The organism is Chryseobacterium rhizoplanae (genome assembly GCF_900182655.1).
GTDB classification, from domain to species: Bacteria; Bacteroidota; Bacteroidia; order Flavobacteriales; family Weeksellaceae; genus Chryseobacterium; species Chryseobacterium rhizoplanae.
Window position 1 is genome coordinate 1 of the sequence record NZ_FXTC01000013.1, and the last position, 57,671, is coordinate 57,671.

At 35.1% G+C, this 57,671-nt stretch carries 55 protein-coding genes and 1 riboswitch (1 of these 56 running past the window's edge); of the genes, 40 read left to right on the top strand and 15 right to left on the bottom strand.

The annotated features are described in order from the left end of the window. Window positions 1–115 precede the first annotated feature (115 nt). The 6 genes from argS to FN817_RS20640 all read right to left on the bottom strand — a co-directional run bounded on the left by argS (window position 116) and on the right by FN817_RS20640 (window position 11,931). Entirely contained in the window at window positions 116–1,876 is a 1,761-nt protein-coding gene (gene argS, locus FN817_RS20615) for an arginine--tRNA ligase (protein ID WP_142719575.1), read from the bottom strand. 74 nt (window positions 1,877–1,950) lie between these two features. After that, complete coding sequence (locus tag FN817_RS20620; RefSeq protein WP_142719576.1) at window positions 1,951–2,400, bottom strand: lipocalin-like domain-containing protein; 450 nt, start codon at window positions 2,398–2,400, stop codon at window positions 1,951–1,953. 56 nt (window positions 2,401–2,456) lie between these two features. Next, window positions 2,457–3,917: a SusD/RagB family nutrient-binding outer membrane lipoprotein gene (locus FN817_RS20625; RefSeq protein ID WP_142719577.1), complete on the bottom strand. Its 1,461-nt coding sequence runs from the start codon at window positions 3,915–3,917 to the stop codon at window positions 2,457–2,459. 3 nt (window positions 3,918–3,920) lie between these two features. Continuing rightward, window positions 3,921–6,878, bottom strand: coding sequence for a SusC/RagA family TonB-linked outer membrane protein (locus FN817_RS20630; RefSeq protein WP_142719578.1), 2,958 nt, complete (start codon window positions 6,876–6,878; stop codon window positions 3,921–3,923). A 408-nt stretch (window positions 6,879–7,286) separates the two neighbouring features. Further along, entirely contained in the window at window positions 7,287–8,900 is a 1,614-nt protein-coding gene (locus FN817_RS20635; RefSeq protein ID WP_142719579.1) for a SusD/RagB family nutrient-binding outer membrane lipoprotein, read from the bottom strand. Window positions 8,901–8,925: 25 nt separating this feature from the next. Then, window positions 8,926–11,931 (bottom strand): SusC/RagA family TonB-linked outer membrane protein, encoded by a 3,006-nt coding sequence (locus FN817_RS20640; RefSeq protein ID WP_142719580.1) that lies wholly within the window; start codon window positions 11,929–11,931, stop codon window positions 8,926–8,928. A 549-nt stretch (window positions 11,932–12,480) separates the two neighbouring features. On the opposite strand from FN817_RS20640, the gene FN817_RS20645 reads away from it, so the two are divergent. Further along, window positions 12,481–13,065 (top strand): ribonuclease HII, encoded by a 585-nt coding sequence (locus tag FN817_RS20645; protein ID WP_142719581.1) that lies wholly within the window; start codon window positions 12,481–12,483, stop codon window positions 13,063–13,065. A 129-nt stretch (window positions 13,066–13,194) separates the two neighbouring features. On the opposite strand, the gene yidC is transcribed toward FN817_RS20645, so the two are convergent. From yidC to FN817_RS20660, 3 genes are all read right to left on the bottom strand, one after another. Beyond that, window positions 13,195–14,994 (bottom strand): membrane protein insertase YidC, encoded by a 1,800-nt coding sequence (gene yidC / locus FN817_RS20650; RefSeq protein WP_142719582.1) that lies wholly within the window; start codon window positions 14,992–14,994, stop codon window positions 13,195–13,197. Between the two features lie 204 nt (window positions 14,995–15,198). Beyond that, window positions 15,199–16,806 (bottom strand): CTP synthase, encoded by a 1,608-nt coding sequence (locus FN817_RS20655; RefSeq protein ID WP_142719583.1) that lies wholly within the window; start codon window positions 16,804–16,806, stop codon window positions 15,199–15,201. Between the two features lie 225 nt (window positions 16,807–17,031). Next, window positions 17,032–17,601: a YceI family protein gene (locus tag FN817_RS20660; RefSeq protein WP_142719584.1), complete on the bottom strand. Its 570-nt coding sequence runs from the start codon at window positions 17,599–17,601 to the stop codon at window positions 17,032–17,034. 138 nt (window positions 17,602–17,739) lie between these two features. On the opposite strand from FN817_RS20660, the gene radA reads away from it, so the two are divergent. Both radA and FN817_RS20670 read left to right on the top strand, forming a co-directional pair. Then, window positions 17,740–19,089 carry a DNA repair protein RadA gene (radA, locus tag FN817_RS20665; RefSeq protein WP_142719585.1) on the top strand — a complete coding sequence of 450 codons (1,350 nt, stop codon included), beginning with the start codon at window positions 17,740–17,742 and terminating at the stop codon, window positions 19,087–19,089. A gap of 127 nt (window positions 19,090–19,216) precedes the next feature. Next, window positions 19,217–19,810 carry an acyl carrier protein phosphodiesterase gene (locus tag FN817_RS20670; protein WP_142719586.1) on the top strand — a complete coding sequence of 198 codons (594 nt, stop codon included), beginning with the start codon at window positions 19,217–19,219 and terminating at the stop codon, window positions 19,808–19,810. 5 nt (window positions 19,811–19,815) lie between these two features. Here FN817_RS20670 and FN817_RS20675 read toward each other — a convergent pair whose 3' ends face one another. Continuing rightward, window positions 19,816–20,331, bottom strand: coding sequence for a DUF6702 family protein (locus FN817_RS20675; protein WP_142719587.1), 516 nt, complete (start codon window positions 20,329–20,331; stop codon window positions 19,816–19,818). Between the two features lie 152 nt (window positions 20,332–20,483). Here FN817_RS20675 and FN817_RS20680 point away from each other — a divergent pair, with 152 nt between their 5' ends. The 5 genes from FN817_RS20680 (at window position 20,484) to FN817_RS23495 (ending at window position 24,962) form a co-directional block, all read left to right on the top strand. Then, complete coding sequence (locus tag FN817_RS20680; protein WP_142719588.1) at window positions 20,484–21,062, top strand: HupE/UreJ family protein; 579 nt, start codon at window positions 20,484–20,486, stop codon at window positions 21,060–21,062. Window positions 21,063–21,129: 67 nt separating this feature from the next. Next, entirely contained in the window at window positions 21,130–23,517 is a 2,388-nt protein-coding gene (locus tag FN817_RS20685; protein ID WP_142719589.1) for a M1 family metallopeptidase, read from the top strand. 56 nt (window positions 23,518–23,573) lie between these two features. After that, window positions 23,574–24,296: a DUF3108 domain-containing protein gene (locus FN817_RS20690; protein ID WP_142719590.1), complete on the top strand. Its 723-nt coding sequence runs from the start codon at window positions 23,574–23,576 to the stop codon at window positions 24,294–24,296. Between the two features lie 157 nt (window positions 24,297–24,453). Next, window positions 24,454–24,591 (top strand): hypothetical protein, encoded by a 138-nt coding sequence (locus FN817_RS23275; protein WP_167498910.1) that lies wholly within the window; start codon window positions 24,454–24,456, stop codon window positions 24,589–24,591. A gap of 236 nt (window positions 24,592–24,827) precedes the next feature. After that, window positions 24,828–24,962, top strand: a complete 135-nt coding sequence (locus tag FN817_RS23495) for a hypothetical protein (protein ID WP_262484587.1) — start codon at window positions 24,828–24,830, stop codon at window positions 24,960–24,962. 54 nt (window positions 24,963–25,016) lie between these two features. Here FN817_RS23495 and FN817_RS20695 read toward each other — a convergent pair whose 3' ends face one another. Together FN817_RS20695 and FN817_RS20700 are read right to left on the bottom strand one after the other, a co-directional pair. Beyond that, entirely contained in the window at window positions 25,017–25,715 is a 699-nt protein-coding gene (locus tag FN817_RS20695) for a LytR/AlgR family response regulator transcription factor (RefSeq protein ID WP_142719591.1), read from the bottom strand. After that, window positions 25,708–26,616, bottom strand: coding sequence for a sensor histidine kinase (locus FN817_RS20700; RefSeq protein ID WP_228451621.1), 909 nt, complete (start codon window positions 26,614–26,616; stop codon window positions 25,708–25,710). The genes FN817_RS20695 and FN817_RS20700 overlap by 8 nt, the downstream gene beginning before the upstream one ends. Window positions 26,617–27,058: 442 nt before the next feature. Between FN817_RS20700 and FN817_RS20705 the strand changes: the two genes are divergently transcribed. The 10 genes from FN817_RS20705 (at window position 27,059) to FN817_RS20750 (ending at window position 36,811) form a co-directional block, all read left to right on the top strand. Next, complete coding sequence (locus FN817_RS20705) at window positions 27,059–27,667, top strand: DUF2490 domain-containing protein (protein WP_228451622.1); 609 nt, start codon at window positions 27,059–27,061, stop codon at window positions 27,665–27,667. Between the two features lie 24 nt (window positions 27,668–27,691). Then, complete coding sequence (locus FN817_RS20710; RefSeq protein WP_142719593.1) at window positions 27,692–28,978, top strand: CitMHS family transporter; 1,287 nt, start codon at window positions 27,692–27,694, stop codon at window positions 28,976–28,978. A gap of 43 nt (window positions 28,979–29,021) precedes the next feature. After that, window positions 29,022–30,233, top strand: a complete 1,212-nt coding sequence (locus tag FN817_RS20715) for a cation:dicarboxylate symporter family transporter (RefSeq protein WP_228451623.1) — start codon at window positions 29,022–29,024, stop codon at window positions 30,231–30,233. After that, complete coding sequence (locus FN817_RS20720) at window positions 30,220–31,011, top strand: TerC family protein (RefSeq protein ID WP_142719594.1); 792 nt, start codon at window positions 30,220–30,222, stop codon at window positions 31,009–31,011. Before FN817_RS20715 ends, FN817_RS20720 begins: the two co-directional genes overlap by 14 nt. Before the next feature lie 116 nt (window positions 31,012–31,127). Next, a complete protein-coding gene (locus tag FN817_RS20725; protein WP_034696138.1) occupies window positions 31,128–31,406 on the top strand; it encodes a co-chaperone GroES in 279 nt (92 codons plus the stop codon). A gap of 53 nt (window positions 31,407–31,459) precedes the next feature. Further along, on the top strand, window positions 31,460–31,816 hold the full coding sequence (locus FN817_RS20730; protein WP_142719595.1) for a four helix bundle protein: 357 nt from the start codon (window positions 31,460–31,462) through the stop codon (window positions 31,814–31,816). A 69-nt stretch (window positions 31,817–31,885) separates the two neighbouring features. Next, complete coding sequence (groL, locus tag FN817_RS20735) at window positions 31,886–33,511, top strand: chaperonin GroEL (RefSeq protein ID WP_142719596.1); 1,626 nt, start codon at window positions 31,886–31,888, stop codon at window positions 33,509–33,511. 377 nt (window positions 33,512–33,888) lie between these two features. Further along, window positions 33,889–34,203, top strand: coding sequence for a hypothetical protein (locus tag FN817_RS20740; protein WP_142719597.1), 315 nt, complete (start codon window positions 33,889–33,891; stop codon window positions 34,201–34,203). A 630-nt stretch (window positions 34,204–34,833) separates the two neighbouring features. After that, the gene (locus FN817_RS20745; RefSeq protein ID WP_142719598.1) at window positions 34,834–35,253 is read left to right on the top strand and encodes a hypothetical protein; all 420 of its coding nucleotides are present in this window, start codon (window positions 34,834–34,836) and stop codon (window positions 35,251–35,253) included. 301 nt (window positions 35,254–35,554) lie between these two features. Continuing rightward, the gene (locus FN817_RS20750; RefSeq protein WP_142719599.1) at window positions 35,555–36,811 is read left to right on the top strand and encodes a hypothetical protein; all 1,257 of its coding nucleotides are present in this window, start codon (window positions 35,555–35,557) and stop codon (window positions 36,809–36,811) included. Between the two features lie 130 nt (window positions 36,812–36,941). Here FN817_RS20750 and FN817_RS23440 read toward each other — a convergent pair whose 3' ends face one another. Beyond that, complete coding sequence (locus FN817_RS23440) at window positions 36,942–37,067, bottom strand: helix-turn-helix domain-containing protein (RefSeq protein WP_228451627.1); 126 nt, start codon at window positions 37,065–37,067, stop codon at window positions 36,942–36,944. A gap of 286 nt (window positions 37,068–37,353) precedes the next feature. Between FN817_RS23440 and FN817_RS20760 the strand changes: the two genes are divergently transcribed. The 19 genes from FN817_RS20760 (at window position 37,354) to FN817_RS20850 (ending at window position 52,634) form a co-directional block, all read left to right on the top strand. Continuing rightward, window positions 37,354–38,526 (top strand): T9SS C-terminal target domain-containing protein, encoded by a 1,173-nt coding sequence (locus FN817_RS20760; protein WP_142719600.1) that lies wholly within the window; start codon window positions 37,354–37,356, stop codon window positions 38,524–38,526. A 62-nt stretch (window positions 38,527–38,588) separates the two neighbouring features. Next, window positions 38,589–38,981 carry a DUF5071 domain-containing protein gene (locus FN817_RS20765; protein WP_142719601.1) on the top strand — a complete coding sequence of 131 codons (393 nt, stop codon included), beginning with the start codon at window positions 38,589–38,591 and terminating at the stop codon, window positions 38,979–38,981. Window positions 38,982–39,101: 120 nt separating this feature from the next. Then, a complete protein-coding gene (locus tag FN817_RS20770) occupies window positions 39,102–39,668 on the top strand; it encodes a hypothetical protein (RefSeq protein WP_142719602.1) in 567 nt (188 codons plus the stop codon). 17 nt (window positions 39,669–39,685) lie between these two features. Further along, entirely contained in the window at window positions 39,686–40,345 is a 660-nt protein-coding gene (locus FN817_RS20775; RefSeq protein ID WP_142719603.1) for a DUF2461 domain-containing protein, read from the top strand. Window positions 40,346–40,384: 39 nt separating this feature from the next. Next, complete coding sequence (locus FN817_RS20780; protein ID WP_142719604.1) at window positions 40,385–40,960, top strand: hypothetical protein; 576 nt, start codon at window positions 40,385–40,387, stop codon at window positions 40,958–40,960. 139 nt (window positions 40,961–41,099) lie between these two features. Continuing rightward, window positions 41,100–42,068: a hypothetical protein gene (locus FN817_RS20785; protein WP_142719605.1), complete on the top strand. Its 969-nt coding sequence runs from the start codon at window positions 41,100–41,102 to the stop codon at window positions 42,066–42,068. Window positions 42,069–42,115: 47 nt separating this feature from the next. Continuing rightward, window positions 42,116–42,757, top strand: a complete 642-nt coding sequence (locus FN817_RS20790) for a hypothetical protein (RefSeq protein ID WP_142719606.1) — start codon at window positions 42,116–42,118, stop codon at window positions 42,755–42,757. A gap of 82 nt (window positions 42,758–42,839) precedes the next feature. Continuing rightward, window positions 42,840–43,382: a hypothetical protein gene (locus FN817_RS20795; protein ID WP_142719607.1), complete on the top strand. Its 543-nt coding sequence runs from the start codon at window positions 42,840–42,842 to the stop codon at window positions 43,380–43,382. A 266-nt stretch (window positions 43,383–43,648) separates the two neighbouring features. Further along, complete coding sequence (locus FN817_RS20800; protein WP_142719608.1) at window positions 43,649–44,188, top strand: dihydrofolate reductase family protein; 540 nt, start codon at window positions 43,649–43,651, stop codon at window positions 44,186–44,188. 18 nt (window positions 44,189–44,206) lie between these two features. Beyond that, on the top strand, window positions 44,207–44,581 hold the full coding sequence (locus FN817_RS20805) for a VOC family protein (RefSeq protein ID WP_142719609.1): 375 nt from the start codon (window positions 44,207–44,209) through the stop codon (window positions 44,579–44,581). Window positions 44,582–44,602: 21 nt separating this feature from the next. Beyond that, window positions 44,603–45,124 carry a hypothetical protein gene (locus FN817_RS20810; protein WP_142719610.1) on the top strand — a complete coding sequence of 174 codons (522 nt, stop codon included), beginning with the start codon at window positions 44,603–44,605 and terminating at the stop codon, window positions 45,122–45,124. Window positions 45,125–45,361: 237 nt separating this feature from the next. Continuing rightward, on the top strand, window positions 45,362–45,634 hold the full coding sequence (locus tag FN817_RS20815; RefSeq protein ID WP_142719611.1) for a hypothetical protein: 273 nt from the start codon (window positions 45,362–45,364) through the stop codon (window positions 45,632–45,634). Window positions 45,635–45,710: 76 nt separating this feature from the next. Continuing rightward, complete coding sequence (locus FN817_RS20820; RefSeq protein ID WP_142719612.1) at window positions 45,711–47,321, top strand: serine hydrolase; 1,611 nt, start codon at window positions 45,711–45,713, stop codon at window positions 47,319–47,321. A 132-nt stretch (window positions 47,322–47,453) separates the two neighbouring features. After that, complete coding sequence (locus FN817_RS20825) at window positions 47,454–47,837, top strand: 5-carboxymethyl-2-hydroxymuconate Delta-isomerase (protein WP_142719613.1); 384 nt, start codon at window positions 47,454–47,456, stop codon at window positions 47,835–47,837. Between the two features lie 32 nt (window positions 47,838–47,869). Beyond that, window positions 47,870–48,373 carry a DinB family protein gene (locus FN817_RS20830; protein ID WP_142719614.1) on the top strand — a complete coding sequence of 168 codons (504 nt, stop codon included), beginning with the start codon at window positions 47,870–47,872 and terminating at the stop codon, window positions 48,371–48,373. A 480-nt stretch (window positions 48,374–48,853) separates the two neighbouring features. Beyond that, window positions 48,854–50,098 carry a hypothetical protein gene (locus FN817_RS20835; protein WP_142719615.1) on the top strand — a complete coding sequence of 415 codons (1,245 nt, stop codon included), beginning with the start codon at window positions 48,854–48,856 and terminating at the stop codon, window positions 50,096–50,098. A gap of 34 nt (window positions 50,099–50,132) precedes the next feature. Continuing rightward, window positions 50,133–50,486 (top strand): DUF2200 domain-containing protein, encoded by a 354-nt coding sequence (locus FN817_RS20840; RefSeq protein ID WP_142719616.1) that lies wholly within the window; start codon window positions 50,133–50,135, stop codon window positions 50,484–50,486. 145 nt (window positions 50,487–50,631) lie between these two features. Beyond that, window positions 50,632–50,757, top strand: a riboswitch (FMN riboswitch). A gap of 92 nt (window positions 50,758–50,849) precedes the next feature. Next, window positions 50,850–51,497 (top strand): 3,4-dihydroxy-2-butanone-4-phosphate synthase, encoded by a 648-nt coding sequence (ribB, locus tag FN817_RS20845; protein WP_047425599.1) that lies wholly within the window; start codon window positions 50,850–50,852, stop codon window positions 51,495–51,497. A 138-nt stretch (window positions 51,498–51,635) separates the two neighbouring features. Beyond that, window positions 51,636–52,634 carry a T9SS type A sorting domain-containing protein gene (locus FN817_RS20850; protein WP_142719617.1) on the top strand — a complete coding sequence of 333 codons (999 nt, stop codon included), beginning with the start codon at window positions 51,636–51,638 and terminating at the stop codon, window positions 52,632–52,634. A gap of 63 nt (window positions 52,635–52,697) precedes the next feature. Here the strand turns inward: FN817_RS20850 and FN817_RS20855 are convergent, their stop codons facing one another. Next, window positions 52,698–54,782, bottom strand: a complete 2,085-nt coding sequence (locus FN817_RS20855) for a TonB-dependent receptor domain-containing protein (RefSeq protein ID WP_142719618.1) — start codon at window positions 54,780–54,782, stop codon at window positions 52,698–52,700. A 165-nt stretch (window positions 54,783–54,947) separates the two neighbouring features. Here FN817_RS20855 and FN817_RS20860 point away from each other — a divergent pair, with 165 nt between their 5' ends. Further along, window positions 54,948–55,700, top strand: a complete 753-nt coding sequence (locus tag FN817_RS20860) for a DUF3575 domain-containing protein (protein ID WP_228451624.1) — start codon at window positions 54,948–54,950, stop codon at window positions 55,698–55,700. 103 nt (window positions 55,701–55,803) lie between these two features. Beyond that, window positions 55,804–57,096 carry an MFS transporter gene (locus FN817_RS20865; RefSeq protein WP_142719620.1) on the top strand — a complete coding sequence of 431 codons (1,293 nt, stop codon included), beginning with the start codon at window positions 55,804–55,806 and terminating at the stop codon, window positions 57,094–57,096. Between the two features lie 60 nt (window positions 57,097–57,156). Here FN817_RS20865 and FN817_RS20870 read toward each other — a convergent pair whose 3' ends face one another. Next, window positions 57,157–57,372: a hypothetical protein gene (locus FN817_RS20870; RefSeq protein WP_034696179.1), complete on the bottom strand. Its 216-nt coding sequence runs from the start codon at window positions 57,370–57,372 to the stop codon at window positions 57,157–57,159. Window positions 57,373–57,591: 219 nt separating this feature from the next. Between FN817_RS20870 and FN817_RS20875 the strand changes: the two genes are divergently transcribed. Then, window positions 57,592–57,671 carry the start of a DUF4919 domain-containing protein gene (locus FN817_RS20875; RefSeq protein WP_142719621.1) on the top strand. It continues 595 nt past the right edge of the window, so the window shows 80 of its 675 coding nt (coding positions 1–80); it begins with the start codon at window positions 57,592–57,594; the stop codon falls past the right edge of the window.

Genomic DNA, 57,671 nt, shown 5'->3' on the forward strand with positions numbered 1-57,671 from the left:
AAGACTTAATCTAAAAGGAAAGAGTCCGGTACAGTACCGAACTCTTTCATATAATAATATTGTTTAATTTTGTCTAAACTTTTGGGTGCAGTCTAAATTCAGGAGGATTTTATTTTTACATTCTGTTTACTGTTCCTATTCCCAATAGTTCCAACGATTTTTTAATCGTTTTCGCTGTGATATCTGAAATATTCAAACGGAATTGTTTTACATTTTCATCTTCCTGATTCAGAATTGGGTTATTCTGATAGAAAGAGTTATAAGCTTTAACCAGATCATAAACATAGTTTGCCACTAAAGCCGGACTCAAAGTTTCCGCTGATTTGGCTACTACAGTTTTAAAGTTTGTCAGCTGCATAATCAATTCTTTTTCAGATTGATTTAATTCAATATCAGCTGTTTCTGTTTGTAAACTACCAGCTTTAGACAACAATGACTGAATACGTGCATAAGTATATTGAATAAATGGCCCTGTATTCCCATTAAAATCAATACTTTCTGCCGGATTGAAAAGCATTTTTTTCTTAGGATCTACTTTAAGCATAAAGTATTTCAATGCTCCCAGCCCCACTGTTTCATATGATGCTTCTTTCTCTTCTTCAGAAAGGCTCTCCAGTTTTCCTAATTCCTGAGCTTTAGATTTCGCTGTTTCATACATTTCCTGCATTAAATCATCTGCATCTACTACCGTACCTTCACGGGATTTCATTTTACCTTCCGGAAGTTCAACCATACCATAAGAAAGGTGGAATAACTGATCTGCCCACTCATACCCCAGTCTTTTAAGAATCTTAAATAAAACCTGGAAATGATAATCCTGCTCGTTTCCTACGGTATAAATCAGCTTTTGAATATTATTTTGCTTGAAACGTTCAACTGCTGTTCCAAGATCCTGTGTCATATATACTGATGTACCGTCTGAACGCAGCAATAATTTCTGATCAAGTCCCTCATCGGTAAGGTCACACCAAACAGAACCGTCTTCTTTCCGATACAGCACACCTTTATCCAGTCCTTCCTGAATAAGATCTTTTCCTAAAATATAGGTATTACTTTCGTATTGAACCTGATCAAAGTCAACACCCAGTCTTTTATATGTTTCATTAAATCCTTTGTAAACCCATGAATTCATTTCTTCCCAAAGCGCTCTTACCGTTGCATCTCCATTCTCCCAATCCAGAAGCATTTTCTGTGCTTCTTTCATCACCGGAGCATCCTTTTTAGCCTGCTCTTCTCCTACTCCCTGCTCTACAAGCTCTGCAATTTCTTTTTTATAATTTTTGTCAAATTCTACGTAATAGTTTCCAACAAACTTATCTCCTTTGGTATTCGTTGTTTCAGGAGTTTCTCCCTTCCCGAATTTTTCCCAAGCCAGCATTGATTTGCAGATATGAATTCCTCTGTCATTAATGATCTGAGTTTTAATTACATCATATCCGGCTTCTTTTAAAATCTGAGCTACTGAAAATCCTAATAAATTATTTCTGATGTGCCCTAAGTGAAGTGGTTTATTCGTATTCGGTGAAGAATATTCTACCATTACCGTAGCATTTTTCTTTTCTATAGTAGAGAAATTCTTGCTTACAGATCTGAAGTTATCTACAAACAATTGATTTTTAATCTTAACATTAAGGAAACCCTTTACGACATTAAAGCTTTCAAAAATTTCCGTCTGCTCTGTCAAAGCCTCCCCTAATTCAACCCCGATACTTTCAGGATTTTTTTTCAACTGTTTCACCAACGGAAAAGTAACAATGGTAAAATCACCCTCAAATTCCGTTTTATTTTCCTGAACTTCCAGCTTGATGTCTTTTAACTGGTATACATTTAAAATGACTTCTGAAAGTTTTTGCTCTATGATATCTTTAATATTCATTTCAAAATTTTGAAGTACAAATATACGGAAATAAAAAAACCGCCCGAAGGCGGTTTTATAAGTAAATGAGATATTTATTCTTTTCTGAAAACTAAGACTGCCTCATCATTGCCGGGCGTAGTGTCCAAGTTTTTGCTGTTGTCATTAATTCTGAGTTCAGTAGTAGAATAGGAATCTATTTCCTTTTTCAATGTTTTGGAAACTCCAGCTTCTGTATAGGTAAGAGTTAATGTCTGATACATTTTATCAAAGGTCCATTTTCCTCCAAAGGAATCAAACAAATTACAATTTCCGGAAGAAGAAGAAACATCATATCTTTCATAAGATCCTGAAAAATCTGGATTGATAAATATAACTCCTTTCTTTTCACAATCTGTCAGGACGATATCTTTACCTTTGAACTCATATTTATATGGCTTCCAGGTTCCGTTAATACTTACATCTTCATTTACAACTACGCGGTCGTCATCACTAGAACATGATGTAATGCTCATAAAAAGAACAATTCCTATAAAAAATCTCATATAAAAGTTTTTGTATTCTTCAAGCCATAAACTGGCCTGAAGAATTATTATTTAAATTAAAATTTATCCCAAAACAGTTTTGTTGATACTTTATCACCTCCAATTTTTGAAGCTGCAGCATTTACATTTTTAGCATTAAGAAGGTATTCCTGGTCAGAATATTTCATTCTTACCGGTACTGATTCTACTACAGAACCTCCTGGATTTTGAAATACAGGGAAATCTAATCTTCTTGCAAAGTTCCATGCCTGGAATCCTTTATTAAACATTGCTACCCAAGCCTGCTCTCCTACAGATTTTTTCCAATTAGCTGCATTATAAGGATTAGCTGCAATAAATGCAGTGGCAGTAGCATCGTTAATATTATATTCAGTCATTGAAGCCTTAATTGCTGCGGAATATAAGTTAGCTGCCGTATCTCCAACACTAAAACCTCTTGCAGCAGCTTCAGTTCTAAGGAATTGGATTTCAGAAAAATCTAGCAAAAAGCCTTGTGCATTCTCCCCTGAGATAACATTTGTAAAGTGAGAATAGCTACTGAAAACATTCTGATCACCATATACACCTCCAACATAAGCACCAGCAACCTTTGTAAACCATGTTGCTCTTCTTGGATCAGATGTAGTATTCATGAAGTCAACAAGAATATCAGACGGAACAAAGTCATTTCTACCAGATTGGATTACATCCTGATATACCGGGTTTGATAATAATCCCGATGGGAACGTCTGAAGACCAAAATTATCTCCTTTCTCAGTAAATAATCCTGCTGTATAAGCTGCTTCAGCATAAGATTTAGCCAACGCCGGATCACTATCAGCCAATGTTACTGCCATTCTGAACTTCAAAGAATTACCCATTTTTTTCCATTTGCTCATATCTCCTTTGTAGATCAAATCATTGCTATATCCACTACCAGTAGTATTAATCATGGCAACAGCCGCATCAATTCTCTTAATAAGATCAAGATATATCGTTTTAGCATCATCGTAAGGGATTTCCGCACTTCCAGGATTTTCAGCGGTAGCTTTCAATGCTCCAAAATAAGGAATATCACCATAGGTATCTACTAAATTGGCCCATGCGTACACATTTACCAATTCAATCATAGCAATATTATTGTTTTTGGTAACAGCATCTACACCTTCACTGTCAAGAAATCTTCTGGCATCTCTTAGTGCAGATAATACTCCGGGAGAGTTAATGGTTGCTGAGGCAGATGCCATCATACGATTATAATGATTCCTTGGAATTGGTCTTGTCACCATATCATAATTGGTCTCATCAGTATAAGTCGTTTCCGACCATTGCTGCGTAAAAAATCTTGTAATATTACGGTTTACATTAGCAGACAATACCTGATCAAGAAGTGCATGTTCAGCGCTTGCAAAAAGTACTCCTGAAGGCACTTCGGTAGGGTGTTTAGGATCATCATTCAGTGAAGTGATATCTCTTTCACATGATGTAAATGTTAACGTTAATGAAGCTAAACCTATAATTAAAAATAATTTTTTCATTTTCTAGAATTTTAAAGTTATATCAATTCCAATATCACGGGTAGTAGGTAATACCCCAATAGAATTACCTTTAGATGCTAATCCATTTCCTGTACCCGCTTCCGGGTCTGCATACGGTAAGTTTTTGTGGATAATCCAAAGGTTTCTCCCTACAATTGAAATTTTTGCGTCACGGATAGAAGTATTGGCAAGGACTGATTTAGGAAGACTATATCCTATACTTGCTTCTCTCAGTTTTACGTAAGATGCATCATAAACAAATCTTTTATTCGGCATTCTTCTATATCCGTCAACGTTACCAAAAGATCCAGGATTAATTGCAGGTGTTGTATTTACGTTTCCATTTGGATTAACCCCAGGATGCACAAAACCTCCTTCTCTGTAGTCAGCAGTTTCTGCGTAAAGACCAGTTGCCAATCCGTAATACATATCGGTAGAGAATACATCTCCTCCTTTTTTAACATCAATAAGGAAACTTACTGTGAAATCTTTGTAACGGAAACTGTTTCTGATACCCCCTACCCAATCTGGCGTGATATTTCCAATAACCTGATTATTATTTCTTAAATAACGACCGGTAGCAGGATCTATTACTTTATCACCATTAGCATTGTATACATAATCCGAGCCTACTAAAGCTCCAAAAGATTCTCCCACACGAGCATTAAGAGATACTCCTCCCTGGTAACTTGCCATCAAATAGTTTTGAGAATCGCCATTTAATGCAATAACTTTATTTTCGTTTTTAGACCAGTTCACATTAACATCCCATGTAAAATTATCTGTTTTAAATGGTGTACCGTTTAGCTGTACCTCAACCCCTTTATTGTCAATCTGCCCTGCATTTACAAGGAATGTTCTATATCCTGTTGCGGAAGAAACCGGCAAGTTGATAATCTGATCAAATGTTCTTGTTTTATAGATTGCAACATCAAAACCTAATCTGTTTTTGAAAAACTGTGCCTCCATACCAAATTCAGTTTCCTTAGATCTCTGAGGTTTAAGGTTTGGATTCGCAAGGAAATAAGGCTGATCAAATAGACCCTCACCTCTAGCTTTGAAAGTATTGACCAATCTGTAATTATTGGTAGAAGAACCTACTTCAGCGTAGTTTGCTCTCAACTTCCAGAAACTTAACCATGGTTGTTTTACAAATTCGGATAGAATAACAGCACCTGTAACAGAAGGATATCCATAGCTGTTATTTCCTTTCGGTAAGTTAGAAGATTGGTCTACACGATAAGTACCATCTACAAATAAGAAGTTTTTATATCCAAATGATGCTGTTGCATATAAACTGGAAGTAACCCATTTTGCATAATTCTCATCAGGTGGAAGGATGGTTCTTATGGAGTTTGATATCGCGAACAGTCCAGGTTTAGATAAACCTCCTTCTGTACTCATAAAAATATTATCCACAAGGTTTCTTCTAACGTTCCCCCCCGCAATACCACTAACACTCAGGTCTGAAGTAATATCAAACTTGTAATTAGCAAATAAATCAAAGTTGATCTCAGTATTTTTCACATTGGTTCTTGCATATCCCGAACTTACATTAAGCCCGGATGCACCAAATGCCTGAGGAAGAGAGCCATTCATTAATCTTTCTTCTACCACCATTTGTAAATCATCGTAAGATAATTTCCCTGTAATTCCAAAATTCTTGGAAACATCATATTTCAACTGAGCATAACTGAATATTCTGGTTCTGTCATCAGACTGATAATTCTGATATCTCTGGAAATATGGATTATTCCAATACTGAGGAGTTCCATCTGCAGCTGTAGACCTATTCCAGGAAAAGTTACTATTCCCGTTGTTAGCATAAGCATCTCTTAATGCCAATACGTCTACGTTTGTCTGCCACCACTGTCTGAAACCAGTAACAACGTTGTCAGAATATCCTGTTTCGTTACGCCCTTTTGTATCTTGTAAAGTTAAAGTGGTAAAGACAGAAGCATGTAGCTTGTCTGTGAAATCATGATTAAATTTCGCTGATATTGTATTTTTTCTCAGCTCTGAATTAGGCATTAGACCATTGGAAAGCATATTAGAATATGATAAGGAAAGGTTTGAAGTTTTATTTCCTTTTTCAATGGTAATTGTATTAATATAAGTGACTGGTGTTTCAAAGAATTTAATAGGTCCGTTTTTCGCGGCAACCCAAGGTGTGGCTTTTCCATAGTTTGGAGAAGAAGGATCAAATGAATCCCATTGGTAAACCAATTGATTAGGATTAAATGCAGGCCCATAAGATGCATCATCTACAAAGTTAGCATAATTGTAACCTCCAGGACCCGGGTCTTCATTCCATGCCTGGCCACCATATCCTGCACCATACTTTTTCTGATACGTAGGGAATGTAGATTTATCAATAAATCCTGCCGTGATTCCCGAGTTTAAAGTAACCCCCCAGCTTCCGTCGTTGTTTCCTCTTCCGCTTTTCGTTACAATCAGGATTACCCCATCGCTCCCTCTTTCACCGTACAAAGCAGATGCAGCAGCTCCTTTCAATACGTTTACAGATTCAATATCTTCCTGATTGATATCTGATAGGAAGTTACCATAATCGAATGTAGATCCGGTTACCGTGTTATTGTTAACCGGTGAACCATCAATTACAATAAGTGGAGAACCTCCTGACAAAGATTTATATCCTCTGATTAAAAGGTTTGCAGATCCGCCAAAGTTGTTATTTGTATTTACCTGTAGTCCGGCCACCTTTCCTGAAAGAAGAGATGCTACGTTACCTGTATTGGTAGTTCCACCGGTTAATTCTGCAGCTTTTACTTCTTCAGAAGCATAACCAAGAGATTTTTTTTCTCTTTTAATCCCGAGTGCGGTTACAACCACCCCCTCAATTTCTTTTGTTTTAATAGTATCATTCTTTTGCTGGGCGTTCGCAACAGCTATGGAAGAAGACAGTACTAAAACAAGAAGACTTGCTGTTAGTTTCTTCATATCAAATTAATTTTTGTGACTTTACAAATTTGTAAAACTTTATTAATACCACAAAGCAAAATTTAAAAAAATTACATTTCTTTTAATTTTTTTGAATTAAAACAACAAAATAAGTATTAAAATAAGTTAAAAAATAGATATTTAACAAAAACAAATTAGTTTATTGTTAATTTTATTTAAGAAATAATAACAATCATATAAATTGATAATATCTATATTAAATCTTCACATAAAAGAGATTAAACAATTTGAATGTCAATAACTTGAAATCCAGCAAGAGATAAAAAACTTCTATAATCAGCACATATACTATGCTATACATATTTTAAAATTTAAAGAAACATTAGATCTTAAAATAAAAAAAACCGCCCGAAGGCGGTAAAATATATTAAAATTGTATTGTAAGAATTAGTTCTGATTCCAGAATGGAGTCGTTTGATTCTTAGTAAAGCACTGCGCATTTGAAATCTGAGGAACGTTCGCAGAGTTAGCTACATATTCCGATGACGGATACATCAATCTGTAAGGTTTATTAGGCTTCGCTGAAGTTGTTGCCATAGGCGTAACCGGGAAACCAGTTCTGTTATAATCAATAAAAGATTCTGTAGGGTTAATTCCTGCAGTCGCTAACCACTTCTGAGTCATGATCGCTTCAATCTTATTATCATTAGTACCAGTCCATCCTAAACCTACTTTAGTTTGAATTGCAGCAATGTAAGTAGTAGAAGTACCAGCTGTTGCATATAAGTAATCAAAAGATGCCTTGATACCATTTTCGAACTTGGTTTGACCATTAGAGAAAATAGCTGGATATCTTACAGCAGCTTCAGCTTGAAGGAAATCACTCTCTGAACGAGTCATTAAAACACCTGGTTTAGCAGATCCCACAGATGTTAGCTGGGCATTACTTGTAGGGCTTCCTGCACCAAATATCAAACCATTCCCAAATCTTGAAACAGTAGTAAGATCCGTTGGAGCTCCTGGCTGACCTGGTGTAGCACCTTGTCTAACTCCTTTAACAACGGGAAGACCATTGTAAGAAATTAATGAGAACATTCTTCCTCTTCTTGCATCAATGATTCCATTAAATTTCTGATAAACATTATCAGTCATATTATAAGGGTTACCGTTAAGACAAGTTGCAATGTGCTCAGAAGCTGTAAATAATGTATTGTTTTGCAACTGAGAATTAGAACTATTTCTTACATAATATCCAAAAAATGGATTTTGCTGATCATCATTAGCAGCACTATAACCAGGGTTAACTAAAACATCACTTTCTACGAAGTCTGCTCCTGATAAAGTTTGAAGCTGCTGATCTCTAAAAGTAGCCATAGAACCTGTTACTTTAGACATTCTAACCAACATTCTTAATTTCACAGTATTAGCAAGACGCTTCCAGTTATCCATATCCCCTTGGAAAACAATATCAGTAGGGCCTAATTCAAGAGCTGCAGCATTTGCATTATCAATAATCGTAATTGCATCGTTGATACCAAGAATTAATGATCTATAGATTTCCTCATCATTGTCATATTTTGGAGTGGAATTTGCCTGCCCCATAAATGCTTGGCTATAAGGAGCATCACCATATAAATCTACAACTGTCTGCATATAGAATGCCTTCATTACTTTTGCAGCTGCTAAGTAATTATCATATTTATGTGTTGAATTGTCAAATTTTTCAATCGCTACAAAGTTACTCACGTTTCTATATAAACCATCCCAGATTTGTGGATAAAAAGAACTATCTACATTCAGAGTATATTCATTACCAAATGGAGATCCAAAAGAATAAGAGTTACCAGCATAAGAGTTCATCATAAGCCCACCAAATCTATTCATCCATGTAGCTTGAGTTCTATAAGTCTGAGCAACAGCACCAGGGAACAATAAGGTTGGAGTAATAGCTTCTGCATGGATGTTATTTGGATTTTCATTAATATCCAGATAATGATCACATGAAGTCAACGTCATAGAGGCAACAATTAAACCTAGTATTGTATATTTAAATTTTTTCATTTTCAAGTAATAATTAATTAAAAGTTTAGAAAGATGCTTTAAGATTTAAACCAAAGCTTCTAGTCGATGGATACTGCGTCGTATAAGCAAAACCTGCAGCATTCCCCGTTGTACTTGCAGTTTCCGGATCCGCATAGTTTCTATTGTTATCTGCGTACTTAAAGAATGGGTTTCTTGAGTAAACACCAACCGTCAGTGAGTTCAAGAAAGTAGAACCTAGGACAGATTTTGGTATATCATAGCTCAATGCGATTTCTCTAATCTTCAATGCAGTTGCATCCACTACTAAGTTTTCTCCAACAGCTCTATAAGCACTACTAGAGAAGTAGTTAGTAACGTTAGTATAAGTTCCCGCACCTCCAACTGGAGTATTGTTAGGAGTATAAACCGGATTGGCTGCCGTACCTGTGTTTTGTACTGAATTAGGGACAACATATCCTTGCGTTCTGTCAAACTCAGCTGATTCTTCTAAACCTCCTGTAAAGGCAAGTAAGTTTTTCGTAAACGATACAAATTTACCTCCTTTTCTAAAGTCTCCCATTGCAGATAATGTGAATCCTTTATATTTAATGTTAGTTGAGAATCCAAGAATATAATCAGGGGTAGCTCTTCCTAAAACCTGAAGGTTACTTGTTGTCAAAGGATTTCCTTTAGAATCAACAATAATTCTTCCCTGATCGTCTCTCTGGAATGCACTTCCTTTAATAACCGGGAAGTCAGATCCTTTTACAGCAAATATACCTACAGCCGCTGCAGTACTGCTCAATAATGATACCTCATCAGCTCCATCAGCCAATTCTAATACTTTAGACCTGTAAGTAGAATATGACACTTTCATATCCCAAGTAAAATCTTTTGTTTTAATTGGGGTTAATCCTAAATCAACTTCAAGACCTCTTAGTCTCATTTTACCTACGTTATCTAGAACGCTGGTTAGACCAGATGCACTAGATGTTGTTTTAGCTGTGATCAAATCATCAGTAGTAGACTGATAAACTGAAGCATCTAATCTAACTCTATCCTTCAAGAATCCTAGAGATACTCCGAAATCTAAAGTATTAACAAATTCAGGTTTAATATCTACTGCCGTAGGAGTTTGGTTATTGATATATGAACTTAAGCCGTTGAAAGGGAATCCTGTTGGAAATACTCCGATCTCATCTGTTGCATATGGAGGAATCGCAGAAGTATTACCTACTCTTGTATATGAACCTGTAATTTTTGCATAATTAAGAATATCTCCTTTTAAATTAGCAAATGCTTTTGTAGGAACAAAAGACAAACCTACAGAATAATATGGATAAACCGGGTTTGTTCTCTTACCTGTATTATAAGGGATTGTAGACATTACTGAAGATTGCTCAATTCTAAAGGTAGAGTTTAAGAATAAATAATCATTATAACTTAAATCTAAATTCGCAAATCCTGCAATGATTCTACTATTCGTTTGATAGTTATCTAAATTTGCACTTGAAAAAGGATCTGGATTCAGGACGTTCCTAATATTATACCAACCTGGGATATCAAGATTATTCCCCCCCACAGAGGTTACATTATAAGTTCTGTCCTGGATGTTATTACCAATGTTAAGTTTTAAGTTGATTTTATCTGTTAAATCATAATTAAAGTTAACCATTAAATCACCATAAAAATTTCTTTCTTTTGATGTACTTTCATAATACCAAGAAGTGATATCACCCTGTCCTAAATCACCAAAAGTAATTCCATCAATAGATGTTCCTGGAAGATTATATGTTTTACTGAAAACTGCACCATCATTATGTCTTGTATAAGTCATTCCTCTTGATGTAAGGTTTCCGGTATACGTAATATTGATATTTTTATTTAGCTCATAATCCAAGCCAAGGATAGCACTGAAATAATCACTACGTCTGTCATATCTCTCGTGATCGATAGTCCAGTAAGGGTTTACAGCATATCCTGTATAATATCCTTCAATACCACTATTTCTATAAAGCTTGATATTATTATTAGTAGGAGTCTGAAGAATATCATCGTATAAAGATGAGTTAGTATTAGATACTATTCTATTAATATAGTTGATGTTACCATCAATTCTCAATTTTCCAATTTTCTTACCTCCTTTGAAAATAAAACTGTTTTGTCTCAATTTATCTCCCTCAACTACGAAATTGTTTTCTGTTCTGTTGGCAGAGAAAGATACATATGAATCAGATCCACCTGCAGTTGCAGTAATTCCGTTTTGAGTTAATACTCCTGTTGAGAAAAATTTGTTCATGAAATTTTTCACTGGAGCATATTTTTCATAAATAAATGATCCATCAGCCTGTGGAAGACCTGAAGGCATCATAGTTCCTCCGATAACCGGATTGTCATAAGCAGCACCCCAAGACATGTTTTCCCACGGCACATAGTTTGTACCACCATAGCTTACATCACTCCAACCTTCATCCTGAACTCCTTTCCCGTATTTCTGCTGAACTTTTGGAAGCATGAAAACGTTAGAAATATCAATAGATGAATTGAATGTCATCTGAAGTTTCTCAGATTTCGTACCTCTTTTTGTAGTAACAATAATCACCCCATTTACCCCTTGCTGACCGTAAAGAGCTGCTCCTTGTAAACCTTTAATTACGTTAATGTTTTCGATTGCTTCTGGTGGTATCTGCTGTAAGATGTCAGCAGATGAAATAACGTTATCAATTACAATTAATGCTTGATTGTTACCCGTTATAGATTTAGCACCTCTTAAGACAACTCTATAACTAGGATCTACACCATTATTTGTCAAATTGATTTGTAAACCTGAAACCTTTCCTGTCAACGCCTGTACAGCAGTTGGTGCAGACGCTTGATTCAGCTCTTTTGTCGTTACAACTTGCTGTGTATTTGTTACCGCATCAGCCTTTCTTTTGATACCTAAGGCTCCGGTAACAACTATCTCCTCTATATTTTTGGTTTTTAGAGTATCCTTCGTGTTTTGGGCTGACATCATCACAAATGAGGACGATAGCACAACCGCAAATACACTCGCAGTTAATTTCTTCATATCAAATTCAATTATTTTTTACAGGCTACAAATTTGTAAAACTTTCTTAAAATTACAAAGGATTTTCTTAAAAAAAATAAAATTTTCAATTATTAACAATAAAAACTAAAAATAAAATATTAATATTTGTTAAAATTATTTCTCTTAACAAATATTAAAAAAAAATCAAACAATATTTTTTTTAATCCCACAATAATAATTTTATCGATTTTTTTGACATCAATAATAAATGAATAAAATTCAAAAACCTGATTTACAATTAATTAATTGAATTCATTAAGAAAAACACCACAATATTAACATATTAGGAACATTATTTTCAATACTTTCACTTTCACCAAAAAAAACAAAAAACATAAGAAATCAGAAACAATAATATTATTATCAAAAAAAATATCTTTTTCATAAGAAATAACCATCTAACATCTTTAGGAAATCACCTTAAAAAAAATTAGTATTACGTCAATTTGCATTTTGACAAAATCATCTTACCAAACCATGGAATACTATCTTTGTTTTTTTTAATTTTGCATCTATTATTTGACAAATATGGAGCTAATAAAAAACTGGTCGAACATTTACATCGAGGCTGGATGTGATGAAGTAGGAAGAGGATGTTTAAGCGGTCCGGTGGTAGCTGCTGCAGTAATTTTAGATGATGATTTCAAACAAAATCTGGTGAATGATTCAAAAAAATTAACGTTCAAAACCCGGATGGAACTGGATAGCTACATCAAAGATAATGTGAAAAACTATGCCATAGCAGAGCTTCCTCCTTCGTTTATTGATGAGCATAATATTCTTAACGCAAGTATTCATGCGATGCATCATGCACTGGATAAGCTTACCATAATTCCGGAGCTTATTCTGGTAGATGGAAACAAATTTCATCCTTATAAGTACATTCCCCATCAATGTATTATTAAGGGAGATTCTAAGGTTTTATCTATTGCTGCAGCATCTATTCTTGCCAAAAACTATAGGGATAAATTAATGATCCAACTTCATGAAGAGCATCCAGAATACGGTTGGGACACTAATTTTGGCTATGCCACAAAAAAACACCAAGAAGCCTTGATAAAGCATGGTCCGACATCTCATCACAGACAATCTTTCAGACTGAAATATGACTGAAACACCTCATTTTCAATTATTAAATTCTCATGCCAAGATGAGAAATTTGAAATCATTCTAAATAAAATCCAAATAAAAAAAGAGAAGCAATAAATCATTGCTTCTCTTTTTTATAATATAATTTAAGAATTATTTTTTCTTAGTTCTTTGCTGCTCCTGAACTTTTTGCTGCTCCTGAGCTTTCTCCATCATTTCTCTCATTCTCTTCTGGAACTTACCTTCTGCTTTCGGTTTTTCCTTGTTAGACTGAATCTGAGCATGGATTTTCTTTTCATCCAGGATCAGGTATTTAATTACAAGGATAATTAAGATGTTAATCGCATTCGATACAAAATAATACCATGAAAGACCTGAAGCCGAAGTATTAAGGAAAAATAGGAATGTAATCGGGAAGATATACATTAAAACCTTCATATTTGGCATTCCTTCCTGTTGAGGCTGCTGCATATTTCCTGAAGTCATTACCGTATATATTAAGATAACAATTGTACAAGCTAATGCAAAAATACTCAGGTGATCTCCCAGGAAAGGAACTTTAAACGGAAGTTTGATCAAATCATCATAAGCCGTTAAATCTTTTGCAAACCAGAACCCCTGCCCTCTAAGGTCAATAAAGTTCGGGAAGAAACGGAACAATGCATAGAAGATAGGAATCTGCACCAATGCCGGTAAACATCCCGCCATCTGATTCACTCCGGCTTTTCTATAGATCTCCATTGTAGCCTGCTGTTTCTTCATTGGATCCGCATCCTTAAATTTAGCATTCGCTTCATCAATTTCCGGACGGATTACCTTCATCATCGCACTCAATTTATGCTGCTTATACATAATTGGTGATAAAATCAACTTCACAATGATTGTCATTACAAAAATTACCCAGCCTGCAGATAATCCCCAGCTAGCGATAACACTATACAACCACATAAAGAAATAACGGTTCATCCAACCGATAAAAGACCATCCTAATGGTAAAATCTCATCAAAGTTTTTATCATAAGATTTCAACAATGGAAGATCCAATGGCATAAAATACCATGTAAAATCCTGATTCAATTCACTTCCGGTCATCTGAACGAAACCTTCATAATTTAGTTTCTTCAAATACTCTCCTTCCTCAACAGTCTCCTGGTTACCTTTACTATGTGTAAAACCATTTTTAGCTTCAATCACTGAAGAAAAGAACTGCTGCTTTACTCCAATCCAGTTAAGCGTTTCTTTCTCCTCATCCATTGTTGTTCTTCCATCATAATCATAATCCTTATAATTATTGAAAGCATAAGAGAATTCTGAGTGAGACTGCTCCTGAGCTCTACCTTTTTCCAGGTTTCTTACATTGTAATCCCAGATAAAATCTGCTTTATTGTCAGATGTGATATTGGCTAAACCTTGAGTTCTTACTTTAAAATCTAAAGTATATTTTGGAAGTAATGTATAAATAAACTGGATAGCAGCACCATTATAATTGGCCGTCATCGTTACCGAATTTCCATTAACAGCAGGTGAGAAAACTAAATCTTTAGTATTGATTACTTTTCCTGTTTTATCTTTAAATTGGAAACCGTAGTTAGAATTATTTTTATTGATCAGGTAAAGAGGAAGATCTGCTTTATCTGTTTTGTGATCATATGCTTTATATTTTGAAAGCTGAACTTTAGAAACCTGTCCTCCTAAGCTTGAGAATTCAACATTTAATTCTGTGTTTGACAGGCTGGCAGTCTGAATTGCACCCGGAGTTACATTTGGATTGATATTGTTTGCCTGAGTTTGTTTTACGGCATTTTTTACCTGTTCCGTTTTCTGCTGCTGAGCTTTTAACTCCTCTTCTTTCACTTGTTTGTTCTGGAAATAGAACATAAAACCGAAGAGAACCAGGCATAAAACCGCGAAACTAATCATTTGCTTCTTATCGATTCCGTTGTTTTGTTGCATTTTATTTTTGTTATAATTAAAATTTCCTATTCTTAGCTTACTGCAGAACTATAAGAAAACTGATAAATCTGCAGCAAATTTGAGCTGACAAAAATACTGTTTTTTTATCAAAACTCTATACTATAATACATTACTATATAATAAACTCAAGCTGAGAATAATCAGCCTGAGTTTATGTGTAGACGTTTATGATAAAATATTACCTTATTTCTTTTCGCAAGCTTTGATGAAAGCTCTGAATAAAGGATGCGGTGTTGCTACCGTACTCTTATATTCCGGGTGATACTGAACTCCCACATAGAACGGGTGATCAGGAAGCTCAAGCGCTTCTACCAAGCCTGTCTCAGGGTTTGTACCTGTAGCAAGGAAACCATTTTTTTCAAATTCCTGAAGATAATCACTGTTGAATTCATAACGGTGACGGTGTCTTTCAGAAATATTCTTGCTTCCGTAGATGTCAAATAATTTAGAACCATTTTTCAAAGAACATTTCCAGGCTCCAAGACGCATTGTTCCTCCTTTATCTACTACATTTTTCTGTTCTTCCATTAAAGAAATTACAGGATCCGGAGTTGCTGTATCAAATTCCATTGAGTTTGCTTTGGTGTGTCCTAAAACATTTCTTGCAAATTCAACCGTCATGATCTGCATTCCTAAACAGATTCCCAACATTGGAATTTTATTTTCTCTTGCATATTTTGCAGTAAGAACTTTTCCTTCAATTCCCCTGTCTCCAAAACCTGGAGCTACAAGGATACCATTTACTCCTTTCAGAGTATCTTTAATATTCTCCTCTGTGATATCTCCACTGTATACCCATCTTACTTTTACTTCAGTTTCAAGGTCAGCTCCTGCATGTTTGAAAGCTTCAGCAATAGAAATATATGAATCCTGAAGAGAAATATATTTTCCAACCAATGCAATCTCAACTGTTTTCTTTGGATTCTGGAATTTCTTAAGGAAGTTCTTCCAGTCTTTAAGATCAGCTGTTTTATCACTTTTCAGATCCAGTTCTTTCAATACTACATCATCAAAGTTTTGTTTCTGAAGATACATCGGAACTTCATAGATTGTTTCCAGATCTTTACACTCGATAACGTTTTCCAAGGCAACGTTACAGAATTGAGCAAGCTTTGCTCTCTGATCTTTAGGAATTTTATGTTCCGTTCTGCACACTAAAACATCTGCCATAATTCCGCTTTCCATCAATTGACGAACGGAGTGTTGGGATGGTTTTGTTTTTAATTCTCCACTTGAAGCCAGATATGGCAGTAAAGTAAGGTGAATCACCATAGAATTGCGCTCTCCCAATTCCCATTTCAACTGGCGAACAGTTTCAATGTATGGTAAAGATTCAATATCCCCTACCGTTCCTCCGATCTCCGTAATGATGATATCGTAGTTCTGTTTTGAAAGGATTTTAATTCTACGTTTGATTTCGTTAGTAATATGAGGAATTACCTGAACTGTTTTTCCAAGGAAATCTCCTTTTCTTTCTTTTTCAATTACAGTCTGGTAGATTTTTCCTGTAGTAACGTTGTTGTTTTGGGATGTAGGAGCATCAAGATAACGCTCATAGTGGCCTAAATCCAGATCCGTCTCCGCACCATCTTCAGTTACATAGCACTCTCCGTGCTCATAAGGATTCAAAGTTCCTGGGTCGATATTGATATAAGGATCTAATTTTTGGATCGTTACATTAAAGCCGCGTGATTTTAGTAGAAGTCCCAGAGAAGCAGAAACGATTCCCTTTCCCAAAGATGAAGTTACACCTCCTGTCACAAAGATGTACTTTGTATTCTTTTTACTCATTAGATTAGGTTTGTGCAAAGTTATGGGAAAAAGAGATACAAAGCAATTATTTACATTTTGAAAATTAAAAAACACCACTCAAACAATAATAAAACCTGATAAAAATTTTTATCTATATTCGATATAAGCAAATGAAACAAAGTTATAACCAACATGATTTCTCTCTATCAACTAAAAAGGTTTTCCATTGAGTGGAAAACCTTTTTAGTTTTATGTTTTGAAATGTTACTGCTTAACAAATTCAAAATAAGCTGTTACTTCAACATCTTTTGCTATTCCAGCACCAGACGGATCATATTTAATGCCATAATCCAGACGATTCACTGTAAATTTCGTCTGAATTCCCATAACTTCTTTTCCGTCTTTATTTTTTGTAATTCCACCGAATGTAGCCGGAGCACTGATTTCTTTCTCCACACCTTTCATCGTCAGTTTTCCTTTTACGATATAATTGTTGTTTTTATCTTTTGTAACGGAAGAACTTTTAAATTCAATAGTTGGATACTTTGCAACATCAAAAAACTCTTCGCTTATAAGATGTCTGTCTCTCATGTCCACTCCCGTATTAATGGTTGGAACACTGATAGAAAAGTTTAAATCGGCATTATCCAGATTAGCACTACCAGTGGCTGCTTTTCCATCAAATTTATCAAACCTTCCCTGCACAAAACTAATTCCCATGTGCTTGATATTAAAGTTAATCGATGAATGCATCTGATCTACCTGCCAGGTTCCCTGTGCAAACGCTACAACACTTAAAAGCGCAAATACGAAAGATAAAAATACTTTTTTCATTGTAATTATATTTTACATTACTATTATTAATTGAACAAAGCTAAGATATGAAAGATATTTCTACCGTGGATGGATTAGTTTTTAATATTAAATCCATTTAGATTCTGAAAGAAAAATGCTTTTTTATAACTTCGCAGTATGGCAAAACTGAAAACAGCATATTTCTGTCAAAACTGCGGAACACAATATCCTCAATGGCTCGGGCAATGTAAAAACTGTGGAGAATGGAACACTCTGGTAGAAGAAGTGGTTGAAAAACCCTCTCATAAAACTCCCCCTTTCTCAAAAACCAAACAACATGTGATCAATATTGTTGAAGTGGTAACGAGTGAAGAGCCGAGAATAAAAACTCCTTCTGATGAATTGAACCGTGTTTTAGGTGGCGGAATTGTTTTAGGCTCCGTTACTTTGATTGGTGGTGAACCTGGAATCGGGAAGTCTACGCTTCTGCTTCAGCTTGCTTTGAAAATGAAGAAAAAAATCTTCTATGTTTCGGGGGAAGAAAGTGCTTCTCAGATCAAAATGAGAGCAGACAGGCTTACAGAAATTCAGAATCCAAACTGCTTCCTTTTTACTGAAACGTCATTGGAAAAAATCCTTCACGAGGCCAAAAAACTGGAACCGGATTTCATGATCATTGACTCTATTCAGACGCTACAATCTCAGCTGATAGAAAGTTCCCCGGGAACCGTTTCCCAAATCCGGGAATGCTCCAATGAGATCATCAAATATGCCAAAGAAAACAATACTCCGGTGTTTCTTGTAGGACACATTACCAAAGACGGACAAATTGCAGGACCAAAAGTACTGGAACATATGGTGGATGTGGTTCTGAATTTTGACGGAGACAGAAATCACCTTTTCAGGTTGCTGAGAGCGAATAAGAACCGTTTTGGATCTACTTCCGAGATTGGGATCTATGAAATGGTTTCTCAGGGATTAAAAGAAATTAAAAACCCTTCTGAAATTCTGATCACCAAGAAATTTGAGGAACTGTCCGGAAACTCCGTTGCGGTAACTCTGGAAGGAAACCGACCTATGCTTCTGGAGATTCAGGCATTGGTAAGTACTGCTGTGTATGGTACTCCTCAAAGAAGCTCTACCGGTTTTGATTCCAAAAGGCTGAATATGCTTTTGGCTGTACTGGAAAAAAGAGCTGGTTTTCAATTAGGGGCAAAAGACGTTTTCCTGAATATTACCGGAGGAATAAAAACAGATGACCCGGCACTGGATCTGGCCGTGGTAGCTTCTGTTCTTTCATCCAATGAGGATATTGCCATCTCAGAACATTACTGCTTTGCCGGAGAAATTGGATTAAGCGGTGAAATACGTCCTGTAGCACAGGTGGAACAAAGAATTACTGAAGCTGAAAAGCTGGGTTATGAAAAAATATTTGTTTCCAATCTTAATAAAATTCCGAAAAGAAAATTTGGGATAAAGATCGAGGAAGTGAGTAAGATTGAGGATTTCCATGAGAGACTTTTCTAATGTGAATGATCAATTTTGCTTCGCAAGTCAATAGTCAATTGGACTTGGATAAAAAATTCACGAGCGAAGCGGATTCACTATTATTCACTATTATCAAACATTCACTTTTAATTCATACCTTTAAGTTATGAATTATCTGGCTCATTCTTTTCTCTCTTTTACCGACGGGCAGATCGTGGGGCAATTTCTCGAAGATTTCATCCGTAACAGAGATCGTTTTTCTTTTCCAAAGGATATTCAGGACGGAATTACCCTGCACAGAGCTATTGATACGTATACAGATTCCCATCCTGCTATTCATGAGGCTAAAAAAATATTTGCTCCTTTGGTAAGACTGTATGCCGGTGCATTTGTGGATGTTTCTATGGATCATTTTGTTGCCAGAGATCTTTCCCTACACTCTTTGGCAGAATGGAAAGCGCATTCTCTTAAAGTTTACAGCGTTTTGAATGCCCATCAACAATGGCTTCCGGAAAATTTCAAAAAAATGCTGGTCAAGATGGAACAGGATGACTGGCTTTATAATTACCGCGAAGACTGGGGAATTAAATTCAGTATTCAGAATGTATTGAATAAAGCAAAATATCTGGATAAGGATATTCCTGTTTTTGAAGCTTTTTTAAAGAATAAAGATCATCTTCAGCAATGTTATGATGATTTTTTCCCTGATCTTCTTGCCCATGCAAAAGGGATTAGTACGCTGCTTCAGCTGGAAAATTAATACGCTTAGAACTGTTTATAGAGATAGCGGTTAGGATAAGTAAGTTTTTCACTGCTTCTTTGTCCGTTTACAATGATATGAACGATATTGATCTGATCATCGAAAAGGTTGTACAGAAAACTTACGGCAGTTTCCACTTTTTTAGGCGTGGCTACAGGTTCAGACTCGAGAAATATATCTACAGATTCCTGGTCTTCTTCATATCCGATATAATTTACTTTTAAAAATTTGTTATCAGCTTTTAGCTTGAAATATTCAGAACAGTATTTTTGCAGAGCATCATTCAATTTTGCTTTATATTTTTCATCATTAAAATGAAAAGCTCCTCCATATTTTTTTCCCAGACCATTTTCCATATCATCAAGGAAGAATCGCCCGGTCACTTCAAACGTTCTGGATTTTGAATTATAATTAATTTCTACAGAACCTACATGGTAAGGATGAAAAGCTTCATCGCTCACAAAACTCTGAAATACTATAGTTACGAATAAAAAAAATCCCAAAAAAAGCTTACCCGACATGAATTCTATTTTTACAGCAAATATAAAAAAAGCAGCAGTTATAAAAACTCCTTCCAATTATAATTGATTCAGGAAAAGTTGATGTAAAAATTCCATATGATTAGCTCCCATCAATGAAATGTTTATTTTTGCAATAAATATTTTTAACCAAAATGCAGGATTTTCTTTTTTACTTAAACCTCGGATGGGAACATATTATTTCTTTGGATGCTTTAGATCATCAGTTGTTTGTTCTGGCGTTGATTGCTGTTTATTCTTACAGCGACTGGAAAAAAATTCTGATTCTTGTTACTGCATTTACCATCGGGCATTCCATTACATTAGCTTTAAGTATTCTGGATGTCTTCAGAGTTCCGTCTGACTGGGTTGAGTTTTTAATTCCCTTGACGATTGTCCTGACATCACTGGATAATATCATCATGAAAAATCAAAAACAGACCCTGATGCGGGCCAATTATTATCTTGCTCTGATCTTTGGTCTGGTACATGGGATGGGATTCGCCAATACCGCAAGAGTCATGATTGCGAAAAGTCAAAGTATTGCTTTACCTCTGCTGGGATTCAATATTGGTCTGGAACTGGGACAGATTGTAATTGTTGCTGCAATCTTAATCATCCTGTTTATTGCACTCAATCTTTTCAAAGTGAATAAAAAAGACTGGATCCTCTTTGTTTCTTCCGGGGTATTTGCTTTATCCTTAAAAATGACTTTGGAAAGAATTCCTTTTTAAAAGCTAAATATTTTCATTATTTCAAGAGCTTATTACTATCTTTGATCATTAATAAATCATTTCGGTTATGAAACTAAAAGTTGTTATACTTTCACTTTCTGTATTTGCATATACAGGTTTCACCGCACAAAATATTCAGAATAACCCGGGCAGCAACCATGGCAACAAGTTTGAACAGCTGGGAACTATTCTACCAACACCCAACATTTACAGAACAGCTTCAGGAGCTCCGGGACACGGATACTGGCAAAACAGAGCCGACTATAACATTTCCGCTTATCTGGATGAGGATAAAAGAAATCTGAAAGGTTCAGAAACGGTAACTTACTACAACAATTCTCCGGATGATCTGGATTATATCTGGCTGCAGCTTGATGAAAACGAACACTCAAACATCAGGAATGCCGGGTATGATACTTCATCTGTTCTTCGTCCTTCAACGACTGATCAGCAGCTTAAAGTAACTGACCTTCCCGTTAAAGATAATGGTTATGGAGTAAGTCTTGAAAAAGTAACAGATGCTTCAGGGAATGCTTTGAAGTACACGGTTAACAAAACCATGATGCGTATTGATCTTCCTAAGGTTTTGAAAAAGGGTGAAAAATTCGTTTTCAAAGTAGACTGGAACTACAATATCTCTAACAGAATGAAAATGGGAGGCCGCGGAGGTTATGAAAACTTCCCTGAAGATGGTAATGATCTGTATACGATAACCCAATGGTATCCAAGAATGTGTGTATACAGTGACTTCCAGGGCTGGCAGAACCACCAATTTACCGGAAGAGGTGAATTTGCATTGGTTTTTGGAGACTTTAAAGTTTCAGTGAATGTTCCTTCCGATCATATTGTAGGCGGAACAGGAGAATGTAAAAATTATGATCAGGTATTAACGTCTGATCAGCTATCAAGATACAGAAAAGCTGAAAATGCCTCTGAACCTATTGAAATTGTAACGTTGGATGAAGCTAAAAAAGCAGAGAAAAATCATTCAAAACAAAGAAAAACATGGGTTTTTGAAGCAAAAGATGTTCGTGATTTTGCCTGGACTTCTTCGAGAAAGTTTGTATGGGACGGAATGCGTGTAACGATTCCTGAAAACAATAATAAAGTAATGGCAATGAGTTTCTATCCAAAAGAATCCTATGGTCTTTACAGAAAGTTTTCTACAAAAGCTGTTGCTCATACCATTAAAACCTATTCAGAATTTACCATTCCTTATCCATATCCTGTAGCACAATCTGTAGAAGCAGCCAACGGAATGGAATACCCGATGATCTGTTTCAATTTCGGAAGAACTGAAAAAGACGGAACCTATTCCGAAGGAACCAAAAACGGAATGCTTGGAGTAATTATTCATGAAGTGGGACACAACTTCTTCCCAATGATCATCAATTCTGATGAAAGACAATGGGCATGGATGGATGAAGGTCTGAATACATTTACAGAATATCTTACAGAAGAAAAATGGGATAATAAATTCCCTTCCAAAAGAGGACCGGCATGGACGATCGTAGATTATATGAAGCTTCCGAAAGATCAGCTGGAGCCTATCATGAGCAACTCTGAAAATATTGTTCAGTATGGTCCGAACGCGTATTCAAAACCTGCAACAGGATTGAATATTCTTCGTGAAACGATCATGGGAAGAGAGCTTTTCGACAAAGCTTTTAAAACCTATGCTAAAAGATGGGCATTCAAACATCCTGAACCTGCAGATTTATTCCGTACCATGGAAGATGCCAGTGGTGAGGATCTTGACTGGTTCTGGAGAGGCTGGTTCTACGGTACGGATCCTGTAGATATTGCGATTGATAAAGTAACGGTAGCCGTTCCCAACCTGGATACAGACCCGAAAGCAGCTGCTGAAGTGAAATATCAGGTTGAAAAACCTTTGGTAAACAGTTTTGAAGATCTTTCAAAAATCAGAAACAGAGAAGATAAGAATATTAAATTCTATGTAGATACTGATAAAGCTGCTCAGGATTTCTATTATAAATATGACAGGGGCCAGGAAAAGGTTGATAATAATAAGGAATACACGATCAAAACAGAAGCTAGTCTTCCTTTAGATGCTAAGGATAAAGAGAAATTCAAAAATATTACAGGATATCAGATCGATTTTGTAAACAAAGGCGGACTGGTAATGCCGATCATTCTTGAGTTTACATTTGAAGATGGTTCAAAATTGTACGATAAATCTGCGGCACAGATCTGGAGGCTGAATGAGCAAAAGGTTTCCAAGACGTATTATTTTGATAAGAAAGTAAAATCTATCCAACTTGATCCAATGAGAGAAACTGCTGATATTGATACAAACAATAATTTCTGGAGCAGCACCGGATCAGCGACTGAAAATTCAAAATTCCAGCTCTTTAAACAAAAACAGGAAGGCGGAACTGTAAGAGGAGGCTCAACCGGAAAGGTAAATCCAATGCAGGCCGCAGGAAAAAGTTAAAAACAAAAAAGTTGTAACTTTTAACAAATACAGCACTACTTATTAGTAAAAAGATCATGAGAACTATTCTTTTCCTTTTACTACTAAGTAGTGCTAATTTTTTTGCCCAAAATCTTCTTAGTCCGGAAAACTCCGGGATCAATTCAAAACTAATAAAGGATGAAACTACTGAAGCGGTATGGTATGCTGAAAAAGCAGATACAAAAATAGAAATAGGAACCATCATTACAGAGATCAAAAGATTGAACAAAACCGACCTCCTCATCAAAACAATGGTAAAACTGAAACAGGCTCCTGATGCAAAATGGACCGATTCTACCCTTGTGAAAATATCGGACTTCGCACCCATTTACCATTCCTCTTACAACTTGAACAGAGACATGGTTATCAAGTCCGGAAAAGATAAAGCCACCGGATATTATCTTGATAAAAAAATGCAGAAAAAAGATGTTATTGATATCTCTGCAGCTCATTATTTTGACAGCAGCAGCTATGCAATGCTCATAAGATATCTTCCTTTAAAAGAAAATTACACCGCTGAAATTTCAATTTTTGACTACAATCCTAAATCTGAAAAAAAAGGGATGATGAAAGCTTATATTCTAGATACCCAAAAAACAGAGTATAAAGGAAAACCGGTTTGGGTAGTTAAAACAAATGATGATATCAGCGGCAAAACCTCTACAACTACCTACTATATTGATCCAGTAACAAGAAAGATCTTGAAACAAGACATGGATATGGCAGGAAGAAAAATGTCTTTGGAAACAACTCAGTAAATTACTGAAGATCAAACACGAACACCTTATTCCCGTCTACAAAAAATATAACAACCTGACTTAAAAAGTTTTATATTTGAATCACCATAAACACCAAATGTCAAAAACCTGATTGACAATAAATGTTCAGGATTTTAAAAAAAACAAAATATTACTTATGAAAAATGCCAAATTACTAAGCAGAGATGCTCAGAAAACCATCAACGGCGGAATTGCTGCCAGAATTGTATGCTGTGAACGCGACGATAACGGAAAATGTACTTTATGGATCGGTCCGGGACAAAACTGTCCTTAGTCCTATAATCTGATAACAATTTTGAATAAAGCCGGATAGTTCCGGCTTTCTCTTTTTATCCTCAATATTAAAATCCATTAATAATTGATAATCAAAATTTTATTAAAGAAAAATAGAATAAAATATTTCACATAATATAGAAAAATAGTATCTTTGATCCACTTCTTTTACACCAAATGTCAAAATCCTGATTGACTTTAAATGCTCAGGATGTACAAATCAAAATATTACTAACTATGAAAAACGCTAAATTATTAAGCAGAGATGCTCAGAAAACCATCAATGGCGGAGCAGCAGGACGCTTTTGCTGTGAGTACAATTACAAGGGACAATGTATCCTTTGGATCGGACCCGGACAATATTGTCCATAGTTCTGTCATCAGATACAATTTTGAGTAAAGCCGGAAATTTCCGGCTTTAATTTTTTAGCTTAAATGTGCTTTTAAATTCTTTTTATAGGTTCTTCCCAATGGAAGTTCCTCCCCATTTTTCAGGAAAACATGCCCGGAATTATAAGAATTGATATGATCCGATAATACAATATAAGATTTATGGATTCTGATAAATCCAAGGTGCTGAAATTTCTCTTCAAAATTTGACATCCTTTCCAGAATCATATACTTTTTCAATGGTGTCATCAATACGATATATTCCCCAAACCCCTGTATCCAGAGAACATCTTTCAGGAAAACCTTGTTCATCACATAATTGGATTTGAACATAATAAAGTCTTCCTGCTGTTTACTGCCGGCTGAACTTTTAAACTGAACAAAATCCCTCGCTTTATTGACTGCTTTTTTAAAGGTATCAAAATCCACAGGCTTGATAAGATAATGAACTACATCCAGTTCAAATGCTTTCACCGCATATTTTGTCTCAAGGGTAAGGAAAATACACAAAGGCGGATCAGGAAGCTGCTGCAGAAGTTCTACACCATTCATACCAGGCATATTGATATCGAAAACAACCAGATCTACTTTATTGGTTTTCAGAAACGCCAGTGCCTCTTCCGGTTTCTGAAATGAAGCCAGCAGCTCAACATCTTCAAGCTGATCGCAATATTGTTTTACAAGCTGTAATGCAGGATACTCATCATCTACATTAACGATAGTCAGATTAGCCATTGATAGTAATTGTTAAAGCAATTTTATATTGATCATTTTCTTTCGGTCCGGAATAAAATTCATAGTGATCAGGATAAAATTTTTCCAATATATGAATAATTGCTTCATTACCCAATCCGTGATAATCAGATTCAGATGCATGAATTCTACCTTTCCCTACAGAATTTATAATTTCAAAATACAGTTCTGAGCGCTCAATATTACAGAATAATTTTATAAAACCATGAGCATCCTCTCCTATTGCTGAGTGTTTTAAAGCATTTTCAAATAAAGTAAGAAGGATAGCAGACGGGATTTCGGCTATGTCAAATTCTTCCTGCTCTTCAATATCCATGACAATATCAAGCTGGTTATTATACTTGAGCTGATATAATGCTGCAAGCGCTTTCAGGGAAGAAAATTCCTGAGAAACGGTCACTTTTTCTTTTCCGCTATCATAAATAATATATTTCAAAAGCCTGCTCAACTGCAAAATAGAATCCGATGTCTTCTCCGAATGCGTAAAACTGTTCGCATAGATATTATTAAGAGTATTCAACAAAAAATGAGGATTCAGTTTAGACTTCAGCAAATCAAGATAAAGCTGGTCTTTCTCTTCTCCAAGACTGATTACATCCTGTTCTATTAAAAATTTGTCTTTGGTAATTCCCAAAAAAGATCCCACCAGAATGATGATCCCCTGGGAGATGTATACATTATAAAGAAAACCTACATGATAGCCTTTTTCGCTGAAATCCATCTGAAAAACCGCAGGCTCCCACAAAATCCTGAAAAGACTGGACACCAAAAAGCAGATTAAAGCATAAAGGATAAACTCAGGGTACTTATTGGATAAATAAAACCGGGGAACAAGATAATAATATACCAGATAATAGATTCCCACATTGAAAATTGTATTCAAAATAATGCTTATTACCAACTGAGTTGAATCCAGGAAGTAGTTTTCGGTGAAATAAGTCATCAAAATGAAGATAAAAAGGAAAAATATATGCTGAAACCTCAACAAGAACTTCCAACGGTACTTCATAAGACTTTCCAGAATCTTACCACTAAATAAAATCCTGATAATCAATAATATAATAATAAAATTAATGATTAAAAACATAGCCCATACCTTATTTTGAAACGCATCAAATATAATATCTTTTTGTCTCAAAATGCAGTTCGTTGAGAAAAACTGTCATTGATTGAAAAAATCCGGGCCCGCTCTTTCGAATAAATATATTTGAGAAACCGCAATATTAATCAAATATTACATGAAACTTAATATACAATTAACGCTTATTTTATCATTTTGTTTGATAAATGGCCTTTTACACAGTCAGAGCAAAGACAATTATAATATGTGGTTTCAGTACCTGATGTCGGCAAAGATTACCGATAAAAGTACTTTAACTGCACTTACCCAATACCGTTCTTTCGACCTGGCTTATGATACAAGACTTTTTCTGGTGAATGCTTATGTAGATTATGAAGTGGTGGAAAACATAAAACCCGCTGCGGGAGCTATGTTTTTGATCCTTGAATCTTATAATAGTGACGATTCTAAAAAAATAAGATATGAAAAAAGACCTTTTCAACAGGTTACTGCTGATTATTACATCGGCAGAACGTCAATCTCCAACCGCCTTAGAGTTGAAGAACGTTTTATCAGCAACCCTGATGAATTTGAGGTAAGAATCCGTTATCTGATCTCTGTCCGGATTCCTTTCAATAAAAAAGGCGAAAAGGAAAAACTCTATGGCATTCTTAAAAATGAGATAAGAATGAATGTTGATAAGCTGGAACCTTTCGACAGTAATCGTATTACGGCAGGTCTTGGAATAAAATTAGGAAAAAATTCTGCGTTGGAGCTTGCCTTCATCAATCAGCTGGAAACCAAAAAAACGAGTAATTACGGATTTATAGGTTTCAGAAACAATTTTGACTGGAGAAAAAAGAAACAACAATAACCTCATTAATATTTACATAAAACTATGCTTACATTTCTTGGTTTTTTAATGATTTTCATCTTCATGATTCTCATCATGAACAAAAAGATGACTCCGCTTACGGCTTTGGTACTTGTACCTGTATTGATAGCTGTAGTAGCAGGATTCGGGCCGGACCTTGGAAAAATGATGAAAGATGGAGTAAAAGAAATAGCGCTTACGGGGGTTATGCTGATTTTTGCCATTCTGTACTTCAGTCTGATGATTGATACAGGACTTTTTGAACCTCTTGTGAATGTCATATTAAAGGCTGTAGGAGATAATCCTGTAAAAACAACCATCGGAACCGCCCTTCTCACCACTTTGGTTTCGTTAGACGGCGATGGCTCTTCCACTTATATTATTGTAGTGGCAGCATTACTCCCGCTTTATAAAAAACAAGGTATGAATCCTTTGGTTCTTACCTGTATTATTATGCTGGCAGGTGGTATTATGAATATTTTACCATGGGGAGGGCCTACTGCGAGAGTAATGAGCTCTCTGAAACTGGGGCATACAGAAATATTTGTCCCTATGATTCCGGTAATGCTTATAGGGTTGGTATGGGTATTTTTTGTTGCCTATATTTTAGGCGTAAGGGAGAAAAAAAGAATAAGCAAGCATGGAAAATATACAAAATACAGCGGACAGGATATTGCTGGTGAAAATGATCCGGAATTAAGACGTCCCAAGCTTATTATTATCAATCTGATTCTGACAATTATCCTTCTTTGCGTGATGATCCTTGATATTATTCCTTTGGGAATTGCCTTTATGATTGCCTTCTGTATCGCTTCCCTGATTAATTATCCGAAACTGAAAGACCAGCAGAAAATCATTTCAAAACATGCAGGGAATGCCTTATCTGTAGCAGGAATGATCTTCGGGGCAGGGATTTTTACAGGAATCTTAAATGGTACCGGAATTATGAATGCTATGGGAAACAGTATTATCAGTATTGTTCCTAAAACCTGGGGCGGCTATCTGAACGTAATCACAGCTATATTCAGTGTACCGCTTACTTTTTTCCTGACCAATGATGCGTATTATTTTGGAATATTACCTGTGATTACAGCAACCGGCAGCCAGCTGAATATTCCTCCTGATATTTTGGGACGTGCCAGTCTTGTGGGGCAGGCTTCCCATTTATTAAGTCCATTGGTTCCGTCCACTTATCTGCTGGTTTCACTAGCAGGTGTTGAATTCTCTGATCATCTGAAATTCACCTTAAAATGGGCCATAGGATCATCAATCGTAATGTTGCTGAGTGCATTGGCTCTTGGTATTATATAAGGTTATATCTTTGAATTTTGTAATCTTATCATATAAAAAGCGGATGATGAAACCTTTTAAGCAAAAAACATTTACAGACTCCTATTTAAGAAACCTTACCCTGTATGTGTTCACAGCTATTATCTGTGGAGCATTAACGGGCTATTATTTTCCGGAAGTCAGTAAACATCTGGAAACGGTAAGCAGTTACTTTTTCATGCTTCTGGAGATTTTGATCATTCCCGTTATTTTCATTGCAGTAACGTATGGAGTAAGCTATATTTTCAGCACTAAAAACGCATTTAAAATTGTAAGCCAGATGGTGATCTATTTCTTAATCATCACTTCCATCAGTATTTTATTGGGAATTGGCTCCGGGCTTCTTTTAAAACCGGGAGCCAATACGGGAATTATAATTTCTTCCCACAAAGCACTTCCGGAAAGATTTTTAGCAAAGACTACAAACCCGCTGCACATCAGCAATTATGTACTCTTTCTTTTAATATCCATATCTGCAGGAGTACTGCTTGGTCTTTCAAAGAAAAAGGATAACATTCTTAAAGGCTTAGACGCTGGAAGAAATTTGTTTTTCAAGCTCATCAAATATGTATATATATTTCTTCCGATAGTCATTTTCTGTAATATTGCATATGGAATTTCAGTATATGGAATTAATACTCTATTGCCATTAAGTAAAATTGTTGCCACAGTATACCTTACGAGCGTGTTTTTCATTTTCGGAATATTAGGAGTTATTACAGCTTACTTTAAAATTAACCTTTGGGATTTCCTGATCAGTATCAAAGAAGAAATCATTCTCGTAGTAGCCACTTCTTCTTCCAAGATGGCATTCCCCATGATTTTTGATAAAATGGAATCACAGGGCTATGACCGGAAAATCCTTCGCCTTATCATTCCTCTCGGGTACAATTTTAATCTGGCGGGAGCGTGCATTTATCTTTCCATCTCATGTATTTTCCTTATCCAGTTCTATAATATTCAACTTACTTTGAAAGATTATTTCTGGCTTTTTATAACGATCTCAATTGCTTCAAAAACCGCTTCGGGAGTTCCGGGATCAGGCTTTCTTGCTCTGATGTTTACCTTAAGCCGGTTTGGAAAAATCCCTACCACAGATCTTGCCCTGTTATACAGTGTAGACCGCTTTATGAATGAAGCCAGATCTGTTACCAATTTCATAGGCATTTCAGTTTCTGCTGCCATTATTTCAAAACTTAACCAACATACTATTTCTTTAAAAAATGATATTTCCTGATTTCACCCACCTTTTCAATGACATTTTACAAAACCCTGCAAAATCTATAGCAATTATCGGCAATCTTATCCTTATAGAAAGTCTTCTTTCCGTAGACAATGCTGCAGTATTGGCCACCATCGTAATGGATCTGCCCGAAAATCAAAGAAAAAAAGCCTTAAAATACGGAATTCTAGGAGCTTATGTATTTCGCGGACTGGCCCTTATTTTTGCATCCGTCCTGATTTCCGTATGGTGGCTGAAACCATTGGGAGGACTATACCTGCTCTATATTTCAGTTGACTGGTTTATCAAAAAAATAAAAAACACAAATGATGAAGAAAATCAGGAGGAAAATCCTGACAAAGAATCCAGCTGGCTGTATAAAAATTCAATTGGGCTGCTGGGACAGTTCTGGGCTACGGTTGCCATTGTAGAAGTAATGGATCTTGCATTTTCTATCGACAACGTTTTTGCTGCCGTAGCATTTTCAGACAATTTACTTTTGATTACGCTGGGTGTATTTATAGGGATTTTAGCCATGAGGTTTATTGCACAGTGGTTTGTCCGTCTGATGCAGATATTCCCTTTTCTGGAAACGGCCGCTTTTATAGTGATTGCTATTTTAGGAGTTAAACTAAGTTTGTCTTTATATGAACACTTTTACCCTGCTACAGCTTTTGCCCAGTTTTTAGCCAGCCATACCATGGAAATTCTGGTTTCCGCCATTACTGTTCTCTTGTTTGTAGTGCCCGTAGCTACCAGCTATCTCTTCGGATTTCCGGCCCGCAAAAAATAATTTTTCTGCCAAATTTTCACATTCGGAAATAAAAATCTGCCATTTCATCCATCAACGTCTCATGGCATACATTTAGAGAATTAGAAGACAGAAATAATTAAAAAATTAAATATATTATGTCAGTAAACTTTAAACCATTGGCAGACAGAGTTCTGGTAGAGCCAATCGCAGCAGAAACTAAAACAGCTTCAGGTATTATTATCCCGGATACTGCAAAGGAAAAGCCGCAAGAAGGTACTGTAGTAGCAGTAGGTCCTGGTAAAAAAGACGAGCCTACAACGGTTCAGGTAGGTGACAAAGTTCTTTATGGAAAATATTCAGGAGCTGAATTGAAGCTTGAAGGAAAAGACTATTTAATCGTAAGAGAAGCTGATTTATTAGGAATCATCGGGTAAGCTTCTCGCTATTGGCTTCTGGCAAATGGCTTTTTCTACATGAAAATTAACCTATGAGAGATTTCAAAAAATTTGAAGTATGGCAGCTAAGTCATCAATTGACTTTAAAGATTTATACTTCAACCAAAAATTTTCCGAAAGAAGAAGTTTTTGGACTTACCTCTCAAATCAGAAGATCATTTGCATCTATTGGATATAATATTTCAGAGGGAAGTGGCAGAAATTCAGATAGAGAATTTGCCAATTTCATCAATATTGCTCTGGGATCATCCAATGAAGCTGAAAACCAATTAATTCTTGCTAAAGACTTAGGGTATATTCATGAAAATGATTACCACAATCTTTTGGAAGAGTTGACAACACTAAAAAAGAAGCTTGTAACCTTATGGAACAGGCTCAATGGAAATTAAAAAAATAAAGTTAAACTAACGAATTCGCAAAGCTAAAAGCTATAAGCAATTCGCCAAAAGCTAAACAACATGGCAAAAGAAATAAAATTCGATATTGAATCAAGAGACGCTCTAAAGAGAGGGGTAGATGCATTGGCTAATGCAGTAAAGGTAACTTTAGGTCCTAAAGGAAGAAACGTAGTCATCGAAAAATCTTTCGGTGCTCCACACGTAACTAAGGATGGTGTGTCTGTTGCAAAGGAAATCGAACTTGAAGACAGAGTAGAAAATATGGGAGCTCAAATGGTAAAAGAAGTAGCTTCCAAAACTAATGATATCGCAGGAGACGGTACTACTACCGCTACTGTATTGGCACAGGCTATCGTAAGAGAAGGTCTTAAGAACGTAGCTGCAGGTGCTAACCCAATGGATCTTAAAAGAGGGATCGACAAAGCAGTAACTGCAGTTGTTGAAAACCTTAAAGCACAGTCTCAGGCTGTTGGAGATTCTACAGATAAAGTAAAGCAAGTAGCTTCTGTATCTGCTAACAATGACGAAACTATCGGTGCTTTAATCGCTGAAGCTTTCGGAAAAGTTGGAAAAGAAGGTGTAATCACTGTAGAAGAGGCTAAAGGTATCGATACAACAGTAGATGTTGTAGAAGGTATGCAGTTCGACAGAGGTTATCAGTCACCTTACTTCGTGACTAACCCTGAGAAAATGTTAGCTGAACTAGAAAACCCATATATCCTTTTGGTAGAGAAGAAAATTTCTTCAATGAAAGAATTGTTACCAGTTCTTGAGCCAATTGCCCAAGGTGGTAAGTCTCTATTGATCATCTCTGAAGAAGTGGAAGGTGAAGCTTTAGCTACTTTGGTAGTCAACAAACTAAGAGGTTCTCTTAAAATTGCTGCTGTAAAAGCTCCTGGATTCGGAGACAGAAGAAAAGCAATGTTAGAAGATATCGCGATCCTTACAGGTGGACAGGTGATCTCTGAAGAGCAAGGTTTCACTATGGAAAACATCTCTTTGGATATGCTTGGAACTGCTGAGAAAGTAACGATCGACAAAGACAACACTACAGTTGTAAACGGTGGTGGTGACGAAGCGAAAATCAAAGGAAGAGTAGCTCAGATCAAAGCTCAGATGGAAACTACAACTTCTGACTACGACAGAGAAAAACTTCAGGAAAGATTAGCTAAGTTAGCTGGTGGTGTTGCTGTACTTTACGTAGGTGCTGCTTCTGAAGTAGAAATGAAAGAGAAAAAAGACAGAGTAGATGATGCATTACACGCTACAAGAGCGGCTGTAGAAGAAGGTATTGTTGCAGGTGGTGGTGTTGCTTTAGTAAGAGCAATCTCAGCTTTGGAAAACCTTACAGGAATCAATTCTGATGAAACTACAGGGATCAAAATCGTGAAAAGAGCCATCGAGGAGCCATTAAGACAAATCGTTGCTAACGCTGGTGGAGAAGGTTCTGTAATTGTTGCTAAAGTAGCAGAAGGAACAGGAGACTTCGGATACAACGCGAAAACTGACGAGTATGTTCACATGCTTGAAGCAGGAATCATTGACCCAACTAAAGTAACAAGAGTTGCCCTTGAAAACGCAGCTTCTGTATCTGGAATGCTTCTTACTACTGAATGTGTAATCACTGAAGTAAAGAGCGCTGAACCAGCTATGCCAATGGGTGGTGGAATGCCAGGAATGATGTAACGGTCAGCGACCGAGGCAAATTAATATACTAACCGTTCTACTTTTGTGGAGCGGTTTTTTGTTTAATATTGTTTTATAACATTAAAGATTATGCATTTTGGAAAACATAAAAAATAACTAAAAATATGTTCTTCAAAAGTTGCAAAGTTTCATATATTTGAGAATTAGACCTTACTTAAAAGAAAAAACAATAAAATATGGTGACACTGAAAATAAAAAATTATTTCATCGTTTTTTTTAGAATTGTATTCTCTTTTTTTTCATTCTCTCTGCCATTTATTTTTACAAAAGGAGCATATCAAAATATGATTTCAAAAGGTCATTATTTATGGTTCTGTTACTTTATTTTACTCTTTCTGCTCACAATCTACATAGTAGTGAAAAAGAATTATTATGAATTGATATTTTCTAATATTCAAAACGAAAATCTAGTCTATCACAACTTCTTATTTATAAAAAAAATTATACCCCTAAAGAACATTCTTGGATATAAACACGGAATTGATAATGATGGAAATGAATTTATAAGTCTATACAATGATAAAAACAAAAAAATAGTTACGCTAAAAGTAAACATATATTCCAATTTACCTGAATTTGTAGAAGCTTTACATTGTAAACATATTGGATATGAATTAACTCCTTTTCAATACGTTATTGAGAGGGTTAAAAAACTTTTTACAAATACATAAAACGTCTTACAACTTCTATATAAGATATGCTTCAAAAGCTGAACCAGCTATGCCAAATGGATGGTGGAATGCCAGGAATAATGTAACAACGTGTCGTTGAAATAAATTAATATATTAACCGTTCTGCTTTTGTAGAACGGTTTTTTGTTTGTAAGGTGTAAGTTTTTTAGCAAACGTAGCTGGATTGATATCCTTGTCAAGGTTTAAAACCTTTACAAGGATACGTACATATAGAAAAATAGTTGCATCACATAGTATTGCCAAAAATGTCTCCTGAACTCATCATTTGAGGCTCCAGATATCCCGGCCAAGGTTTTGAAACGCTATTTGGCGTTCTTAAATACGCCTTTGAGATCTTCAGCTTCTCCCGATAGGTTTACAATACCAAATTTCTGATCAGTGAACCCCAACAGATGGGTTTTATATAGCTCCGGATGGTTTTAGAACCACAAAAGAATATTCTGGAACTGGATAAGAAGGGTTAAAATAAAAAGAAAGAGTGCACGTGGCAAATTAATATACTAATCGTTCTACTTTTGTAGAACAGTTTTGTGTTAAATACGATTTCCCATAAGGAAGTGCTCATAAAATATTTTAATTTAGGAAAATGTAATTAAAACAACAAATAATATGTATAAACTAAACACACAATTTAAATCATTCAAATTTGACGACACAATTCAGCATGGATCATTTAATATTACTTGGTATAAGCTAGAAGAAGGTAATGATGATGAATATGGTAAAGGACTAACTAATGAAGAATTAAATCAGCTTCAAAATTTTATATCTAATAACCCAAATAACTTTCCGGGAGATAAAAACTACCATATTTGTAGTGAAGAAGATTCTCCATATTGTAGTATGATGTCGATGATTCCTTCTCAAAAACTAAATTTCCCATTAAATATTATCATTCGAAAAGAAGCAAAATTAGATAAAAATGGGAGTATTTTCACATGTATGGATGTACTTTTAACTGATCAAAATGGAAAAGATACCCATAATTATAACTTAGATTTTGATATTATAGGTGAAATTAATCGGTAATATACAAAGTTATAATTTTTTTGACACTGTTTTATAGATTGCTACAACTGAGCATGTAATCATTGAAGTGAAGAGTGTTGAACCAGAGATGCCAATAGATACTGGAATTTCAGGAATGTTGTAACAGTGTATTACTGAAATAATTTAATATATTAACTATTTGAAAATAGAGAAAATTCAGTTAACCTAAAACTCTTATTACATTTCAAGTCCTTATTTTTTTGTAAGTTAGCAAAAATGGAATGTTTGTTCTTATAATTCATTTTTTCATTTAATATAAACAGTAATTTCATTAGTAGAAATGGATAAATTTTTAACCAAGGATGTATTTGGGATACAAAGAGATATCCCATTAAATTATATAGAAAGAGAGGCAGATAAGGTATTTATAGATTCTTTAGATAGAAGACATCATGTTGTTATATTCGGAAGTTCTAAACAAGGGAAAACATGTTTACGAAAAAGAAATCTAAATGATAAAGATTATATCACAGTTCATTGCGATAATAAAATGGATCTATATAATTTAAATATTACTATTCTAAAACAAGCAGGTTTTACAGTTCAAGTTTCCGAAAGGAAAACAATAAATGGAAAAGCAAAGGTAAAAGTTGGTTTCGGTTGGAATTTATTTGGTAAAGCCGACTTTGAAAGTGAAGTAGAGGGAGAAAAGGGTAATGAGAAAGAATATAAGCCACTTGAATTAGATCCAGAAGATGTAAATGATATAATTGATGCTTTAAAAAGTCTAGATTTTCAAAAATATATCGTTATAGAAGATTTTCACTATTTAAAAGATGAAACCCAAGTTGATTTTGCAATTGAATTAAAAGCATTTCACGAAAACTCTGATCTCACATTTATTATAGTAGGTGTTTGGTTAGAAGAAAACAGACTAATAGCATTAAATGGAGATTTGTCTGGAAGAATTAAATCTGTAAATGCAGATGAGTGGACAGATGAAAATCTTGAAGAATTAATTAGAACTGGAGAATCTTTATTGAATATACAAATTCCCGATGAAGCAAAAAAACACTTAATAGAAAAAAGCTTAAATAATGTTTATATAGTTCAAGAAGTTTGTTATGAGCTATGCATAGCAAATAAATTAATAGAACAAACAGATTCAATTCAAATATTGAATTGTGATGATTTAGATATTTTATTATCAAAAGTAATTTCACAACATTCAGGTAGATATTATAATCTGATTACTAATATATCAGAAGGTTTTCAAGTTACTGAACTTGAAATGCATAAATGGATTATGTATGCAATATTAAAAGCTGAAGTTGAAAAACTTGAAAATGGTTTAAAAAGAAGTGAAATCAACACACTTTTACAACAAGAACACCCAAGAAAACATTTATTAAATCCTGGGAATTTAACACAAGCTTTGAAATCAATTGCTTCATTGCAGGTTAAGAAAAATACTATTCCAATAATTATAGACTATGATAACAGTAATTTAAAACTTAGTATTGTCGATAAAGGGTTTATAATTTGGTTATCTGATCAGAATAGAGAAGAGCTTATTCAAGAATTGGGTGTAAATTAAAATATTGCGCTTAGCACAGGCTCCCGACTTTTCGCCAATAAAATAAAACCAATCTATTATAAAATAAACTCCGAAGTCTGAAGACTTCGGAGTTTATTTTATATTCTAATTAAGTACAAATCTAGAATTTCTAATCTATTTTAAAATCCAATAAATCCTTAGGCAATACATTTAGACCTCTGGCCAAATCAATTAACGTAGTAAATGCAAAGTTTCTTTTTCCATTTTCTATATCGCTTACTGTACCTTTAGTAATTTTGGAACTATTTAGAACAACATCATCTTGAGTAAGTCAAGATTTAAGTCTTAAATCTTTAATGTGTTCTCCAAATCTTTTTAGTATTTCATCTTGTAAAACGTCCATTTAAAGGGGTAGCTGCACTTGATAGTGTAATACAGAACGTGAGTGAAATGGCTAAAAGCAATTTTAAAAAATTCTCTTCAACTTTTTCCTATCTTTAAACCACGAATATTCTATTAAAGTTCGGTACTGAAAATAAGCCCGAATCATTTAAAGAAAATAAACACTAAACCCGGTACCATTGAAAACAAAATTATTATTCCTTTCATTTTTGGGCTCATTACTCACCCAGGCACAAACGCTTAATTTTAAAAGTCTGGCCAATATGTCTGTAGGCAGAGGTGCCATAACCAGTGTAATAGTGAATGATAATATATATGTGAGCAATGGATATCTGGAAAACAGCGGTAACGCCAATTATATTGAAAGATATAATATTACGGATAACAAATGGAGTGTTTTCAACTCTTCTCTGCTTTCCAAAAAATTTGCTAACTCGGAAACTTACAATAATAAAATTTACATTTTTAATGGCTGGGGAAATAGCCATCTTGAAATTGTAGACCTTGAAACGAATAAAATAACGAAAGGGGCTGTTAATCGTTCCTACACAGGAAATGCGGGTTCTGCCATCTATAACGGCAAAATATATGTATTCGGTGGCAGCGGACTAAACGGTGCTGCAACCACTAAATTTTCTAATAGATTTCAATATTATGATATTGCTTCCGATACCTGGCATCCATTACCCGATATGCCCACAGCCAGAGAAACAAAGGGCAAAATTGTGAATGATAAGCTGTATGTCATTGGTGGTTTCAACGGTACTTCATCCCGACTGATCAATGTTTACGACCTCAATACTGATCGCTGGACCGATCAGTTTACGATGCCCGCCGGGATATCCGGACATTCATTAGCAGTATCTGGTAATAAGATTTTTATTGCAGGAGGGTATAATAATCAGACTTTTCTGGCCTATTTTGATACTGCAACCAATAAGTTCCATCAGTTATCATCCAATATGATTCCCAGAAGACACGCTGCCGCAGAAGTATACAACAATAAACTATATATCATCGGTGGAAGCACAACCTCTGTAACTAAATCAGCTATTAAAAGCATCCAGGTAGCAGATATCAGCGAAAGCGTACTCGCAAATACAACCAATGAGGACCGAATATTGGAAACAAAAGTCTATACCAATGCATCCAAAGATGGTTTTATCATCAGCAATAAAAATAACAGCAATCAGTTTGAATATACGGTTTACTCCACAGGTGGAGAGGTGGTCAGCAGAGGCTTTGCCTATTATAATAAAACGATAGATCTATCCAGAGTACGACCAGGGAATTACATTTTTAGTTTTAAAAATGAGAAAGGGGTTCTGCAGCAGATTAGAATTTTCAGATAATAATTACTTACAATCATCTAGTAAAAAATACAATGATTAAATCAATTTAAATTTTAATATAAATGATGAAAAATATTAGAGATTTAATTCCAAAAAATAAAGGTGATTTGTCTACCGCTGAAAAACTAACAAACTATTCCTACGAAGAACTCAAAGAAATTATTCCGAATTTACTTGAATGGCTGCAAGATATGAACTGGCCGGTTGCAAAACCTGTTTCAGAATATTTAGAAAGTATTAATGATAAAATTACAACAGAGTTACTTTCAATTATAAAAAGGAACGATGATGAAGTATGGAAATATTGGATTATCACTATTTTTGGTCCCATCACTCAAAGTCCTATTATCAAAAATGAAATCATTCGGATTGCTACTTCTCCAAAAAAAAATGAGATAATTGAAGAAGTAGACGAAGTTGCGAAAGGAATTGTGAATAGTAGAAATTGGAAATAAAAACGGCTGATGCCCAACTCTACAGAGTCTAAAGCAGTTTAATAATTTTTTGAAAATAATAGGTGATTACCTGATTGAAAACGATCTGATCCCTGAAGAGTTGAAACAAAAAACATCCAAATGATCATCGAAAACAAAGGAATCAAAACAGATAAATTTTACGTTCCCCCATTTACACTCAATGAAGGGGAAATTATTATTATAAATCTTTTCAACGGACCATACTTTCACGAAACGGAAATGTTTCTTAAGGATCTATTTTGTGGTAAGACACCCCATGAAAATGTTATCATCCACAAAAAAATGACTTTTGTTGAACATTTCAGAGAATCGAAGTTTAGAGATATTTTTTATCCTATGACTGTTGGAGAATATTTAAAGAAAAATGCAAATCCTGCTAGTCCTTATTCCGAAAAAATTTATGAGACGGAATGGATTAATAAAAAAATAAAAGTAAATACCCTTGCAGGTAACCCCAGACGTTTATTAACCTTATATTCAACGCTTACAAAAACGCAGAATATTGTTTTTGATTTGGTAGGACAAGACCCTATGGGAGCTCAAGAAGCTTATAAAATAGTAAAAGAAGTCGTGAAAAATGGAGGTTCAGCAATTTTACTCGATGGATATGATGATATGAAAAACGACTGTACAAAATATATTGAACTGCAATGGAAACAAGCATAACCTCTCTAAATAACAACATGAAAAAAGCATTTGAATTTCTCACCCATTTAAAAGAAAACAACAATCGTGAATGGTTTGCCAAACACAAATCCGAATATGATGGTATTGTAAAAGAAAACAAAATTCTTTTTACTCAGATCTATCATGAACTTCAGGAGCATGATCAGCTCAAAGGAATTCATATTTTCAGGATTTATAATGACGTCCGTTTTTCCAAAGACAAGACACCGTATAAAACCAATTTCGGTGTGGGATATTCCCGTTCGAAGCCAATGTTAAGAGGTGGATATTATATTCAGATTGAACCGGGTAACAGCTTTGTTGGAGGTGGCTTTTGGGGTCCGGAAGCCAAAGATTTACTTCGTATCCGTAAAGAATTTGAAATCAGCAGTACAGAAATCGAAAAGATTATTTCAGATAAAACCTTCACTAAATATTTTGGTGAACTAAAAGGAGATTCTGTAAAAACAGCTCCGCGAGGTTTTGATAAAAATCATCCGGCTATAGATTTAATCAGGAAGAAGCAATTTCTGGTCATGCGAAAATTTACCGATAAGGAAGTCTTATCTGACAGTTTTCAAAAAGAAGCCCTTCTCACCTTGTTGGCTATGCGTCCTTTTTTCGATTATATGAGTGAAATTCTGACAACAGATTTGAATGGAGAGCCCTTGTTCTAAAATTCAGTTATCATCTATTTTTTAAAAACTAAAAACCCCATGAAACTTCTCCTCCTATTATCTTTTTGTGTATTGATCTCAGCATGCCATTCATCAAATAAAGCTGCAACGATCAATCCAAAACATACATTTGAATTTGTTAAAGTGACAGATTCAACGTCTTTTATACGTTGGACTAACGGAAAAAGAACATTCAAATCTTCCACGTCTGTTAGTAACCATTATCTGGATGGGAAAACATCTTTACAATGGAGCAATGATGACTATATGTGTCTGAGACATCCCAATGGAAGCGATACATGGACAGATTTAATTTTACCATTTACTAATAATGAAGTCAAATTCTATGAAAACACATTGGCCTATGATAAAATAAATGGTATTGTTATCTATGAAACAGATTCTCTCCCTTACAAATTAATTGCTGAAAATATTCCGGGAAAAGAAAAACAGTTCCTGGGAGAAAACTGGAAAAATTGCTCAAGCCTTTTTCCTCATTATTGTATTGACAGTATACATATTGAAAATAAAGAGCTTTATGTAGATTGGGTGACCCCTAACAAAATCGACAATCCCAATACAACGGAAGTGCAAAAAATTAAACTGAAGCTTTAAACAGTAACCCGCCATGAAAAATATCGCCTCATTCATTTAGAAGCCATTCAGACCTTGCTGTTTACAAAATAGTATTTGGGGTACAGAAAAAATTCCGAATTCTAATTTTTTGTATTTTATATCCAACTAAAAATAATCCATGAAAATAAAATTTATCCTGCTTCTTCTATTCATCATCAACACTGTAACAGCACAAATCAAAGAGAAAATAACCATTCCCAATGGAGTTGTTTATAATTATGCTGATGATAAACTAAATGAAAAAGCAAAAAAATTGCTTACTGAAAGTCTGACGAATACAACCAATGATAACCTGTTGGGAAATAATTTAATCATAGGACCCACGCTTTGGAAAAGATTTAAAAATATTGAAAGCTTAAAAGCGATACCTGACAGTTTGATCTTTCATATTGACGATATAGAAGTAGAGGGAAAAATGTCCAAAAATTTGAAGGATTCCAAAAAGATTTGGGATGAAGTAAAAAAGGGAATTTCCGGGAATTATCAGATACGAAAAGCCAATGAAGACGAATTAAAATATTACTGGTCAACCATTTCATTTGATATTGAAGAACCTTTGTTTGTGCTGCAAACCGAAGACCATCTGTATATTTTAAATTTTCTAAAAAAAGAAATGAAGTTATTCTGGCTGGATGAGTTTCCCAATAAAAATGCCTATAACAATCCAATTGACAAAGGAACATACAAAACAGAAGGAACGATCAAGACTTATAAAAATGGAAATGAAGTTTATATTACTGATAAAGGAAACAAAGAAACCAAACTCGAGAAAGTAATATTTTTGACTAGTGATCCGGAATTACAGAAAAATTCGTCTGTAGAAGATCTTCAGTCAGTTTTTGAAAAAACCAACAAAATTTTTGAACGTTTATTTAAAAACTCTAAACGGGAAGGAAAAATAATGGTTCAATTTGAATTGGGAGAAAAGAAAAACGAAATTCAATTTGCCGTTAAGGATGATCTGGATTTAGAACTCATGAAAGAATTTGAAAAACAGGTTAACGAAGAAAAATATCCGTATACAAAGAAAGACACTATAAAGTTTCAGCTGATTTATAAAGTCAATTCTTACAATGATACCGAATAAGTCTTCCGTTTTTGTAATTTAGCTGCTGAAAAACTAATATAAAATTCATGAAACACTATATTTTACTTTGTCTTCTTTTTATTTTCGGCATCGCAGCCGGACAGGAAAAAGAATATCCATCCATCAAAAAAGGAGATTTTCCGGAAGGCGTTTATATGACACTGGAAGATGTTTTGAATAAAAAACCGTCTTCCACCGAAGAAATATATTTCAAAGCCTGTGAAAAATGTGATTCTCTTGATCTGCCGGAAAAGGCTTTTTTTTACTTTAAGCAAAAGGATAAAAGGGTTAAGTTCCCGCTGGCTATTTCGCATAAAGGAGAAATGTATTTTCAGACCTATAGAAAGTATACCAATAGAGACGACAAAGGATATGATCCTGACCAATATTCAAGATTTTGTAAAGTTTTGAATTATGGAAGATTCATTTATTTTGAAGAGAACATGAAAGGCTTATGGTCGAAAGCATTCTTAGGCGCATTAAGTCCTCTTACCTACTCCATCAATGGAAAAACCAAAGGAATTGTTTTAGATCTGGACAATAAAGAATTTAATATTCTGCAAAATTGTGATGATTTGAATGATTTCCTATCAGCCCATAATATTCCTGAAATTCAATGTAACTCAGAAACCTATACCATTTCAGATTTGAGAGCAAAAATTGAAGAAATCAATCTGCCATACCGTTAGACTGCTGTACCGGTTTACATTGACAATATATTTAGAACCGTTCCGTAAGAACGGTTTTATTATTTTACAAAAACTTTTCACGATGAAAAAAACACTCACCTTAATCTTAACTTTTCCATTTATTTTCCTTGCAGCTCAGGATAATGACAACGCATGCAAATATATTTCCTCAGGACTTAAAGAAAAACCTTTGGAATGCATTGACAAATCAACATTTAAAAAAAATGATGAAGTCTATCAGATTTTCAAATGGTCTGCATTTAAAGACAATTATTTAATCAGAATTGAACACACTGGGAATAAATATATACTTGTTAAGAAGAAAATATTTACCGGTGAATATGATCAAAAGACAGGCGAAAAAATAGATTCAAGGTTTACAATTCTTGTACAGAAAAATTTAACTCAAAAGCAATATGTACAATTTATGAAGTTGTTATCTGAAAATCATTTTTGGACCAACAATGACTATAATGTTCCTTCAACATGTAATGATGGAAGTGGGATATTTATTCATGCCCTTAAGAAAAATAGTTTTCTGAAAATGAGTAATGGCAATTGTTCTCCCAAAGACGAGTATTTAAATACTTTATATCAAAAAATAATAGAACTGTTTAATCTATAGAGTTTGTTGATAGAAATCAATTAAACGCATTAGCGTTAGTAATTTTTTTATAATAATGAAAATACTGCAAACCATCGGAATCCTCCTCTTAATAGGGTTTTTAAATTCCGCTTCTTAAAGCTTTAATCATCTTAAGCAGGAAATCCAGAAGCTGGTCTACAACAAATTTCACTTAATGAACGATAAGAAAGCAATATATTTGCTTTGAAAAACACATATGCGCAAAATTATTATTTACTTTCTCAAAATAAAATAATACCCAACCAATGAAAAAAGTAATATTAGACCTTGCCACTACTTTAGATGGATTTATTGAAGGACCCAATGGAGAAACAGACTGGTGTATCATGGATGATGATATGGATTTTGATGGATTTCTAGCAGGGATAGACACTATTTTTTATGGAAGAGTAAGCTATGATGCGTGGGGAAATTATCAGCCGGAGGAAAATGCAGGCCCGGAAGAGCAAAAACTTTGGGAAGCTGTTCATTCCAAAAATAAATTTGTCTTTTCCAGTCAGAGCAGAGAAGATGAAAATGCCGTTTTTATCAATTCTGATATTGCACAGAAAGTTTCCGAAATAAAAAACCAGGGCGGAAAAGATATCTGGCTATATGGAGGAGCGAGTCTTATCAAAACATTTATTCAGCTTAACCTTATTGATACCTATAGAATATCTGTTCATCCGATTGTTTTAGGAAAAGGGAAACCTCTTTTTGAAGATTTAAAAGAAAGACTAAATTTAAAACTGGTTAAAACCAATGTTTTCAAATCCGGCGTAGTACAACTTATTTACGAGGCTTAACCTTAAAACAGTCAAGACATGAACGCTCAGCTTGGAACTATTATTCTCTATGTAAAAAATGTGCAGCTGCTCAGGAACTTTTATGTGCAACATTTTAATCTGAAGGTGATTGAAGAAGATCCAATCTGGATTTTGCTTGATGCCGGAGGTGCTCATATCGGACTTCATAAAATCGGAGATCAGTATCTTGAAAAAATGGAAGCGGGGCATCTCTTCGACAACAATACCAAACTTGTTTTTGAAATCGACATTGACATAAAATCTGCAAGAAATGAACTGGTCTCAAAAAATATTCAGATGAGAGAGATCAAAACTTTTGAAAACTACCCTTTCTGGCTCTGTGACGGAACCGATCCGGAAGGAAATGTATTTCAACTAAAGAGCAAAAAATAAAACCAGCCCCCATCTGCAACCATGAAAAAGATAATTGCTGCCACTTGTCTTGTTTTAATCCTGACCCTTTACAACTATCCTATTTTTGATGATAAAAAAATTACATTTGCTGTTGTTTTTCTGTGTTTTGTTGTGATCATATTTTCGGTAGCAAAACTTTATTCTCCTGTTGAAAAAGAGGATTATGATTCTGTTGAAAAAGAAATGGACAGGTTGCATAATGATGACGGAATTTTTCAATACACAGACAGCGGGTTTTGCTTTAAACAAAAAAACACAACAGAGCTTATACAATGGGATGAAATTATTTCAATATATTCTTTCCGTATTCCATCTCCATTCAGTGAAAGAAAACAATCCGGGTTGGAAATTATTACCGACAGAAAAAGCTATGAGTTCGATTATAGTGTAACGCCTGGAATCATAAAACTTACCGATCAACTTTACAACTATCTTCCGGACTGGGAAGAAGATTCACCTATGGAGATAAATAATTTCGGTCTTGAAAAAACAAAGTTGTATGAAAGAAAACCTCCACAGTAATCAATCAGACATGCCAGCGATCATTGAAATAAAAAACAAAACCAATTGGCTAACTGCCTTTATCACAAGTATTGGCTTAATTTTCATGTTTTTGATGGTACTTATCATCATCATTCTTGGGCTCCTGCAGTACGATGATTTTTTTGCACCAGTTTATCTTCTATAACTGCAGTTATAGCCTGCCTTTTTATTTTCTTCCTCTATATCTGGTTATGGAATAATTTCGGAAAAACAGTTTTGACCATTGACCACGAAACCCTGACAGTACAATATAAAAACAAATTATTCACAAGTCCTAAAACTTATCTGAAAGAAGAAACAGATCGTATTGGAACGAAAAATTTTGAAGTAGAAAGACATCAATTGGGAGTCCGCTACCATTTTTCAATAAGTGGTTCAACCTATTCCGTTATTCTCATACAAAAAGAAAGTGAAATAAGAATCGTAGACTGGATCACGAAAGTTAAAGCGGATGAAATTGCAGGTGAATTAAAAAGAATTTGGTATTAAATACAGATAACCAAAAATAGTTCATTAGCCATGTAATAATATCACACTTAAAAGTGTCTTATTTAAAAAAAAATCAATGAAGTCTATTTTAACCTGCATTATAATATTGCTTGCAGCCAGTCCACTTTTTTCTCAGAAATCAGAAAAACTGGAACAATTATTCTCCACTTATGAAAAGGCCGGCTTGTTCAGTGGTTCTGTTCTCATTGCGGAAAAAGGAAAAGTTATTTTTGAAAAAAGTTACGGCTACAGAAATGCGCCTAAAAAAATAAAAAACACCAATAACAGCCTTTACCGGGTTTTCTCTACCACAAAAATGTTCACTGCAACAGTTATTTTTCAGCTGGAAGAACAAGGAAAATTATCTTTGAATGACAAACTTTCAAAATATTACCCTGATTTTCCGAAGGGAGACAGCATCACTTTGGCCAACCTGCTTTCGCATACGTCAGGAATTCCCAATGATACAAACTCTGAGTATACTGTAGATGAGGAAACATTTTTAAAGTATATTTCCGCAAAACCACTGAATTTTTCACCTGGTAAAGATTGGGATTACTCTAATTCCGGATATTATATCCTAGGTTATATCATTAAAAAAGTGACAGGTCTGAACTATGATAAAGTGATAGAAAACAATATACTGAAACCCTTGAAAATGAATCACAGTGGGTTCAACTTCAATACTGTTACGGATGAAAATAAAGCATTTGGGTATGAGTTTTTATCCGATAATAACTCAAACGAAGCATTACGTTTCAAAACCGATCATCCTTTTGGGGCAGGAGCCATGTATTCTACAGTGGAAGATCTTTTTAAGTTCAATGAAGCGCTAAAGAACTATACCATTCTGAAAAAAGAAACAATAGATAAAGCTTTTACTCCTTATCTTAAGGATCATTATGGATTAGGCTTTCAGATTTCTACTGTTTTTGATAAAAAACGGGTAGGTCATGATGCCGGCGGACCTGGTTACAGAAGCAGGTATTACAGAATTCTGGAGGACGATATTTGTGTGATTGTCATTTCAAATTCAGAGCTTTCACACACAGATTTTATTTTTCCTCTGGTAGAAAAAATACTGTACAATAAACCTTATACTATTCCAGCTATTGCAAAAGTGAGTACAGAGGATTTAAAAAAACTGGATGGGGTTTATTCCACTGAAAGTTCAAACTTCTATATAAACAGTGCTGATGGGAAACTGATTTTTAAAGAAGGTAGTTATCCTAGAAATGCCTTGCTGCCATTAAGCAAAACATCATTTCAACTGGATGAAAAATTTACCTGTACATTTAAACCCGATCAAAACGGGAAAATAGATACTGTTGTCATTCATTTTTGGGATGGAACGGTGAAAACAGCTAAAAAAAATACACAAAATCTTACCTGGGGGATCATAGGAAATGCTACTCCTAACGGCTGGGATGGAAAAGATATCCCACTGCAGACAAACTCTGAAACCCCTAATATTTATTTTCTTAAAAACTATAAACTGAATAAAGGCAATTTAAAATTCAGATTTAATAGCGACTGGGGATACAGCCTCGGATTGAATAATGATAATAAAAGCATTGCCTTTGATGCTTATGATTTTCCCATCAATGAAGAAGGTGCTTATGACATTGTACTCGATATGACCAATACTGTAAAACCACAATTCAGCATCAAAAAATCAGTTCAATAAAACCTTGCATTTACACCGTAAAAAATACATATTTTTCAACCGCTCTAAAGTAGGGTGGTTTTTATTTTAAACATCCATTGATATTTTTTATTATTTTTATCTCACTCAAAATCAAACCACAAAATATAATCTATGCCTCATTTTATTATAGATTGTTCACAGGATATTCTTCAGCTGAGAACGCCCGAAGAATTAATGGATGCACTATATGAAGTGGCTGATGCAACTGGTCTTTTTGCTCCCAATGATATCAAAGTGAGGCTTCAGCCTTATCAGTATTACAGATTAGGAACAGGCAAGAAAAATTTTCTGCATGTCTTCGGATACATTATGGAAGGCCGTACTACGGAACAAAAAGCGCAACTTTCCAGACAGATCAGTACCAGACTTTCTGAATTACTCACTGATATTTCCTTTCTTTCTGTGAATATCAATGATTTTGAAGCCTCAACTTACAGCAATAAAGCACTCATTAATCCTGAAAATATAGATAAAGACAGACATTTCGGATTATAATTTTCTTTCAACACCAACTAAATACTAATATTATGAGCTTAAAAGCATTAGTCAACAAAAGCGTACAGTACAACAATTGGGTAGTCAATAAATATATTGACTGGTTATCCACAAAGTCTGACGAACAATTGAATCAGGAAACAATTTCAAGTTTTCCTACTATCCTAAAAACCTTACACCATATCTGGCAGACCCAGGAATACTGGTGGAGTCACATTTCTGAAAAAAATGATTTTGATTTTGCTAAAACTACAGAAACCACAGACAAAGAAGATGTTTTCAATGCTATTAAAAACAATTCACAAAAGCTGGTAGATTATGTGGAAAGTCTGTCTGAAGATGATCTTTCAAAGAATGTGAAGATAGAATCTCAATGGTTTCAATGTGATTTTTCAAAGTATGAATATATTCAGCACGCTATTCTTCACGGGACTTATCACAGAGGGCAAATCGTAACGATGGGACGAAATATCGGAATAACAGATGCTCCGATGACGGATTTTAACTTCTGGAATATTTATAAGGATAAGCAATAATATCAACCTTTTGTGGATAAGTCTGACATTAAATTTAAAAACATTAAAGAACTTTTTAAAAATACTTGATTTTAAAATAGTTACCTGCATAAAACCAGGTTATCCACACTTTTCAATATTTGTGGATAACTTTTCAACATCCCATTAATAGCTGTGGATAAAGTATGGATAAGTTTTTCACTCATAAAAAACAGACAACATAATATATTGAAAGTAAACAATTTAAATCAATGTTATTTTTTTTGAGAATTTCTGAAATAAAAAATCATGTGGATAAGTTCTGTGGATAACTTATCCACATTTTTTTTTGACCTTATTATTCGCAGTTATTATTTTTAAAGCGAATACCAGAGGTTATCGACAAAATAAATTGCTCAATTACCAGAATTGCTTTCATACCGGATTATTGGATTTTTTGTAAGTTAGTTGATAGGGAATACAACCTCATTTTTCAATAAAAGTTTAATATAAAAAAGTTTAATGTACAACACTACAATCCAAAAAGAATGGTTCTCAGAAGGAGAACGTTATGCGAAAGATATCAATGAAATGGTTGAGTTTGGTGAAAAAAACGGCTGGGAAAACTGGAAGGGTGAAGAACCTGAAGATAAAAGAGCCAATATTGCCCGCGAAGTTTTTGAACTGCTTAAAACCGCTAACAAAAACGGAGACACAGAAAACTTCAGAGAGCATTTTCCACCCGCTCATACTCCTATCATTCCTTTAATGGAAAATAAAGCTCAGAATATTGAGCATATGCATTTTATCACTGAGGAAAAAATTGTTTTCATGACAGGCACTTCATATGAAAAAAGACAGGCTTATCTTCTTGATAAAGATATTGTCACAAAACTTGATGAAAATATCCATGCAATCGGGAAATCCAAACGGGAAAACATTTTCGCCATTGCAGATGCTCACAAAATATATTTATACAAAGGTTGGAATGGAGACCTCATCAATGAATTTGAACTGGATGAAAACCCAGATTTCGGGATTACAGATTTATACCCTTTCAATGATGGAAGCAAAGTTGTGATTGTTTCCTCAGACGGAATTTTTCTGATTTCAAATACTGAAAAAAAACTCATCCATCCCATCAATGAAGATAATGAAGAAGACTGGAGCTCTCAGATTGACATGGAAAATGCGGCATTATCCAACGACAATTCTTATATCGTAGTAGGAGACCAATGCTATGATCACAGAATACTGGATCACGAAGGTAATACCGTAGGATCCATAGGGCCACAATCATCTTATCCACATTTTTGTCTTTTTGCAAAAGATGACAGCCAGCTGATTACAAATTCCTGCCATTTTTACAACGGAATTACCATCGGAATCAATGCCGATCAATATGTAGGAGCTGATATTGAAGCGTATACAGAAAGTGAAGACTTTACTTTCATTGATGAAGAAATGAGAGTTTATGAAGGGGTTGCCATAAAAGATTATTATATTCTGGGAGACGCTTACGGCTATATCAAAGCTTTTGATAAGAATGGAAATCAGCTTTGGAGATACTTCCTTGGGTCTACTATTACAGGAACAGCACTTTCTGATGATGAAGAAACCCTGTGGGTAGCGGCACACTCAGGTATTTTACACAAATTAAAACTAGAGAAAGGACACAGAGATACCCACACCATCGGCAATGGGAAACATTATGAAGAGTTCAGATTGCTGATCTGGAAAGATGAGCCTCAGATCTGGAAGTGGTAATTAAAACCTTAATCCCAATATTAATAATAAAGTCATGCAAAATACCAAAATTTTCACCACGGCTTTTGCCAGCGTTTATCCCCATTATATTCAAAAAGCAGAAAAAAAGGGACGTACTAAATCAGAAGTTCACGAGATCATCTGCTGGCTGACAGGTTATGACGAAAAAGGCCTGCAGGAACAGATTGATAAAAGAAATGATTTTATTACTTTTTTTGATCAGGCTCCTCAGATAAATCCAAATGTTTCATTGATTAAAGGAGTTATTTGTGGATATCGTGTAGAAGAAATTGAAGATGAGCTCATGCGGAATATCCGGTATCTGGACAAACTGATTGATGAGCTGGCAAAAGGAAAGAAAATGGAAAAAATATTAAGAACAGTTTAAAAAAATAAATATTTCTTTATCATCTTATAAATCTGAAATATCTCTTCCCCATTTCAAAAAACTTCCCGAAATTAGCAGTCTGTGCGTTAAATACTATTCAATGAAATAAAAATTTAAATTACAACATACAGCAAAACTTAGTATAAGTTTTCTTCGGGGCAGGGTGAAATTCCCTACCGGCGGTTACAGTCCGCGACTCCTTTCTTTTGAAGGGACTGATCTGGTGAAATTCCGGAACCGACAGTTAAAGTCTGGATGGGAGAAGAAAATGAGATGACCAATAAGATTCCTTATGGACTCTTGTTGCGTTGTATTTCATTTCCATGTACCGAAGACTATTTTAACTTTTAAAAGTAAAATAACATGGAAAAATTATTAGAACAATTCGGAGCAACCTCCAAAGAACGTGTAGAAAAAGCACTTTCAACTTTACAACAAGGAAAAGGTATTCTACTGGTAGATGATGAAAACCGCGAAAACGAAGGTGATATCATCTTTCCCGCTTCTACTATTACAGAACAGGACATGGCACTTCTGATCCGCGAATGCAGCGGTATCGTCTGCTTATGCATTTCTGAGGAAAAAAGCCGCCACCTTAACCTTCGTCCGATGGTGGAGAACAACAATTCAAAAAATCAAACCGCATTTACCATTTCCATTGAGGCCAGAGAAGGCGTGGAATCAGGAGTTTCAGCAAAAGACCGTGTAACAACGATCAGAACCGCTGTGGCATCCAACGCCAAGGCAGAGCATATTGCAAGTCCTGGCCATGTCTTCCCCCTGATTGCCAGAAAAGATGGTGTCTTTGAAAGACGCGGTCATACCGAAGGCAGTGTAGACCTTGTAAAAATGGCCAACCTGGGTGATGATGCCGTACTTTGTGAACTGACAAATGAAGACGGTTCTATGGCAAGACTTCCTGAAATCGTAGATTTTGCCATCAAAAAAGGGATGAGCGTCGTAACCATTGAAGATATTTATGCATACCGTAAAATGGTGATGAGCAATTAAACTTAAAAATTTTTAACGCACAGAGCCGCCTGTTGATATGATCAGCAGGCATTTTTGTTAAAAATTTAATGAAAATCAAATAAAATTAACATTTGAATACTATTTTTTAATTATTTTTAACAAAAAAAAATCTTGACTATGAAAAAATCTTTACTCCTTTTACTAGGAGCTTCTGCAATGTTTTCTGCGCAGATCACGCTTACAAAAGCAGCCAATGACCCTATTTCCGGAAACGTTGTCAATTACAATCATGTAACCGGAGTGGTAAACAACTCCGCAACAGGAGCTAACGTTACATTTTCAAACGGAGGTCTTACCATGGGAGTTTCGTCAATAACGACTTATTCTACTCCTACTTCTACCGAAATAAGCACTTTTCCAGGTTCAACTATTAAAATGGCAGATGGGGCAACAACTGTTTATTACAAAGCTTCTTCCACTAAACTGGAAATCACGGGAATTGTAAATCCACAAGCAACTTTAAATTTTAACGTGGATAATGGCACTTATAATAGCTATCCATTGACCTACGGACCTGCCCAAAATGATACTGCCAAAGGAACTTTCTCTTCATCTTCTGCCAACGGATTGTTCAGCGGTACAATGGCTGCCATTGCTGATGCATATGGAACTCTGATTATAGGTAATCAAACATACAGCAATGTTCTTAGAGTAAAATATACACAGAACTTTAATCTTTATGCATCTTTTGATGTTACTTATGCCAACCCTATCGGAACAATTACCAATACAGCCTATGCTTATTACGATGCTTCTCACAGATATGCTTTGCTAAATTCTACAAGCGGAAACATTAGTGTTCCATTGTTAAGTATCAACCAAACAGTAGCTACTGCATTGGCTTTAAACGAAACATTTCTGGCTACCAGCAACGCTGTAAAAAAAGAAAACCTGATTGTTTACCCTAACCCTGCTCAGGATTTTATTGGCTTCAAAGGAAATACGGATAATTATTCCAAAGCCAATATCTATAGCCTGGATGGTAAACTGGTGAAAACATCAGATGTAAAATCCGGAAATATTCAAATTTCAGATCTTCCACCAGCGTCTTATTTTATAGAGATCAGTGGAAAAAATGCCACAGACACAAAGAATACAAAATTCATCAAGAAATAATAAAAACAAAATCCCCGCTCCTACAAATGAGCGGGGATTTCTTATTAACATTCAAATTTGCCATTAAAAAGTAGCAGCAGGAGCTGTTTCATTATTAAGCTTTCGCTGAATTTCAGTCTTTTTCCCTTTGGAGAAATCATAACTTAATCCTAATACAAACATAGATTTATTGTTCATAATCTGAGTATGAACTTTATAGTCCACTAAGCTTTCAGGTAAACTTTTCGTTTTATATTCGGAAGGCATTCCTATCCAGTACATGCCTGTGGAAAATGTCCAGTTCTTGTGTTTATAGCTTATAAAAATATTATTCTGGTTTTCATTTGTATTGAGGAAAGCTCCATTAAGATTATACACCGGAATATTGAACTGATACTGAAGTGAGAAAGATTTATATTCTGAGGAAAGCGAAAAATAATTTCCAAGATAGTCATTCTTAATCAAAGCCCCTGTACTTGTTCTTACCGTTTCAGAAGTAGGCGTAATCACAGCTTTTATTACAAGCAGGCTATTCCCGAACGGTTTATAAGATCCTGTAAGCTGCACTCCGTACCGCTGTCCGTTTTTTCCGTTTTCATAAGTCAGCGCGTAGCCTCCCAATACGTCATCCTGAACATAATACTGATTGATCACCCTATTGGTATACCGGTAAAATAAACCTGCATTGAAATCAAAATATTTGTTATTAAAAGAATAGGTCAGGTTATTGGAAAACACCTGTTGAGACTCTAAAAAGGGATTTCCTCTCTGGACAATATTTGGAGCCAGCTGCACGACATTACTACTCAAAGCATTACTCCACGGACTTACCGGATTATAGCTTGCTGTAAATCGAAGATTCTGATTATTTTTGATCTGATAAGCTAAAATAACCTTCGGGGTAAAAGTCCATTCATCAAAAGTATTCTCTGCGCTTTTGTTGTGAATATTCGTAAGACCAGCTCCGAGGCGGTAGCTGAATTTATCAACTTTCCCTGCAAATTCGGTATAAAAATACTGTTCCAGATAATTGACACTGTATAGAGAATATCCGGCAAGGTTATTCAGATCATTGGAAATGGAAGACCTGGAAATACGGTATCCGGATGAAAGTTTCCCTGCTTTAAAATCATGAGTATGGGCAAGCTCTCCTACCAGACTCGTTTGCTTTGCCTTCAGAACCATATCATTATCGTATACTGAAAGTCCTGAGCCTGTAATCCATTCACTGGCAGTTTCTGAAGTATTGGTGGTGTAATGAGATCCTACTAGATTAATACTCAACTCATCTTTTTCGCCTATTTTTTTGGAATAATAAAGATCCAGCTTAGGAATCACATAATCCGAACCGTTATTTTTAAACATTGCATGTTCTTCCTTCAGTTGATCTTCAATAAAGACACTCTGCCCTACTCCTTTTGAAAACCTGCTGAAAATATCCATATTCAATTTAACCTGAAAAGCATAATCGTCAGGAACAAGCCTGGTATAACGCAAAGCAACATTCTGGAAAGTATACCCGAAGTGATCTTTCCTGTTTTCATCAGAACGATAATGCTTTCCGCTCAGCTGGTAATCATAGATACTGTTTACTCTTCGGTCATCATAATCCCTTACATTCAGGGAATATTCAAGTCCGAAATTATTTTTTCCCTTAGTGTAATTAGCATAAGCAGAACCGTTCACAAATCCGGTATTCAAAGCCGTAGATACATCAGCCCCGAAAACATATCCTGTTTCTGTGGATCTTGTCAGAATATTAACTACGGTATCAGCTCTTGTAGCCCATCTTGCCGGCGGAATATCATAATACTCAACTTTCACAACCTCACTTGGGGCAACACTCCGGATCTGCATATCTGTAGCTTCAATCCCATTGATCAAAAAAAGCGTAGTTCCTCCCTTAGTACTGGTAATTGTATTGGATATCGGATCCAGCTGCAATTCAGGAAGGGTACGAAGCAGATCTTTTGCATAACGTGCTCTTTCCAGCGCCTCTTTATCAAAAGTATAAACGGCTTTATCTGCGAACTGTTTCTTACGTTGTGATTTTAAAATAACTTCCTGAATTTCTTTTGTTGCGGCAACATCGGCTGTATCATTTTTCTTCTCCTGAGCAAAAACAAAAGCTCCGCAAAGAAAGAATATGGTATAAATAGTTTTTTTCATGTCAAAAGACGAATTATACTATTAGGACAATCAATCTCCGATGTATATTACATTGATGATCGTTAATATTAAAGATTTATCAATAAATTTGCTTTAAATCTAATTATTATGTTAAATACAGCCCGTTTTTTGCTGCTATTATTTAACATCACAAAATATAAAGTCATGAAAAAAGTATTCATATTACTTCCGTGCTTTCTTTTTTCAGTATCGGGAGCTCAGGAAATTCAAACCAATTCGGCAGAAAAGATGAATATCATCAAGACTAATGTCACAGCTTATGCTTTCAGAAATATTAATCTTTCTTATGAGCGGGCCATCAACCAATGGTTTTCAGTAAATATCGGGTTCGGAACAATGCCAGAAGGAAAAGTCCCATTCATTAATTCCTTTCTGAAAGATGAAGACGAGAAAAGATTCCGGAATCTTAGGGTAAAAGCCACCAATTTCACCATAGAACCAAGGTTTTATATTGGAAAAGGTTATGGAAAAGGATTTTATTTTGCACCTTATTATCGATATTCAAGTGTGACTTCCAACACTTTTGATTTTTATTATGATTATAATGGCCCCAATGGTGTTACCTATCAAATTCCCCTTAAAGGACAGGGAGACACCAATGGAAACAGCGGAGGTCTGATGGTCGGCGTACAATTTTTTCTTACCCGAAGTCAAAATCTCGTCCTGGATTTCTGGATTGCGGGCGCTCACTACGGAAGCGGAAAAGGTGATTTTATGATGACCTCAGATTATGTACTGACTCCTGACATGCAGGCTCAGCTTAAAAAAGAAATTGAAAACCTTGACATTCCATTTGTAAAATATACTGTAGAAACCAATGCCAATGGAGCCAAAATAAAAGTGGACGGTCCGTGGGCGGGATTCAGAAGCGGGCTTTCTATTGGATACAGATTTTAAAAAATACACAGCCTATACCTGTAAATCGTTCTTTTTCAGAACGATTTATTTTTTTCTGAAATTTGTATCTTGGGTGTCAAAAACTTGTCTGAAATAATACTTTATGAATTCATCCACTATCACTACTGGTCAAAGAATCAAAGCCATCATAGGCGGATCTATAGGAAATCTTGTTGAATGGTATGATTGGTATGCTTATGCAGCCTTTGCTATTTATTTTTCACATTCATTTTTCCCGGATTCTGACCTGAATGCACAGCTGATGAATACAGCAGGAATATTTGCGGTAGGCTTTCTGATGCGTCCCATTGGAGGCTGGGTATTCGGAAGCATTGCTGACAAGATCGGGAGAAAAAAAGCGATGACACTTTCTGTATTACTGATGTCATTCGGATCTCTGCTGATCGCTCTTACTCCTACCTATAAAACCATCGGAATCCTGGCTCCTGCGTTATTACTGCTCGCCAGATTATTACAGGGATTGAGTGTAGGAGGTGAATATGGTGTTTCTGCCACTTACCTCAGCGAAATGGCATCAGAAGACAAAAGAGGATTTTATTCAAGCTTTCAGTATGTTACTCTGATCGGAGGGCAGCTGATTGCATTGGGAATACAGCTGATCTTACAGAAATTGCTTTTAACAGAGGCTCAGCTTGAAGACTGGGGCTGGAGAATTCCTTTTGTTATAGGAGCATTACTTTCTGTTATCGCTTTATATTTAAGAGCCAATCTTCATGAAACCGAAGCTTTTGAGAATAAAAAAGAAATCAGTGAAAAGAAAAAAGGAACAGTAACAGAACTCCTCAAGCATCCAAAAGCTTTGCTTACGGTAATCGGGCTGACACTAGGAGGAACTCTTGCATTTTACACTTATACTACTTATATGCAAAAGTTTCTGGTAAACACGGTTCACCTGACTAAAGAGCAATCTACCCTTATCTCATTTATTTCATTATTTATATTCGCATGCCTGCAGCCTGTTTTCGGAGCATTATCAGATAAAATCGGACGAAGACCGCTTCTTTTGGGCTTTGGAATTTTGGGAACGCTATTCACTGTACCGCTTCTTACCGCTTTAAGTACAACCACTTCAATGTGGACTGCTTTTTTCCTGATTATGGTATCTCTGATCATTGTCAGTGGATACACCTCCATCAATGCTGTTGTAAAAGCAGAACTTTTCCCTTCAGAGATCAGGGCGCTGGGGGTAGGACTACCCTATGCACTTACAGTAGCTATTTTCGGCGGAACGGCGGAATATATTGCCTTATGGTTTAAACAGATAGGAACAGAAAGTTATTTCTACTGGTATATTACAGGATGTATTTTATTTTCCCTGATCGTTTATGCCGGAATGAAGGATACAAAGGAAACTTCCACACTTGATAAAGATTAATAGTATACCGCTTTATAAAAACCGTGCGCCGCAGAGAATCTGCGGCGCACGGTTTATTTCTTAATGATAGGCTTGCTTAAATTTTTCAATCATACTGTCCAGATTATGACGCTGAACATAGATACTTTTTACCTCTTCATACCTGGGCGATTTATAGAAAACCTCATGGAAATCCATACTACCGTTTCCTACTTTTACAACTTTCTGTACTTCGATATTCAACTTTCTCAATTCGTCTTTGAAGACTTTAAACTCATCTTGGATACTACTGCTCATTAATATTTTTAGTTTTTTAGTTAAAAATTCCATTGACCCCTTTCAATGTCAGGGGTAACCTCTTAAATTCCGAATAAAGTTAGTAAATTTATCAACACAAAGTAACACTTTGACAATATTTTATTGATTTTTTTGCAAACAGTGTGTAAATTTTTATCTTATTGATACATATTCCGTATTTTTAAGTCATCAAAAAATCACAACAACGTTATATAAACTATGAATATTAAAGCATTTTTATCTTTATTCTTTTTAACACTGCTTACTTTCCTGCATGCACAAAAAATGGAACTTAAGGC

Coding starts and splice junctions, on each gene's coding strand:
- argS (WP_142719575.1), bottom strand. CDS start 1,876: ATGAATATTAAAGATATCATAGAGCAAAAACTTTCAGAAGTCATTTTA.
- FN817_RS20620 (WP_142719576.1), bottom strand. CDS start 2,400: ATGAGATTTTTTATAGGAATTGTTCTTTTTATGAGCATTACATCATGT.
- FN817_RS20625 (WP_142719577.1), bottom strand. CDS start 3,917: ATGAAAAAATTATTTTTAATTATAGGTTTAGCTTCATTAACGTTAACA.
- FN817_RS20630 (WP_142719578.1), bottom strand. CDS start 6,878: ATGAAGAAACTAACAGCAAGTCTTCTTGTTTTAGTACTGTCTTCTTCC.
- FN817_RS20635 (WP_142719579.1), bottom strand. CDS start 8,900: ATGAAAAAATTTAAATATACAATACTAGGTTTAATTGTTGCCTCTATG.
- FN817_RS20640 (WP_142719580.1), bottom strand. CDS start 11,931: ATGAAGAAATTAACTGCGAGTGTATTTGCGGTTGTGCTATCGTCCTCA.
- FN817_RS20645 (WP_142719581.1), top strand. CDS start 12,481: ATGGAGCTAATAAAAAACTGGTCGAACATTTACATCGAGGCTGGATGT.
- yidC (WP_142719582.1), bottom strand. CDS start 14,994: ATGCAACAAAACAACGGAATCGATAAGAAGCAAATGATTAGTTTCGCG.
- FN817_RS20655 (WP_142719583.1), bottom strand. CDS start 16,806: ATGAGTAAAAAGAATACAAAGTACATCTTTGTGACAGGAGGTGTAACT.
- FN817_RS20660 (WP_142719584.1), bottom strand. CDS start 17,601: ATGAAAAAAGTATTTTTATCTTTCGTATTTGCGCTTTTAAGTGTTGTA.
- radA (WP_142719585.1), top strand. CDS start 17,740: ATGGCAAAACTGAAAACAGCATATTTCTGTCAAAACTGCGGAACACAA.
- FN817_RS20670 (WP_142719586.1), top strand. CDS start 19,217: ATGAATTATCTGGCTCATTCTTTTCTCTCTTTTACCGACGGGCAGATC.
- FN817_RS20675 (WP_142719587.1), bottom strand. CDS start 20,331: ATGTCGGGTAAGCTTTTTTTGGGATTTTTTTTATTCGTAACTATAGTA.
- FN817_RS20680 (WP_142719588.1), top strand. CDS start 20,484: ATGCAGGATTTTCTTTTTTACTTAAACCTCGGATGGGAACATATTATT.
- FN817_RS20685 (WP_142719589.1), top strand. CDS start 21,130: ATGAAACTAAAAGTTGTTATACTTTCACTTTCTGTATTTGCATATACA.
- FN817_RS20690 (WP_142719590.1), top strand. CDS start 23,574: ATGAGAACTATTCTTTTCCTTTTACTACTAAGTAGTGCTAATTTTTTT.
- FN817_RS23275 (WP_167498910.1), top strand. CDS start 24,454: ATGAAAAATGCCAAATTACTAAGCAGAGATGCTCAGAAAACCATCAAC.
- FN817_RS23495 (WP_262484587.1), top strand. CDS start 24,828: ATGAAAAACGCTAAATTATTAAGCAGAGATGCTCAGAAAACCATCAAT.
- FN817_RS20695 (WP_142719591.1), bottom strand. CDS start 25,715: ATGGCTAATCTGACTATCGTTAATGTAGATGATGAGTATCCTGCATTA.
- FN817_RS20705 (WP_228451622.1), top strand. CDS start 27,059: ATGTGGTTTCAGTACCTGATGTCGGCAAAGATTACCGATAAAAGTACT.
- FN817_RS20710 (WP_142719593.1), top strand. CDS start 27,692: ATGCTTACATTTCTTGGTTTTTTAATGATTTTCATCTTCATGATTCTC.
- FN817_RS20715 (WP_228451623.1), top strand. CDS start 29,022: ATGATGAAACCTTTTAAGCAAAAAACATTTACAGACTCCTATTTAAGA.
- FN817_RS20720 (WP_142719594.1), top strand. CDS start 30,220: ATGATATTTCCTGATTTCACCCACCTTTTCAATGACATTTTACAAAAC.
- FN817_RS20725 (WP_034696138.1), top strand. CDS start 31,128: ATGTCAGTAAACTTTAAACCATTGGCAGACAGAGTTCTGGTAGAGCCA.
- FN817_RS20730 (WP_142719595.1), top strand. CDS start 31,460: ATGAGAGATTTCAAAAAATTTGAAGTATGGCAGCTAAGTCATCAATTG.
- groL (WP_142719596.1), top strand. CDS start 31,886: ATGGCAAAAGAAATAAAATTCGATATTGAATCAAGAGACGCTCTAAAG.
- FN817_RS20745 (WP_142719598.1), top strand. CDS start 34,834: ATGTATAAACTAAACACACAATTTAAATCATTCAAATTTGACGACACA.
- FN817_RS20750 (WP_142719599.1), top strand. CDS start 35,555: ATGGATAAATTTTTAACCAAGGATGTATTTGGGATACAAAGAGATATC.
- FN817_RS20765 (WP_142719601.1), top strand. CDS start 38,589: ATGATGAAAAATATTAGAGATTTAATTCCAAAAAATAAAGGTGATTTG.
- FN817_RS20770 (WP_142719602.1), top strand. CDS start 39,102: ATGATCATCGAAAACAAAGGAATCAAAACAGATAAATTTTACGTTCCC.
- FN817_RS20775 (WP_142719603.1), top strand. CDS start 39,686: ATGAAAAAAGCATTTGAATTTCTCACCCATTTAAAAGAAAACAACAAT.
- FN817_RS20780 (WP_142719604.1), top strand. CDS start 40,385: ATGAAACTTCTCCTCCTATTATCTTTTTGTGTATTGATCTCAGCATGC.
- FN817_RS20785 (WP_142719605.1), top strand. CDS start 41,100: ATGAAAATAAAATTTATCCTGCTTCTTCTATTCATCATCAACACTGTA.
- FN817_RS20790 (WP_142719606.1), top strand. CDS start 42,116: ATGAAACACTATATTTTACTTTGTCTTCTTTTTATTTTCGGCATCGCA.
- FN817_RS20795 (WP_142719607.1), top strand. CDS start 42,840: ATGAAAAAAACACTCACCTTAATCTTAACTTTTCCATTTATTTTCCTT.
- FN817_RS20800 (WP_142719608.1), top strand. CDS start 43,649: ATGAAAAAAGTAATATTAGACCTTGCCACTACTTTAGATGGATTTATT.
- FN817_RS20805 (WP_142719609.1), top strand. CDS start 44,207: ATGAACGCTCAGCTTGGAACTATTATTCTCTATGTAAAAAATGTGCAG.
- FN817_RS20810 (WP_142719610.1), top strand. CDS start 44,603: ATGAAAAAGATAATTGCTGCCACTTGTCTTGTTTTAATCCTGACCCTT.
- FN817_RS20820 (WP_142719612.1), top strand. CDS start 45,711: ATGAAGTCTATTTTAACCTGCATTATAATATTGCTTGCAGCCAGTCCA.
- FN817_RS20825 (WP_142719613.1), top strand. CDS start 47,454: ATGCCTCATTTTATTATAGATTGTTCACAGGATATTCTTCAGCTGAGA.
- FN817_RS20830 (WP_142719614.1), top strand. CDS start 47,870: ATGAGCTTAAAAGCATTAGTCAACAAAAGCGTACAGTACAACAATTGG.
- FN817_RS20835 (WP_142719615.1), top strand. CDS start 48,854: ATGTACAACACTACAATCCAAAAAGAATGGTTCTCAGAAGGAGAACGT.
- FN817_RS20840 (WP_142719616.1), top strand. CDS start 50,133: ATGCAAAATACCAAAATTTTCACCACGGCTTTTGCCAGCGTTTATCCC.
- ribB (WP_047425599.1), top strand. CDS start 50,850: ATGGAAAAATTATTAGAACAATTCGGAGCAACCTCCAAAGAACGTGTA.
- FN817_RS20850 (WP_142719617.1), top strand. CDS start 51,636: ATGAAAAAATCTTTACTCCTTTTACTAGGAGCTTCTGCAATGTTTTCT.
- FN817_RS20855 (WP_142719618.1), bottom strand. CDS start 54,782: ATGAAAAAAACTATTTATACCATATTCTTTCTTTGCGGAGCTTTTGTT.
- FN817_RS20860 (WP_228451624.1), top strand. CDS start 54,948: ATGAAAAAAGTATTCATATTACTTCCGTGCTTTCTTTTTTCAGTATCG.
- FN817_RS20865 (WP_142719620.1), top strand. CDS start 55,804: ATGAATTCATCCACTATCACTACTGGTCAAAGAATCAAAGCCATCATA.
- FN817_RS20870 (WP_034696179.1), bottom strand. CDS start 57,372: ATGAGCAGTAGTATCCAAGATGAGTTTAAAGTCTTCAAAGACGAATTG.